The organism is Thalassospiraceae bacterium LMO-JJ14 (genome assembly GCA_021555105.2).
Taxonomy (GTDB): domain Bacteria; phylum Pseudomonadota; class Alphaproteobacteria; order Rhodospirillales; family Casp-alpha2; genus UBA4479.
On sequence record CP134604.1, the window covers coordinates 2,300,704 to 2,357,277 of the forward strand.

At 56.3% G+C, this 56,574-nt stretch carries 60 protein-coding genes and 3 tRNA genes (2 of these 63 cut by a window edge); 41 read left to right on the forward strand and 22 right to left on the reverse strand.

What is annotated here, in order from left to right:
- The 4 genes from glpX to L2D14_10775 form a co-directional block, all read left to right on the forward strand.
- Positions 1 to 185 carry the final stretch of a class II fructose-bisphosphatase gene (gene glpX, locus L2D14_10760; GenBank protein ID WNJ98353.1) on the forward strand. Its footprint begins 793 nt before the window's first position, so the window shows 185 of its 978 coding nt (coding positions 794-978); the start codon falls outside the window, past its left edge; it ends in the stop codon at positions 183 to 185.
- 7 nt (positions 186 to 192) lie between these two features.
- Positions 193 to 1,992: a single-stranded-DNA-specific exonuclease RecJ gene (gene recJ / locus L2D14_10765; GenBank protein ID WNJ98354.1), complete on the forward strand. Its 1,800-nt coding sequence runs from the start codon at positions 193 to 195 to the stop codon at positions 1,990 to 1,992.
- Positions 1,993 to 2,019: 27 nt separating this feature from the next.
- The gene (locus tag L2D14_10770) at positions 2,020 to 2,466 is read left to right on the forward strand and encodes a dCMP deaminase family protein (protein WNJ98355.1); all 447 of its coding nucleotides are present in this window, start codon (positions 2,020 to 2,022) and stop codon (positions 2,464 to 2,466) included.
- A 92-nt stretch (positions 2,467 to 2,558) separates the two neighbouring features.
- On the forward strand, positions 2,559 to 3,593 hold the full coding sequence (locus tag L2D14_10775; GenBank protein WNJ98356.1) for a class 1 fructose-bisphosphatase: 1,035 nt from the start codon (positions 2,559 to 2,561) through the stop codon (positions 3,591 to 3,593).
- A gap of 27 nt (positions 3,594 to 3,620) precedes the next feature.
- On the opposite strand, the gene L2D14_10780 is transcribed toward L2D14_10775, so the two are convergent.
- Together L2D14_10780 and L2D14_10785 are read right to left on the reverse strand one after the other, a co-directional pair.
- A complete protein-coding gene (locus tag L2D14_10780; GenBank protein WNJ98357.1) occupies positions 3,621 to 3,998 on the reverse strand; it encodes a hypothetical protein in 378 nt (125 codons plus the stop codon).
- A gap of 430 nt (positions 3,999 to 4,428) precedes the next feature.
- Positions 4,429 to 5,106 (reverse strand): GntR family transcriptional regulator, encoded by a 678-nt coding sequence (locus tag L2D14_10785; protein ID WNJ98358.1) that lies wholly within the window; start codon positions 5,104 to 5,106, stop codon positions 4,429 to 4,431.
- Between the two features lie 266 nt (positions 5,107 to 5,372).
- Between L2D14_10785 and L2D14_10790 the strand changes: the two genes are divergently transcribed.
- Positions 5,373 to 5,894 carry a hypothetical protein gene (locus L2D14_10790; GenBank protein ID WNJ98359.1) on the forward strand — a complete coding sequence of 174 codons (522 nt, stop codon included), beginning with the start codon at positions 5,373 to 5,375 and terminating at the stop codon, positions 5,892 to 5,894.
- A 286-nt stretch (positions 5,895 to 6,180) separates the two neighbouring features.
- Complete coding sequence (locus L2D14_10795; protein ID WNJ98360.1) at positions 6,181 to 7,347, forward strand: acyl-CoA dehydrogenase family protein; 1,167 nt, start codon at positions 6,181 to 6,183, stop codon at positions 7,345 to 7,347.
- A 53-nt stretch (positions 7,348 to 7,400) separates the two neighbouring features.
- Here L2D14_10795 and L2D14_10800 read toward each other — a convergent pair.
- The 3 genes from L2D14_10800 to L2D14_10810 form a co-directional block, all read right to left on the reverse strand.
- Positions 7,401 to 7,476 (reverse strand) — tRNA-Glu (locus L2D14_10800).
- A 117-nt stretch (positions 7,477 to 7,593) separates the two neighbouring features.
- A complete protein-coding gene (locus tag L2D14_10805) occupies positions 7,594 to 7,899 on the reverse strand; it encodes a DUF3144 domain-containing protein (GenBank protein ID WNJ98361.1) in 306 nt (101 codons plus the stop codon).
- A gap of 80 nt (positions 7,900 to 7,979) precedes the next feature.
- Positions 7,980 to 8,711, reverse strand: a complete 732-nt coding sequence (locus tag L2D14_10810) for a response regulator transcription factor (GenBank protein ID WNJ98362.1) — start codon at positions 8,709 to 8,711, stop codon at positions 7,980 to 7,982.
- A gap of 153 nt (positions 8,712 to 8,864) precedes the next feature.
- Here L2D14_10810 and L2D14_10815 point away from each other — a divergent pair, with 153 nt between their 5' ends.
- The 13 genes from L2D14_10815 to L2D14_10875 all read left to right on the forward strand — a co-directional run bounded on the left by L2D14_10815 (position 8,865) and on the right by L2D14_10875 (position 24,129).
- Complete coding sequence (locus L2D14_10815; protein WNJ98363.1) at positions 8,865 to 11,183, forward strand: hypothetical protein; 2,319 nt, start codon at positions 8,865 to 8,867, stop codon at positions 11,181 to 11,183.
- 24 nt (positions 11,184 to 11,207) lie between these two features.
- A complete protein-coding gene (locus L2D14_10820; GenBank protein ID WNJ98364.1) occupies positions 11,208 to 14,297 on the forward strand; it encodes an ATP-binding protein in 3,090 nt (1,029 codons plus the stop codon).
- A 5-nt stretch (positions 14,298 to 14,302) separates the two neighbouring features.
- Positions 14,303 to 15,589: a diguanylate cyclase gene (locus L2D14_10825; protein ID WNJ98365.1), complete on the forward strand. Its 1,287-nt coding sequence runs from the start codon at positions 14,303 to 14,305 to the stop codon at positions 15,587 to 15,589.
- Between the two features lie 72 nt (positions 15,590 to 15,661).
- Positions 15,662 to 16,009 (forward strand): hypothetical protein, encoded by a 348-nt coding sequence (locus tag L2D14_10830; GenBank protein WNJ98366.1) that lies wholly within the window; start codon positions 15,662 to 15,664, stop codon positions 16,007 to 16,009.
- Positions 16,010 to 16,226: 217 nt separating this feature from the next.
- Positions 16,227 to 16,667: a hypothetical protein gene (locus L2D14_10835; GenBank protein ID WNJ98367.1), complete on the forward strand. Its 441-nt coding sequence runs from the start codon at positions 16,227 to 16,229 to the stop codon at positions 16,665 to 16,667.
- 91 nt (positions 16,668 to 16,758) lie between these two features.
- Complete coding sequence (locus L2D14_10840; GenBank protein ID WNJ98368.1) at positions 16,759 to 17,082, forward strand: flagellar basal body protein; 324 nt, start codon at positions 16,759 to 16,761, stop codon at positions 17,080 to 17,082.
- A gap of 96 nt (positions 17,083 to 17,178) precedes the next feature.
- Positions 17,179 to 17,706: a hypothetical protein gene (locus L2D14_10845; protein WNJ98369.1), complete on the forward strand. Its 528-nt coding sequence runs from the start codon at positions 17,179 to 17,181 to the stop codon at positions 17,704 to 17,706.
- Between the two features lie 272 nt (positions 17,707 to 17,978).
- The gene (locus L2D14_10850) at positions 17,979 to 18,488 is read left to right on the forward strand and encodes a hypothetical protein (GenBank protein WNJ98370.1); all 510 of its coding nucleotides are present in this window, start codon (positions 17,979 to 17,981) and stop codon (positions 18,486 to 18,488) included.
- 359 nt (positions 18,489 to 18,847) lie between these two features.
- Entirely contained in the window at positions 18,848 to 19,936 is a 1,089-nt protein-coding gene (locus L2D14_10855; protein WNJ98371.1) for an isocitrate/isopropylmalate dehydrogenase family protein, read from the forward strand.
- Positions 19,937 to 20,102: 166 nt separating this feature from the next.
- Complete coding sequence (locus tag L2D14_10860) at positions 20,103 to 21,491, forward strand: circularly permuted type 2 ATP-grasp protein (GenBank protein WNK01678.1); 1,389 nt, start codon at positions 20,103 to 20,105, stop codon at positions 21,489 to 21,491.
- Positions 21,476 to 22,435, forward strand: coding sequence for an alpha-E domain-containing protein (locus L2D14_10865; protein WNJ98372.1), 960 nt, complete (start codon positions 21,476 to 21,478; stop codon positions 22,433 to 22,435). The genes L2D14_10860 and L2D14_10865 overlap by 16 nt, the downstream gene beginning before the upstream one ends.
- Positions 22,436 to 22,444: 9 nt before the next feature.
- The gene (locus tag L2D14_10870) at positions 22,445 to 23,251 is read left to right on the forward strand and encodes a transglutaminase family protein (protein ID WNJ98373.1); all 807 of its coding nucleotides are present in this window, start codon (positions 22,445 to 22,447) and stop codon (positions 23,249 to 23,251) included.
- 119 nt (positions 23,252 to 23,370) lie between these two features.
- Complete coding sequence (locus tag L2D14_10875) at positions 23,371 to 24,129, forward strand: proteasome-type protease (GenBank protein WNJ98374.1); 759 nt, start codon at positions 23,371 to 23,373, stop codon at positions 24,127 to 24,129.
- Here the strand turns inward: L2D14_10875 and L2D14_10880 are convergent.
- Genes L2D14_10880 through L2D14_10925 form a run of 10 tightly spaced genes read right to left on the reverse strand, consistent with a single transcriptional unit; the run spans position 24,126 to position 31,660 of the window.
- Entirely contained in the window at positions 24,126 to 25,814 is a 1,689-nt protein-coding gene (locus L2D14_10880; protein WNJ98375.1) for a Na(+)/H(+) antiporter subunit D, read from the reverse strand. The two genes, L2D14_10875 and L2D14_10880, sit on opposite strands and share 4 nt — an antisense overlap.
- Positions 25,807 to 26,076 (reverse strand): hypothetical protein, encoded by a 270-nt coding sequence (locus L2D14_10885; protein WNJ98376.1) that lies wholly within the window; start codon positions 26,074 to 26,076, stop codon positions 25,807 to 25,809. The genes L2D14_10880 and L2D14_10885 overlap by 8 nt, the downstream gene beginning before the upstream one ends.
- A 3-nt stretch (positions 26,077 to 26,079) precedes the next feature.
- Complete coding sequence (locus tag L2D14_10890; GenBank protein WNJ98377.1) at positions 26,080 to 27,633, reverse strand: proton-conducting transporter membrane subunit; 1,554 nt, start codon at positions 27,631 to 27,633, stop codon at positions 26,080 to 26,082.
- Positions 27,630 to 29,117 (reverse strand): monovalent cation/H+ antiporter subunit D family protein, encoded by a 1,488-nt coding sequence (locus tag L2D14_10895; GenBank protein WNJ98378.1) that lies wholly within the window; start codon positions 29,115 to 29,117, stop codon positions 27,630 to 27,632. Before L2D14_10895 ends, L2D14_10890 begins: the two co-directional genes overlap by 4 nt.
- Positions 29,114 to 29,479, reverse strand: coding sequence for a cation:proton antiporter subunit C (locus L2D14_10900; GenBank protein ID WNJ98379.1), 366 nt, complete (start codon positions 29,477 to 29,479; stop codon positions 29,114 to 29,116). Before L2D14_10900 ends, L2D14_10895 begins: the two co-directional genes overlap by 4 nt.
- Positions 29,472 to 29,942 (reverse strand): Na(+)/H(+) antiporter subunit B, encoded by a 471-nt coding sequence (locus tag L2D14_10905; GenBank protein WNJ98380.1) that lies wholly within the window; start codon positions 29,940 to 29,942, stop codon positions 29,472 to 29,474. Before L2D14_10905 ends, L2D14_10900 begins: the two co-directional genes overlap by 8 nt.
- On the reverse strand, positions 29,939 to 30,520 hold the full coding sequence (locus L2D14_10910) for a DUF4040 domain-containing protein (protein ID WNJ98381.1): 582 nt from the start codon (positions 30,518 to 30,520) through the stop codon (positions 29,939 to 29,941). The genes L2D14_10905 and L2D14_10910 overlap by 4 nt, the downstream gene beginning before the upstream one ends.
- Positions 30,520 to 30,876, reverse strand: coding sequence for a monovalent cation/H(+) antiporter subunit G (gene mnhG / locus L2D14_10915; GenBank protein ID WNJ98382.1), 357 nt, complete (start codon positions 30,874 to 30,876; stop codon positions 30,520 to 30,522). Before mnhG ends, L2D14_10910 begins: the two co-directional genes overlap by 1 nt.
- The gene (locus L2D14_10920; protein WNJ98383.1) at positions 30,876 to 31,166 is read right to left on the reverse strand and encodes a monovalent cation/H+ antiporter complex subunit F; all 291 of its coding nucleotides are present in this window, start codon (positions 31,164 to 31,166) and stop codon (positions 30,876 to 30,878) included. The genes mnhG and L2D14_10920 overlap by 1 nt, the downstream gene beginning before the upstream one ends.
- Entirely contained in the window at positions 31,163 to 31,660 is a 498-nt protein-coding gene (locus L2D14_10925) for a Na+/H+ antiporter subunit E (GenBank protein WNJ98384.1), read from the reverse strand. Before L2D14_10925 ends, L2D14_10920 begins: the two co-directional genes overlap by 4 nt.
- Before the next feature lie 114 nt (positions 31,661 to 31,774).
- Here L2D14_10925 and L2D14_10930 point away from each other — a divergent pair, with 114 nt between their 5' ends.
- Positions 31,775 to 32,248, forward strand: coding sequence for a DUF192 domain-containing protein (locus L2D14_10930; protein WNJ98385.1), 474 nt, complete (start codon positions 31,775 to 31,777; stop codon positions 32,246 to 32,248).
- 7 nt (positions 32,249 to 32,255) lie between these two features.
- Here the strand turns inward: L2D14_10930 and L2D14_10935 are convergent, their stop codons facing one another.
- Together L2D14_10935 and L2D14_10940 are read right to left on the reverse strand one after the other, a co-directional pair.
- Positions 32,256 to 34,235: a histidine kinase dimerization/phospho-acceptor domain-containing protein gene (locus L2D14_10935; GenBank protein WNJ98386.1), complete on the reverse strand. Its 1,980-nt coding sequence runs from the start codon at positions 34,233 to 34,235 to the stop codon at positions 32,256 to 32,258.
- Positions 34,236 to 34,281: 46 nt separating this feature from the next.
- Entirely contained in the window at positions 34,282 to 35,973 is a 1,692-nt protein-coding gene (locus L2D14_10940) for a glutamine--tRNA ligase/YqeY domain fusion protein (GenBank protein WNJ98387.1), read from the reverse strand.
- Positions 35,974 to 36,685: 712 nt separating this feature from the next.
- Between L2D14_10940 and L2D14_10945 the strand changes: the two genes are divergently transcribed.
- Positions 36,686 to 36,762: transfer RNA gene (locus L2D14_10945), tRNA-Pro, on the forward strand.
- A 12-nt stretch (positions 36,763 to 36,774) separates the two neighbouring features.
- On the opposite strand, the gene L2D14_10950 is transcribed toward L2D14_10945, so the two are convergent.
- Complete coding sequence (locus L2D14_10950) at positions 36,775 to 37,767, reverse strand: NADPH:quinone reductase (GenBank protein WNJ98388.1); 993 nt, start codon at positions 37,765 to 37,767, stop codon at positions 36,775 to 36,777.
- Positions 37,768 to 37,884: 117 nt separating this feature from the next.
- On the opposite strand from L2D14_10950, the gene L2D14_10955 reads away from it, so the two are divergent.
- The 3 genes from L2D14_10955 to L2D14_10965 all read left to right on the forward strand — a co-directional run bounded on the left by L2D14_10955 (position 37,885) and on the right by L2D14_10965 (position 39,100).
- A complete protein-coding gene (locus L2D14_10955) occupies positions 37,885 to 38,193 on the forward strand; it encodes an ETC complex I subunit (GenBank protein WNJ98389.1) in 309 nt (102 codons plus the stop codon).
- A complete protein-coding gene (locus L2D14_10960; GenBank protein ID WNJ98390.1) occupies positions 38,193 to 38,948 on the forward strand; it encodes a DUF4197 domain-containing protein in 756 nt (251 codons plus the stop codon). The genes L2D14_10955 and L2D14_10960 overlap by 1 nt, the downstream gene beginning before the upstream one ends.
- A 75-nt stretch (positions 38,949 to 39,023) precedes the next feature.
- A tRNA-Arg gene (locus tag L2D14_10965) sits at positions 39,024 to 39,100 on the forward strand.
- Positions 39,101 to 39,125: 25 nt separating this feature from the next.
- On the opposite strand, the gene L2D14_10970 is transcribed toward L2D14_10965, so the two are convergent.
- Both L2D14_10970 and L2D14_10975 read right to left on the reverse strand, forming a co-directional pair.
- Positions 39,126 to 39,686: a hypothetical protein gene (locus L2D14_10970; protein ID WNJ98391.1), complete on the reverse strand. Its 561-nt coding sequence runs from the start codon at positions 39,684 to 39,686 to the stop codon at positions 39,126 to 39,128.
- Entirely contained in the window at positions 39,683 to 40,255 is a 573-nt protein-coding gene (locus L2D14_10975; protein WNJ98392.1) for a ComF family protein, read from the reverse strand. Before L2D14_10975 ends, L2D14_10970 begins: the two co-directional genes overlap by 4 nt.
- A gap of 179 nt (positions 40,256 to 40,434) precedes the next feature.
- Between L2D14_10975 and umuD the strand changes: the two genes are divergently transcribed.
- The 14 genes from umuD (at position 40,435) to L2D14_11045 (ending at position 51,663) form a co-directional block, all read left to right on the forward strand.
- A complete protein-coding gene (gene umuD / locus L2D14_10980) occupies positions 40,435 to 40,866 on the forward strand; it encodes a translesion error-prone DNA polymerase V autoproteolytic subunit (GenBank protein WNJ98393.1) in 432 nt (143 codons plus the stop codon).
- Positions 40,866 to 42,137 (forward strand): Y-family DNA polymerase, encoded by a 1,272-nt coding sequence (locus L2D14_10985; GenBank protein ID WNJ98394.1) that lies wholly within the window; start codon positions 40,866 to 40,868, stop codon positions 42,135 to 42,137. Before umuD ends, L2D14_10985 begins: the two co-directional genes overlap by 1 nt.
- A 106-nt stretch (positions 42,138 to 42,243) precedes the next feature.
- On the forward strand, positions 42,244 to 42,612 hold the full coding sequence (locus L2D14_10990; GenBank protein WNJ98395.1) for a hypothetical protein: 369 nt from the start codon (positions 42,244 to 42,246) through the stop codon (positions 42,610 to 42,612).
- Positions 42,613 to 42,631: 19 nt separating this feature from the next.
- Positions 42,632 to 43,255, forward strand: a complete 624-nt coding sequence (locus tag L2D14_10995; GenBank protein WNJ98396.1) for a 2OG-Fe(II) oxygenase family protein — start codon at positions 42,632 to 42,634, stop codon at positions 43,253 to 43,255.
- A 125-nt stretch (positions 43,256 to 43,380) separates the two neighbouring features.
- Positions 43,381 to 43,767, forward strand: coding sequence for a septum formation initiator family protein (locus tag L2D14_11000; protein WNJ98397.1), 387 nt, complete (start codon positions 43,381 to 43,383; stop codon positions 43,765 to 43,767).
- Positions 43,751 to 44,104 (forward strand): hypothetical protein, encoded by a 354-nt coding sequence (locus L2D14_11005; protein ID WNJ98398.1) that lies wholly within the window; start codon positions 43,751 to 43,753, stop codon positions 44,102 to 44,104. The genes L2D14_11000 and L2D14_11005 overlap by 17 nt, the downstream gene beginning before the upstream one ends.
- Before the next feature lie 13 nt (positions 44,105 to 44,117).
- Positions 44,118 to 44,501, forward strand: a complete 384-nt coding sequence (locus L2D14_11010; protein ID WNJ98399.1) for a hypothetical protein — start codon at positions 44,118 to 44,120, stop codon at positions 44,499 to 44,501.
- A 143-nt stretch (positions 44,502 to 44,644) separates the two neighbouring features.
- Entirely contained in the window at positions 44,645 to 45,700 is a 1,056-nt protein-coding gene (pdhA, locus tag L2D14_11015) for a pyruvate dehydrogenase (acetyl-transferring) E1 component subunit alpha (protein ID WNJ98400.1), read from the forward strand.
- 32 nt (positions 45,701 to 45,732) lie between these two features.
- The gene (locus L2D14_11020; protein ID WNJ98401.1) at positions 45,733 to 47,106 is read left to right on the forward strand and encodes a pyruvate dehydrogenase complex E1 component subunit beta; all 1,374 of its coding nucleotides are present in this window, start codon (positions 45,733 to 45,735) and stop codon (positions 47,104 to 47,106) included.
- Positions 47,107 to 47,119: 13 nt separating this feature from the next.
- Entirely contained in the window at positions 47,120 to 48,454 is a 1,335-nt protein-coding gene (locus L2D14_11025; GenBank protein ID WNJ98402.1) for a pyruvate dehydrogenase complex dihydrolipoamide acetyltransferase, read from the forward strand.
- Positions 48,455 to 48,463: 9 nt separating this feature from the next.
- Positions 48,464 to 48,826: a cupin domain-containing protein gene (locus tag L2D14_11030; GenBank protein WNJ98403.1), complete on the forward strand. Its 363-nt coding sequence runs from the start codon at positions 48,464 to 48,466 to the stop codon at positions 48,824 to 48,826.
- A 1-nt stretch (position 48,827) separates the two neighbouring features.
- Entirely contained in the window at positions 48,828 to 50,234 is a 1,407-nt protein-coding gene (gene lpdA / locus L2D14_11035; GenBank protein WNJ98404.1) for a dihydrolipoyl dehydrogenase, read from the forward strand.
- Positions 50,235 to 50,255: 21 nt separating this feature from the next.
- Positions 50,256 to 51,209, forward strand: coding sequence for a lipoyl synthase (gene lipA / locus L2D14_11040; GenBank protein ID WNJ98405.1), 954 nt, complete (start codon positions 50,256 to 50,258; stop codon positions 51,207 to 51,209).
- Positions 51,210 to 51,231: 22 nt separating this feature from the next.
- Positions 51,232 to 51,663, forward strand: a complete 432-nt coding sequence (locus L2D14_11045; GenBank protein WNJ98406.1) for a type II toxin-antitoxin system RatA family toxin — start codon at positions 51,232 to 51,234, stop codon at positions 51,661 to 51,663.
- A gap of 150 nt (positions 51,664 to 51,813) precedes the next feature.
- On the opposite strand, the gene L2D14_11050 is transcribed toward L2D14_11045, so the two are convergent.
- Both L2D14_11050 and L2D14_11055 read right to left on the reverse strand, forming a co-directional pair.
- Positions 51,814 to 52,299 (reverse strand): CinA family protein, encoded by a 486-nt coding sequence (locus L2D14_11050; protein WNJ98407.1) that lies wholly within the window; start codon positions 52,297 to 52,299, stop codon positions 51,814 to 51,816.
- A 9-nt stretch (positions 52,300 to 52,308) separates the two neighbouring features.
- Positions 52,309 to 52,806: a phosphatidylglycerophosphatase A gene (locus L2D14_11055; GenBank protein ID WNJ98408.1), complete on the reverse strand. Its 498-nt coding sequence runs from the start codon at positions 52,804 to 52,806 to the stop codon at positions 52,309 to 52,311.
- Between the two features lie 320 nt (positions 52,807 to 53,126).
- On the opposite strand from L2D14_11055, the gene L2D14_11060 reads away from it, so the two are divergent.
- The 3 genes from L2D14_11060 to parC form a co-directional block, all read left to right on the forward strand.
- Positions 53,127 to 54,452: a peptidoglycan DD-metalloendopeptidase family protein gene (locus L2D14_11060; protein ID WNJ98409.1), complete on the forward strand. Its 1,326-nt coding sequence runs from the start codon at positions 53,127 to 53,129 to the stop codon at positions 54,450 to 54,452.
- Positions 54,433 to 54,897, forward strand: a complete 465-nt coding sequence (locus L2D14_11065) for a polymer-forming cytoskeletal protein (protein WNJ98410.1) — start codon at positions 54,433 to 54,435, stop codon at positions 54,895 to 54,897. The genes L2D14_11060 and L2D14_11065 overlap by 20 nt, the downstream gene beginning before the upstream one ends.
- Before the next feature lie 113 nt (positions 54,898 to 55,010).
- On the forward strand, positions 55,011 to 56,574 hold the 5' portion of the coding sequence (gene parC / locus L2D14_11070) for a DNA topoisomerase IV subunit A (GenBank protein ID WNJ98411.1). It continues 695 nt past the right edge of the window; only the first 1,564 of its 2,259 coding nucleotides appear in the window; its start codon is at positions 55,011 to 55,013; its stop codon lies beyond the right edge, outside the window.

Genomic DNA, 56,574 nt, shown 5'->3' on the forward strand with positions numbered 1-56,574 from the left:
AAGATATGGCCAGCGGTAACGTGACCTTTGCCGCGACCGGTGTGACGTATGGCGCTATTCTACGCGGTATCCATAGCCAACACGGCGGTGCGCTCAGCCATTCACTCGTTGTCCGCTCACTTACCGGCACATACCGCTTTATCGAGGCACACCATGACTTCACACGCCGGCCACCGGTCGGCTGAGACAACCTTGGACACTATCGCAAGCGGCGTGTTTTCAGGTGTCGAGAATTCCGTTTCGGGCCGCCGCTGGGTTATGCGTGACATAGACGAGCGGGCCGCGCTCGCCATGTCGCAATCGCTGGGGCTTTCGGATATCACCGCGCGTGCACTCACAGGCCGGGGTATCGGCATCGAAGATGCGGAAAAATTTCTCGCGCCGACCCTCAAGGACCTGTTGCCCGATCCGAGCCGCTTCGTCGATATGGACAAGGCTGCCGTCCGGCTTGCCGATGCCGTCCTGAATAACGAAAAAATAGCCCTGTTTGCCGATTACGATGTCGATGGTGCGACCTCGTCGGCTGTGCTTGCCCGGTTCCTGCGCACCGCCGGTGCCGAACCGCTGGTTTACATCCCGGACCGCATCAAGGAAGGCTATGGCCCTTCCGTCGGCGCCATGCAAAAGCTGGCCGGGCAGGGGATCGGTGTCGTAATCGCTTTGGATTGCGGCACAACCGCGTTCGATGCCTTGAAGGCCGGCAAGGATGCGGGATTGGATATTGTCGTCATCGATCACCATGAGGCCGAACCGCAATTGCCGGATGTCCTCGCACTGGTTAACCCGAACCGGATGGATGAGGACAGGGTTTACGGCCATCTGTGCACGGCCGGACTCGCTTTTCTGTACGCCGTCGCAATCAACAGGGAACTGCGCAAACGCGGCTACTGGACGGCTGAACGTCCGGAACCGGTATTAACCCGTTCTCTCGACCTTGTGGCGCTCGGTACCGTTTGCGATGTGGTCAAGCTTGAAGGCATCAACCGCGCCTTCGTCGTGCAGGGCCTGAAGGTCATGGCAAAGCGTGAAAATACCGGTCTCAGGGCCTTGTCGGATGTCGCCGGACTGCATGCCATGCCGGAAAGCTATCACCTGGGCTTTGTCCTGGGGCCGCGCATCAATGCCGGTGGCCGAATTGGCGATTCCGGCATGGGTGCGAAGCTGCTCAGGACCGAAGACCCAGGCGAAGCTGCCGCGATCGCAACACGCCTCGATATCCTCAACGGGGAGCGGCGCGAGATCGAAGCTGCCTGCTTCGAAGCAGCCCTTCAGCAGATAGAAAAAGGTCCCGAGCCGGGGGCTGCCGTTGTATGCGCAGATCAGGGCTGGCATCCGGGCGTCGTTGGCATCGTCGCCAGCCGGCTGGTCGAGCGCTATCACCGCCCGGCTTGCGTCATTGCCATGGACGGCGACACCGGCACCGGGTCCGGCCGCTCTGTCTATGGAGTCGATCTGGGAGCTGCGATCATTGCCGCACGTCAAAAAGGCATTTTGATCAAGGGCGGTGGCCATGCCATGGCGGCCGGGTTTTCTGTATCGAGTGGCGCGCTTGATGAATTCAGGGCTTTTCTGGATGAACGCATATCCCAACAAACTGGCGGAGCACTAATCAAACCCGACCTGCGTCTGGACGGATCAATCGCCTTGCGTGGCGCAAGCGTCGAGCTGGCGGCGGAAATCGCTACCCTGGCACCATTCGGCCCGGGCAACCCCGAACCGCGCCTGGCGATCAGAAACGTCAAAATACCCTTTGCCGATATCGTCGGCGGTGATCATATCCGCTTTTCACTGTCGCAAGGCAGCGGCGGCACGCTGGAAGGTATTTCGTTCCGTTCCGTCGGCACACCACTCGGCCAGTTGCTGCTTTCGGCACACAATCAAACGGTTCATGTCGCCGGACGCCTGAAAGCCGATAGCTGGCAAGGGCGTACACGTGTTAAGTTTCATCTTGAAGACGTTGCACTGACGCAGGCAAGCGGAGACGTTGGATAAACACTGCCGTAAAACATGGGGGATGCTATGAGCGATAATACAAAATGGGATAAGCGATTTATGGAGCTTGCCGGCTTTATCGCGCAATGGTCCAAGGATCCCTCGACCAAGGTCGGTGCGGTCATTGTCGATCCCCGCAACAAACGTATTGTCGCCACGGGATTCAACGGGTTTCCGTTCGGTGTCGAGGATACGGCAGATCGGCTCGGGGACCGCGCCATCAAGTATGAAATGGTGGTGCATGCCGAAACCAACGCCCTGATGTTTGCGGGCAACCAGGCCAACGGCTGTACGCTTTTCGTAACACCCTTGCCTCCGTGTGCGCGCTGTGCCGTGCTGATCATTCAATCCGGCATCAGCCGCGTTGTCTCGCCGACACCGGACACCTCGAAAGAACCCTGGAAGACACAGTTCAAGATATCCTCGCAGATGTTTGCCGAGGCTAATGTCGACGTGGATTTATTGGACATTTAATCGCCGTTTGCGTTGGCCTTCCGAAACGCGTGTGCTAAGCCAATTAATGGCTACGGCAGTTTTTTTCCGTACCCAATACGATATAACTGATTATGGGGGAAACCGTGTCCTACCGCGAGACACTGAAGCACTTCATTATGCGCCAGCAGTCCCATATCACTGGGGTTACCGGCGAGTTCACACTGCTGCTGGACGACGTATCATCAGCCTGCAAGGGCGTTGCCAATCTGGTGCGTCGCGGCGAACTGTCAGGAGAACTGGGTGCTGCGGTCGGCATCAATGTACAGGACGAAAATCAGAAAAAACTCGATGTGATGGCCAACGAGCTGGCGATCAGCTGGTGCGAAAAGGGCGGTCAATTGTTTGCCATGGCATCGGAAGAAATGGTCGACGTTTATCCGGTTCCCAAGGCGCTCACGCGCGGGAAATACCTGCTCATTTTCGATCCGCTCGACGGATCCTCGAATATCGAGGTCAACGGCCCGATGGGCACGATATTCTCGATATGCTGTATGCCGGACGAACCCGGCGATGACCTGGCGCAGAATTTTATGCAGCCCGGCACGCAACAGCTATGTGCAGGGTATGTGCTGTTCGGCCCGGCGACGATGATGGTTCTGACGACGGGGAACGGCGTCAACGGCTTTACCCTGAACCCAGACATCGGTGAATTCGTGCTCACCCACCCGGACATCCGCATCCCTGAAGACACACAGGAATTCGCGATTAATGCATCCAATCAGCGTCACTGGGAGCCCCCGGTCAAGCGCTACGTGGATGAATGCCTGGCCGGGAAAACCGGCCCGCGCGAAAAGGATTTCAATATGCGCTGGGTTGCGGCGATGGTCGCGGACGTACACCGCATTATTACACGGGGCGGGATATTCATGTACCCGATCGACGAGAAAATCCGCGAGAAGGGGGGGCGTCTCCGCCTATTGTACGAAGCCAATCCGATGTCGTTTATCATCGAGCAGGCTGGCGGCTTGGCCACAACGGGGCGTGAACGTATTCTTGAAGTGCAGCCGACGGGGCTACATCAGCGCGTTCCGGTTATTATCGGTGCTAAAAACGAAGTGCAACGTCTTGTTGATTATCACGCCGAGCATGATGCCGCTAACGGCTGATCCCCAAAGGGGCGGCACCTGATGGCATCAAAATATGGAAGCTGGGTTGTTGAAAAATGTCATCAGCTTTTCAAGCGTTTGTTCGGTGAGGTGGATAGTGGTTTTTCTGCCCTTGCGCTCCAGACGGACGTATTCCTTTTTCTCCCAATCGTGCAGCATTCTGTGCGCACTTGTACGGGGCAGGCTCATGGCTGCGGCAAAAGCCGTAATATCCGTCTCATAACCTTGACGTGCAGAGCGGTAGAGCATCGTCATGGCCGTCATGACGACGACACCGTTCTTTTCAGCCCATAATCTATTTAAAGATGAGATTGTTTTAAGGTAAGCCTCAGCCGGTTTGAGCATATCGTCGTTGGAGTAAGCGGCATGCGGAGAAGATTGAGAACCTGAATGCTGTGCGTTCAAGGTAACCTCTTTCAAGTGTACTTAAACTTAATCACAAGTTCCCGTTTAGATGATCAAAGGCCTGGCGACCACATTATTCGTGTCCAATTTGGTATATGGAAAAATAGGTTCAGCGCCCAACTTGAATTAAGTCAAAAGATTGTCATTTTATATCTAAGTTCTGGAAATTTTATTTACTAAATTCCTATTTAATAAATGAAATACCTATTCATGATAAGTGAATATAATAGATGCCTGAGACGGCAGCTCGCAAATAAAATGTGTGGGCACACATCTTGCGGTAGCGATTCTTATTCATAGTTCGATTGTTCGAAATTTAAAGGGTATACTACTTAAAGATGAAATTAGTTTTTTGAAAAATCATTATATTTAATCAATAACGAGGCATTCTTCCGATATCGGCAGCCTTAGGAGATGCTTTACGCGGATTTTAGTGCTCGCGGAACGATGCGAAGACCACCTTGCCTGCTTCCCGAACATGAGCGACAGCGGCCTTGCGTGCCTGGCTTGGCGTACCGTTCAAAAGGACATCGACAAGTTTCTCGATCTCGCGGAGACTGACGTCGATGCGTCCCGGTGTCTTCATCGAGCGTGCGCGAAGTAAAATGGCACGCGCATTCAGCAAGCTGAGGGATCGTCCCAAAGCATCATTTCCTGCGCCACGCATGAGGCAGTCGTAAAACTTGTTTTTTGCCTCAAGCCAGCGAATTGGGTCGTCTACTTTAAAAGAATCGCGCATGTCTTGCAGAGTTTCCCGAAGTTCCTCCTTGGAATCGTCCGAAGCATTCCGCACATAGAGATCTGCAGCCAGGCCCTCCAGAACCTCACGGACCTGGTAGATTCCCCTGGCTTGTTCTTCGGTGATGACGGCGACAACCGGTCCACGATGCGCAACAACTTCGATAACACCTTCACTTTCCAACTGCCTGAGGGCTTCTCGAACAAGCGTTCGGCTGACCCCTGTCATTTCACACAGATCGCGTTCACGCATACGCTCACCCGATGCGAACCTGCCCACGGCGATGGCAGTACGGATACTTTCTGTCACATCATGTCGCAGTGGCGTGGTCGGTTTTATGACTTTGAAGCTGTATTCGTGGCGCGCCATTCTTGATGTTGCCCCTTCCTGTTATCCTGCCCGGTCCGTTGTTTCGGCCGTGACGTCCGATCGGAATTCATAAGCGCTGAGCCATGTGTACATATCGGTACTGATCGCCTTTAGTCACGTTCAAAACAAGCAGAAACAAAACAGTGCCTGACGGATCGGCTCCGTCATGTGTGCTTGGTTGATCATATAGATGCCGCCGAAGCTTCCCAAGTGTCAAACAGCTGCAGGGTTGATCTTGGCCCGTCACACTAAGATTGTATAATCGCATGATTAAAGGGTTATCTTGTAAAAATTACCTGCTTCTAAACGGTGCAGACACAATCACCGGGCAAGGAAACGGCGAACAAAGACCGGGAGCAGAATGTAATGCGGAAAGCCGATCTCATCGGCGGTATCGGGCTGCTTCTTGCCTGATTACTTCTGATCTTCTATGTGATTTCGTTGAAACCGAGGAAGGAATTTTCTTCGGCCTTTTACCCAAGGTCTACCCGACCGTGATGGCGTCGGGCATGACATTGTGCGCGTTCGTCCTGATCGTTCAGCCCTTGCTGCAGCGTGCACATGACGATGAACTTTTTCCCATGACCGCTTGGCAGTTTGCGATATTTCTCCTGTCTGCCGTCATCGTGCTGTGCGCCGTCCTGACCATCGGAGAAATCGGCATCCGAACAGGCGGCCCGGTTCTCATCTCCTGCCTCATGCTGTTTCTGGGTGAACGCAACATCCCCCTGATTTGCGTCACCGCCATTTTGCGCAAGGTATCGGCAAGAAACGGGACATCGACCTAACTTTCCACGACACCAAAACGGCCGATGAAATCATGAAAAATCAGCGCGGGGTCTATGTGAAGATTCAAGAAGCCGTCAAGTAACACACCCTATCAACTTGTAGACTTTGCCCGGGCCATGAAAACGGTCCGGGTTTTCTTTGCTTTGCAAGAAAGTTCACGGCCATATTCTCGTTGTGCTGGGTGCGCACAAATACGATCTGGTCCGGCGTTCGGTCAGGTCGTTAAACTGGCGTTCGCGGCGCGGTGGCCCAACTCGCGCAGCTTGGCAATATGGAACGGACAGTATGGATTTCTCACTCAGCGACGAACAAAAAGCCATTTGCGACACCGTAAGCCGTATCTGTGCCGGATTTAACGATGATTACTGGCTCGCGCGGGACCGCGACGGTGTCTTTCCCCACGATTTTTATCACGCCCTGGCCGAAGAGGGATGGCTGGGCATTTGCACGGCGCAAGCAGAGGGCGGTGCCGGGCTGGGCATCACCGAAGCCGTCATGATGATGCGGACGATCTCGGAATCGGGGGCCGGGCTGTCCGGTGCCTCTGCGGTTCACATCAATATCTTCGGTCTGAACCCGGTCGCTATTTTCGGCACCGAAGAACAAAAGCAACGGATGATCCGCCCGATGGCCGAGGGCCGGGAAAAAGCGTGTTTCGCGGTTACCGAACCCAGCACCGGGCTTAACACCACGCAACTGAAGGTCCGGGCCGAACGGCATGGCGATAAATATCTGGTGAATGGCCAGAAGGTATGGATATCCACGGCGCAGGAAGCCGACAATATCCTGCTGCTCGCGCGAACCACGCCGCTCGAAGACGTCGACAAGCCGAGCCATGGCCTGTCGCTGTTCTACACCCCGTTCGATCGCAAGCGCGTCAAGGTCGTCGAAATCGACAAGATGGGCCGCAAGGCCGTCGATTCAAACGAACTGTTCTTTGAGGATTTTGAAATTCCCGTCGGCGATCTGATTGGCGAGGAGGGACGGGGGTTCGAATACATCCTGCATGGCATGAACCCGGAACGGATGCTGATTGCCGCCGAGGCCGTCGGTCTCGGCTTTGCGGCGGTGCGCCGCGCTGCTGCATATGCCAACGAGCGGATCGTGTTCAATCGCCCCATCGGTAAAAACCAGGCGATCCAGCACCCCCTGGCCGAATGCCAGTCGGCTTTGGAAGCCGCCTGGATGATGACGCTGAAAGCGGCCTGGGAATACGATCAGGGGCTGCCCTGCGGTGCGACGGCAAACATGGCCAAATATCTGGCCGGCGAGGCCGGTTTCAATGCCTGTCAGACGGCTGTGATGACGCATGGCGGCTTCGGTTATGCCAAGGAGTACCATGTCGAACGTTATCTGCGTGAAAGCCTGATCCCAAGGATCGCGCCTGTCTCGCCGCAGCTCGCACTGTGCTACATCGCCGAGCGTGTGCTTGGTCTGCCGAAAAGCTATTGATGATCCAAAACGACAAAAGCCCGCCGGAGGGCGGGCTAGCGTCTTTGGCTGAATGGCGTCCCCTACGGGACTCGAACCCGTGTTTCCGCCGTGAAAGGGCAGCGTCCTAGACCGCTAGACGAAGGGGACACGGTCAGCGAGGGTGGTGGTACCCACTCAGAGCGGGGAAATCAAGCGAGAAACGATGCCAAGGCAATAATTTTTTTGAAATCCAAGCCTGCTGCAACGAGGGCAGGGATTTCTCCCTTAATTTTCGTCGCGTACCTGATTGACCAAGGCTTCCAGCCCGGATTTCTGCTGCACCGGAGCCGTGTGCTTTTCCAGGTAATACGCATAAATCTGCAGGAATTCCTCGGCGAAGAATGTCGGATCGATTTCGTCCGGTTTCTCGGAATTGGCGATGGCAAATGCCGAGAAATTGGCAGCGGCATGACGCAGACCGGCGGCGATATCGACCGGGTTCATGCCTTCCTGCAGGCGATTGTTCGCCATGTTGATGACCTGATTGGCAAGTTGGATGCTCAGGGTTTGGCGGTCTTCTTCTTCACTCATATCGGATTTGCCTCAAGTAATGGGGGCGGCACTTTAACGGCCTGCCTTTTTCGGTGAAAGGGCGACGTGGCGGGCTTTGTTCAATCGGCCCGCTTGATCGCCGCAGCGAACATATATCCGGTGCCACGAACGGTCTTGATGATTTCAGGATGGCGCGAATCCTGCTCGACCTTGCGGCGCAAGCGCGTGACGAGTACGTCGATCGAACGGTCGAACGGTTCCCAGTCACGACTGTATATTGCACTCAGCAGGTGATCGCGCGACAAAACCCGGCCGGCTTTTTCAATGAACTCGTTCAGAAGGCTGAACTCACCGGATGTCAGTTCAATTTTTTCACCATCCGGATTCTTTAGCTCCCGGCTGTCGAGGTTGAGAACCCATCCATTGAAACTGACATGACGTTGTTCGCCATCCAACGGGATAGCCGCCGTTTTACGCCGCTCGGTGACACGGCGCATGACGCTTCTGATGCGCGCCAGAAGCTCGCGCTCGTCCCAGGGCTTGGTGACATAGTCATCGGCGCCGATTTCAAGGCCGACGACGCGATCGATGGCGTCGTCCTTGCTTGTCAGAATAATGATGCCGACGGCATATTTCTCGCGCAATTGCTTGGTCAGATCGAATCCGTCATCGTTGGGTAACTTGAGATCCATAATCGCCAGATCGGCAGGATCCTTCGCCATCAGAGCGTGCATATCGCTGCCGTTATCGCAGGTACTGATTCGGTAACCTTCGCCTTCCAGATAAAGCCGGAGGGCCTTCTGAACGAAAGTATCATCTTCAACAACAAGAATATGCGCGGAATCGGCCATAATAGGGTATACGTCTTACTTATCAAAAATCGCGTGAAATGGAACTATCGCACGTTTGCCGTGACCCGGTTACACTACGCGAGATGACGGGTAGCCCGCAACTTATTGAAGGGGAAAATAATAATACTCCTGGTTGCGGGACATGAGGTAAAAATGACGAAAAAAGAAGAAAGCGCCGATAATGAAATGCCGAACCCGGGTCCGGGCGTAAGCCTGTGGCTGACGCAGATTCTCGGCCTGCCGCGTGCTTCGAAAGCGAAAACTAAACCGCTTCTTCCCAGTGAATTCGCGTTGCGGAATGAAACCGACAAACGGCTTGCATTCACACCTCCCGACGAAGTCATCCAGGCAGACGGCGGCACACTGCGGCAGCTCGAGATTCGTGGCCTGCCCAAGGGTGTTACCCTGAGCCGCGGCACCTTGACGGAAGAGGGGTTCTGGCTGCTTTCCCCATCCCAGATGCAAGGTGCGATGGCCATTATACCGGCGGAAATTTCTTTGCCATTTTCGGTCATGCTCAAGGGCGTCTTTGTCGGCAGCGATTCCGATGCACCCTGGAGCGAATTGACGGGCTACGAGTTCTCGATAGAAACGCCAGCGCCGATGCACGAAGAACAAACGCCGGCGGCAATACCCGCCCGAAAGCCGGAAGCAATGCCGGAATCAATGCCGGAATCAATGGTTGTCATCGATCTCGACGTTTCCGTCGGCACAGATGATCCCGATATACTGAAGGGCATTACCGTCAGATTTTCCGGGCTTCCCGATGGCGCGCAGCTCAGCGCCGGAAGCGACGACAAAGGCATATGGACAGTTCCGGCAACCGAACTTTCCGATCTCAGTATCATCATTGCTGAAAACACGCGCGATTTTGATCTGAATGTGGAAATGGACATTGCCGGTTCGCCGCCGCAAACAGCCAGCATCCATGTTGAAAATTCGACCGAAACCGTTGATCCAGCATCCTCGTTCACCGTGCATCTGACGCCCAGCGGGTATGCCGCGGACGAGGCGAAAACACGGATCAGTATTTATGCCGACGGTACGGCCATATATGACAGGATCGTCAACTGGTCTGCATCCACGAACCAGGATGTCGAATTATTGGTGCCCTATGGCGATGATGCGCTGCCGTTCGAAATCGTCATGCGTTATGACAGTTTCGGTGTATCGGCGAACGCACCGAAATTACTCGGTTTGAATATCGACGGCACCGCCGTTGCACCGCAATCGTCTGCGATTTCCGGCCAAGGCGAGCTTGTAGGCAGCGGCCTTGTCTGGCGGGGCGACCTCATCATCGATGTGCGTCATGCCCTGAAGCCGCCGGAAGATGTGAAACCGGACCAGGAAATCGAAAACGAACAGCCGCATCTGCCTTCCGAAATCGCCGAGCCACATGCGAACGTCGCATCCGCATCCATGGATGTGCAGCCGGCAAGTGCGGACAAAATTCTCGACCCATCGGATGAACCTCTGTCCCAGACAGTCGATGAGCCGGAGGTGCATCTCAGCGAGCCCGATGATGATGACGGGATTGATGAAGCAGATTTCGATGCCGCACCACCGCCAGAAACCAGCAAGGCCGATGTCGAGCTTCCTGAAAAAAGCGATGTCTTGATCGTCGATGCGTCTTACAGCGATCTGCAGCGCCCGGCATTCCTCAACGAGCTACGCAGTTTGCGGAACTTCATCCGCACCCGGCAGAGTGACGAGACCGGCGAGATTTACGAGCGGCTAGGGATCGACGTTACGAAATGGCATGACATGAGCGTGCGCGGCCCGACCGGTGCCGAAGTTCAGCTCGATCCTCTATTGCCGAAACTTGCTCCCCATGGCGGGAAAGACAATGCACGGGAAATGCTGCCGCTGAGTCTGTCCGATATTCCTTCTGAAACCGGGATTATGATACGGATCACCGGCCTTGCACCGGGGGCATTGCTGTCACACGGGCAAAATCTTGGCAATGGCATCTGGCAGCTCGGTGTCCATGAGATCGAGAACGTTTCCTTGCTGCCTGCCGTTGCCGACAATGCATCCAGGGCCTTGCATATTGCGTGGAACGGGACCGGGGATGAACGCGATATCGTTGAGGTCAGGAAATCCCTGATTGTCGGCCTGCGTCATGCCGGACCGAAAAGGCGCGGCATCGAAATGCACGGAATGCCGCTGCCGATAGATCCGGAAACTTTCGATCCGGACGGGCATGGTTCGATTTCATTGACGCTCGGCGAAATGCCGCCCGGTGCGATCCTGTCACACGGCAAAAATCATGGCGGGGGCGTATGGACAGTGGAACTGGATAGCGGTCAGGGCGTGTCGCTTTTTTCCGCAGCTGCAACGCCTCCTTTCGAGATTTCACTGACATGCGTTGCCCTGAATCCGCAAACAGGGAATAGCACGGTGGTCTCGCGAATTCTCGACGTTACGCCCGGGCAATCGAAAATCCGCCTGCGTACCGATATGGCCGCTTGAACAGGCGCAGTTCATGAGATTCCGATGAAATTCCCAGTTGCCCTGCGGGTCTATACTGTTTTTGCTTTTGTTGCCGCTCTCGCAGCAGGCATCGGCGGAATAATTTTTGTCGATGAGCAGAAACTGGAGCAGCAAGCGCGGGACCTGGCCGAACGGCATCGAACCGTCAGCATTCATGTTACCCGTCTGAACGATCACGTTTGGGAAGTGACGGATATCGCGCTAACGGCCGACATCGCGGGGCCGAATGCGCCGGGAGATACCCTAAAGGCGCTTATCATGTCTACGCTGGCCAGGCACACACCGAGTGTGGAAAAACTGGCTGAAACGCAATCAAGCGAAAATGTCACGCGTTTGGGGGCGGCGCGTACGGCGCTGGAAAACGCACTCGTTTCCGGGATCTCCGGCAAGGCGCTCTTCACACTATCCAAAGAATATACCAGCGTCGTGCAACAGATCGCCGAGGCTGCTGATGCCAAGGTCGCGGCAGAGCGCACGGCGCAGGCAGAACTTAGTGCTAATCTGGAACGTAAAGCCGTGCTGCTTTCAATTGCCGGACTCATTCTCGCGATGCTGGCGATGCTGTACCTCTACCGGAACGTGATCCTTCGCCTGTTGCGACTGCAATCGAGCATGTCGGCTTTCGTCGAGGGACGCGAAGCTGAAATCCCGACATCGGGAAATGATGAAATCGCCAGCATGGGGCGGGCGCTGGATTATCTGGTCACGACTCTGAAACGCCGCGAAGCCCGCTTGGAAGAACAACTGATCTTTCAGCGCACGCTTTTGGACACCATACCGAACCCGATTTTCTATAAAGACGACAACGGCAGGTTCACCGGTGCGAATGCCGCGTTCGAGGCGGTTGTCGGATTGACGCCTGACGAGGTTGTCGGCAAGACGCCGTTCGATATCGACCGGCCTGATCTTGCAGAACGGTATGATCCGCAAGACCGCGCCACGGGACCCGGCAAGAAACGGTATTCCTATGAAACGGATAAGGCATTCGCCGACGGCAAAATGCACCATGTGATGATCGAAAAGGCGCACTTCATCAATGCCGATGGAAAATCAAACGGTGTCGCCGGGGTTATGGTCGACATCACACGTCTGAAGGAGGCCGAACACGAACTGCAGGACGCGAAGGAGATTGCCGAAACCGCAAACCAGGCAAAATCGAGCTTCCTTGCCGCAATGAGCCATGAAATCCGCACCCCTATGAACGGCGTCACCGGCATGGTTGAACTGTTGGAGCAGACCCGCCTTGAGCGCGAGCAGCGGAATATGCTTCGCACGGTGCGTGAATCGGCCGAGTCCTTACTCAGGATCATCGATGACATTCTCGATTTTTCGAAAATCGAAGCCGGTCGCATGGATCTCGAACACGTGCCGGTGTCCTTGTCGGGCATCGTTAACGGTGTCGCCGAGACACTGGCGCCGAACATCCGCCGCCAGGGACGCGATGTCAGCCTGATCACTTATACCGACCCGGAAGTTCCTGCCTGGGTCAAAAGCGATCCGGTCCGCCTGCGGCAAATTCTGATGAACCTTGCCGGCAATGCATCGAAGTTCACGGAAGCCGGCAAGGTCGTCATCAGCGCAGAGTTGGCCGAAAAACGTGAAGACGGCGTCATGGTCAGGTTCCAGATCAGCGATACCGGCATCGGTATTTCAAAGGAAAATCAGGACAAGCTGTTTGAAGCTTTCACTCAGGCAGAGGGATCGATCACGCGCCGGTTTGGCGGCACAGGTCTTGGTCTTTCAATTTCAAGACGGCTGGTCGATTTGATGGGCGGACGCATCGGCGTCGAGAGCGAACTCGGTAAAGGTGCGACGTTCTGGTTCGATATTCCGTTCGAACTGAGCGAACCGCCAGATGTTACGGAACGGAACGATCCGTTACCCGACTTGCACGATATCAGCGTCCTGATCTGTATGCCGGACATGGATGAACGGAAGTTCATAGAAGCGTATCTGACATGCCACGGGATCCGGCATACCGCCGCCGACACGGTCGGCCAGATGCTGGAAAGAAACGCCATGAGCGATGTCGTCATCGTTGACGATTGGCCGGGAAGCGGTGGTTCAGCCGGCGAGTTGGCCCAGGCCATCATCGATGAAACATCGGCGCAAAACCCGCCCGGGATCGTTAAGTTGGAAAATCGGCGGACAGTCGCGTCGAAAGCGAAGAAGCAATCCGGTGTCGGTTTGCAGCGTCCTTATAGCAAGCAGGCACTGATCGAGGCTGTTGCCGCCGCTGCAGGGCGCATCGATACAGTACGGATCAACATCGCCAATGCCGAAAACGACAGCATCCCCGTCGAGACGCCGCCATCGATCGATGAAGCGCGGGAAAGCGGACGTCTGATCCTGGCCGTAGAGGATCATCCTGTGAACAGGCATGTCCTGATGCGCCAGTTGAATACTCTCGGCTATGCGGCCGAGATGACCGAGAATGGCGTTGAGGCCTTGAAAAAATGGCAGGACGGCGGCTATGCCCTGGTCCTCACTGACTGCCACATGCCTGAGATGGACGGCTTCGAGCTTACAGCTGCGATCCGCGCCGCCGAAGAAGCGACGGGGGTACACACACCGATTATCGCAGCCACGGCCAACGCCTTGCAGGGGGAGGCTGAGAACTGTCTCCGCGCCGGGATGGACGGGTATATTGCGAAACCGGTGAAGCTTGACGTTCTGGCCAACGAAATACTCAAGTGGCTACCCGATGCGCCGCCGTCGCCGTATGCCGTTTCCGCCGGCAATACATCTGCAGCCGGAGACGATGTTCTCGACTTCGCTGTACTACGTGGCATTTGCCATGGCGATGAAGCGATGCTTCTGGAAATGCTCGGGGATTTTCTTGATATCAATCAAAACGTGGTTGACGATTTGATGCAGGCCGTCAGGAACAAAAACGGCGACGCTATCCGCTCCCATGCGCACAAGCTGAAAGGTTCGGCCGGTACCGCGGGCGCGAAACGGCTTGCCGAAGCGGCGAAGGCCCTTGAAAAATCCACCAATGATCAGGACGATGCCGATATCGCAGCATTTGCAAAAACGCTGATGTCGGAATTCGAGGCCGTCCGCACAAAGATCGACTCAGTGAAAGGCTGACCCTTATGTCTCCGCGGATTTTATATGTTGAAGACGATGCCTTTGTCGCAAGGATGGCGAAGCGGAGCCTCGAAAGAGATGAGTTTGACGTCACAATCTGCGACGATGGGATAGAAGGTCTGGCACAGGCAAAATCCGGAGCCTACGACATCATCCTCCTCGATCACATGTTGCCGAACATGTCCGGGATCGAAATTCTGAAACAACTCGAAGGACAGGACACACCTGTTGTCATGGTATCCGGTTCTTCCGAATTAAGCGTCGCCGTAGAGGCCATGCGCATGGGCGCCGCCGATTATGTCATCAAGGAAACGGACGGAAGTTATCTCGACCTGCTGCCACGCACCGTGAAACGGGTCCTCAATCACATGCGCCTTCTCGAAGCCAAAAAACACGCCGATGAGCGTATTGCAAAACAGGCTGAAACCATTCAGGGCGTTCTCGACAACATGGATCCGGGCATCACGTTGTTCAGCGCCGATATGAAACTGCTTTCCTACAATGAGCGGTTTGTCGAACTTTTCGACCTCGCACGCGGATCGGTCGGCGAAGGGGTCACTCTGACGGATATCCTCAAGCAAATGGCGTCCGGCGGAGATTTCAGTGAAGAGAGCGCCGATGACGCCATTGCCGAGCGCTTCAACTTGTTCAAGTCCGGTGAAACATTCCGCATCGATCATGCCCGGCCGAACGGGCGGGTGATTGAAATTCGCGGCGGGCCGATGCCGGGCGGCGAGTTCATTGCTTCCTATACCGACATCACCGAGCGGAAAAGCATGGAAGAAGAGCTTCGCCGCCTTGCGACGACGGACCCGTTAACCGGCGTCAACAACCGTCGCCGCTACAATGAAATATCGGAGCGCGAACTTACGCGCTGCAAACGTTACCAGCACCCCCTGTGTGTCCTGATGCTCGACGCCGATCATTTCAAAACCGTAAACGATACCTATGGCCACGATGCGGGAGACCGTGTCCTGCAATCCCTCGCCAAGGCTTGTTCGGCCGAGCTGCGCGATGTCGATGTGCTGGGGCGTTTCGGCGGTGAGGAATTCACCGTCACATTGCCTGAAACGGAGCTTGAAACCGCGCTTGATGCGGCAGAGCGTTTACGCGTAGCACTGTCGGCGATCAAGGTGCAGCTCGATGACGGTCAGGAAATTTCTTTTACGGTCAGCATCGGTGCAAGCGAATTAAGGGATAAGAACGAAACTCTCGCCGATCTTCTGAACAGGGCCGATGCCGCTTTGTATATTGCCAAAGAGCAGGGACGAAACCGCGTTATTTCCGCCTGACGTATTAATCATCCATTCATGATTGTTGCTATAGCCTTAAGTGTTATCCAGAACGGATGCAGGAGATAGAACATGTCCATGTTCCTTGCCGTCGTTGCCTTGTTCGTGGCGTTTGGCGCATTGTGGTTTACCAGCGAAATTGCCCGGCGCGTTGATTTGCGCAACAAGACGGTGCTGGGTGCGCATACGTTTTCTGAAACGGATTCCCTGCAACACGCGGAAAGACGGATCAGGGAACTGTCGCTCGGATTGCAGGCCGCAGAACAAAAAATTCAGTCCCTGAACATGCAAAGCAGCGAGTTGGAAAATGAGATCTCAGTCTCGGATAGCCTGAACGCGAAGCCCGCCAGACCAATCAGCACACTGGATATTCTTCGTGGTGCGCACCGGTTTTACCCCAGTGACAGCCATAATTCCTGATCCCGGCGGAATAATATGCAGGATTGCATATTTTCCTGTTTGCGACCTTTTGGGCGCGTCGTCGCCGTTAACCTTTCAAGGCCGCAGTTTCATTGACCTTTTGGCCTTAAAAATTTAAAATATAAACCGTTTAGTGTAAGTTCTGCTAAGTGTACCCGGCGTGTGGGTGGGCGGCAGAACGTTTTGGGTTGGAATTGGATGAGGGTTTAAGGCTTAAATGGCCAGTGTACCCAAGCCAACGGCTATAGCGACAACGGCACCGGCACACACGTCCCGGACTGTCGGTGCATCTACACGCGTTGCCGCTACCTCGACTTCCCAGGTCGACGCGCTGAATGCGGGCACGAACATATCTTTCGACGCCGCTGCCTCCGGTTTCCAGAACGAGCAGAATCATTCCCAGCTAAGCAGGGAAGGGCACCAGCGCCAACAATATACGGATCCCGGATTTGACCGTTTGTTTACGGCGAATACGCATGACTTTGCACGGATCTTCGAAAATCAGGACAAATCGAATGTCGCAGGCAGCCGAAGCAAGAATCAATCGCAACCGGTTGGCCGCCCTGTTGCCAGCGTCATCAAGACCTATGAAACGAATGCTCTGGTTATTTCGGGGCAACAGCCCTTAAACGGCACAACGTTCAGCTTTAATCTCTGATCTCTGTTTTTATTTGAATTCATTGCGGCGTGACGCATGTCACTTCGCAATTCGCCCTGTCCCGATAGTTTGCCTATCGGAGACATAAAACATGGCACTATCTACGACACTTACAACAGCGGCTTCCGGCTTACGCGCAACGTCCGTTCGCGCCAGCAGTGCCGCCAACAATATCGTCAACATCAACACGCCCGGCTTCGAGGCGAGCACGCTCAGCCAGCAGACGGTCTATAGTGGCAGCAACCCGGGTGGTGGAACGGCGGTCGAAGCGCAACTGATCGGCAGCGGTCTTGCACCGGACCTGGGGCAGGAACTGACGACCTTGATCGAAGCGGAAACGGTTTACCGGGCAAACGCGGAAGTTTTCAGAACCGCTTCCGAACTTTCTCGCCGGACACTCGACGCCCTCGCATAGGTGCGGACAGCATCCGCCTTTTCCCGATGTAAAGATTCGGTTTACCATTCCCGCATATTGTAACGGCACGTGAACTGTTTGGAGTTGCTTGCGCAAATGCCAGCCGATGTCAGCAATGCATTCGATGTGGCGTTCTGGTTCGCCGACACGGCGCTGAACGAGAATGAATACTTGCAGCCGCAGAAATTGCAGCGTCTGCTTTTTCTGTCCCAGGCTTATTATTGCATCGTGCATCCGGGCCGTAAGCTCATGCCGGCGATTTTTGTTGCCGACGAGATTGGACCGATCGAGCCGAATGTGCATATGGCCTTTTCAAGGGGCCGGCCTGAGATCGATGCCGAATTATTTTTGCCATTCGAAGTCGAAGAATTTTTGTCCGGCATCTGGCGCCGCTTCGGGCATATGCCTGTTGAACGGCTCGACGGTATCACGAAGGAAACAAGCGCCTACAAGAATGCCATCAAACGTGGACCGCGTGCCGAGATGACGCTCAAGGAAATGGGCGTGTCGTTCGTTGACAACCGCGAAGCGCCGGCCGCAGAACAGGTCGCCAAAAAGAAAATTTTACGGACTCAATCGGGCAGAGCTGTTCAGGTGAAAGCTTGGGTGCCAGGTGCGAAATAGGTTTTGCATATTTGTTTAAAACAACGAATCGACTTTAAAATATGCGTTGTTTATTTTGTGTGTACGATGACTGTGTAGAAATAATCAATACGTGACTCTGACAATATCTATCGCTTCACAATCAAAAGGATGTAAGGTGATACAGTTGTTTAGGGTATTCTGCTTCGATTGGCTTGCAGGAAAATTTATCAAGTGTGATGCGTTGCACTTCCGATGTTATCCACAAGCTGTTATAGAGTTCTGACTTTTTATTGACGGGAGGTTTTATTTTTATGGCGAAAGCAGCAACGAAAAAAGCAGCGGCTAAAAAGCCGGCTGCTAAGAAGAAGGCACCGGCGAAAAAAACGGTAGCCAAGAAAGCACCAGCTAAGAAGGCGGTCGCGAAGAAGAAGGCTCCGGCGAAAAAGGCAGTAGCCAAGAAGGCCCCTGCCAAGAAGAAGGTTGCCGCGAAGAAGAAGGCACCGGCGAAAAAAACGGTAGCCAAGAAAGCGCCTGCCAAGAAGAAGGTTGCCGCGAAGAAAAAAGCACCGGCGAAAAAGGCAGTAGCCAAGAAGGCACCTGCCAAGAAGAAGGTTGCCGCGAAGAAAAAGGCACCGGCGAAAAAGGCAGTAGCCAAGAAAGCACCTGCCAAGAAGAAGGTTGCCGCAAAGAAGAAGGCACCGGCGAAAAAGGCGGTTGCTAAAAAAGCGCCTGCCAAGAAGGCGGCAGCTAAAAAGAAGGCACCTGCCAAGAAGAAGGCTCCGGCCAAGAAGCCGGCACGTCGTAAAGCGGCCAAGAAATAATCAGTCATTCCGGCGCCGATTGGCTGCCTGATTGGACGATTACAGAATGGAGCGCTGTCCTGGGGGGCAGCGCTCTTTTCATATTGCATTCCTGTAGAAATCTAAAACTCTGACTTTTACGCCCTGCCGCACAAGCATGAGCGGACCATGTTTATGCCCGGCGCATTTGCATGGCAGGCGTTTTTTTCGAGGTGACGATAACCGGTCTGAAATTGAGTCTTCGCTCTAGCCCATGACCTTGCTATAGGCCTTGTCGATCCTTGTTCTCTTTATTTTCAGACATGCACGCTCCCCCAGTTTGCATTATCGTTACCTGCGTCATTCATGTCTGTCACCGTACCGATCAGGGAAAACTCACCATGTCATCAAATACCTTCAAGATCGCCGTCATGCCCGGCGATGGCATCGGTCTCGAAGTGATGGACGCCTGCATAGCCGTCCTGAATACCGTCACCAAAAAGATTGGCGGCCCCGGGCTCGACCTTGAACATGTTCCCGGCGGTGCCGCGCACTACCGCGATCACGGTACGGATCTGCCTGAAGAAAGTTTCGAGGCCGCGCGTGCGGCGGATGCCATTCTGTTCGGCGCCATGGGCTTGCCGGATGTCCGCAAGACGGATGGTACCGAAATAAACCCGCAACTCGATCTTCGTTTCGGGCTTGAGCTTTACGCCGGAGTCCGTCCGGTCCGTGTATTGCCCGGCGCGCCGACGCCGCTGGCCGACCCGCGTGCCCAGGATATCGATCTCGTATTGATCCGTGAAAATACCGAAGGCCTTTTTGCCGATATCCGCAAACCGCGCCATGACGATGGCGAGCAAGCCGAAGACCGCTGCCTGATAACCCGCAAGGGTTCCGAACGGGTTATTGAGTATGCCTTCAAACTTGCCGAAACACGCGCCCGCACGCGAACCGATGCCCGGCGCGTGACATGCGTCGACAAGGCAAATGTGCTGCATTCCATGGCGTTCTTTCGCACGATCTTTGACGAGGTCCGCGCACGGCATCCGGAAGTTGAAGCCGATTACGGATATGTCGACGCCATGGCGCTCAATCTCGTCAAGCGGCCGTGGGATTATGACGTCATGGTGATGGAGAACCTTCTCGGCGATATCCTTTCCGATCTGACGGCGGGCATCGTCGGCGGACTCGGCATGGCACCGTCGGGCGATATCGGCGACAAGCACGCACTGTTCCAGCCGTCGCACGGCAGCGCGCCGGATATTGCGGGGAAAGGCCTGGCCAATCCGGTGGCCATGATCCTGTCGGCGTCGATGATGCTGACCTGGCTCGGCGCAGAGCACGGCGAAGCACTCTGCACGGAAGCGGGTGCGATGATCGACAAGGCCGTCGCGGATGCGTTTGCCACCGGCCAGTTGAAGCCGAGTGAATTCGGTGGTCCGCACGGCACCAGCGACATCACCAATGCGATATTGAATGAAATTTAGGCAGAAAAATTTTCTGAATAAGTTCGCGTCAAAATCTTTTCAAGCTGATAACGCCACATTAAGGTAACAGTCATAAGACGTGGAAATGCACAACAGGGCTGAGTGAGGGGATACTACGCGAGTGACAAACTCGGAACAGGACGACCCCCTGAAACCTTTCGATGAAATGCTCGAGCCGGATGGCACGGTTCGAATGGCCTACGCGCAATATGGCGAATGGCTGGACGGCATCAGCAAAGACACCCTGATCCGCAAAGACCAGCAGGCCGACATGATGTTCCGCCGGCTGGGCATTACCTTCACGGTTTATGGTGACGCCGAGTCGACTGAACGGATGATCCCGTTCGACATCATTCCGCGCATCATCGATCCGGATGAGTGGGATTTTCTGGCCCGCGGTACGGTGCAGCGTGTTGATGCCCTGAACGCTTTTCTGGACGATGTTTATCACGATCAGGCGATCCTCAAGGCCGGTCGCATTCCGCCTGAACTGGTCCTCAACAACGATGCTTACCGGCCGGAGATGTTGGATCTGGATTTGCCGCGGCGAGTTTACGGTCATATCGCCGGCGTCGATGTCGTCAGAACAGGCCCCCGGGAGTTTTACGTTCTGGAAGACAATGTCCGTACGCCGTCGGGTGTGTCCTACATGCTGGAAAACCGCCAGACCATGATGAGGCTGTTTCCGGAGCTTTTCGCTACCAACCATGTCGCACCGATCGGCCGGTATCCGACGGAGCTTCGCAACAACCTGAAATCCGTGGCACCCGTCGGCGTCGACGATCCGACGATTGTTCTTTTGACGCCGGGTCGTTTCAACAGTGCCTATTTCGAGCATGCATTCCTGGCCACTGAAATGGGTGTGCGTCTGGTCGAAGGCCAGGATCTGTTCGTCGATGAAGGTCTTGTTTATATGCGGACCACGGCCGGCCCCAGAAGGGTCGACGTCATCTATCGGCGTATTGACGACGATTTTATCGATCCGTTGGCATTCCGCCCGGATTCCATGCTCGGCGTACCGGGCTTGCTGTCGGTTGTCCGCCGCGGCCGCGTGACGCTGGCCAACGCCATCGGCACCGGCGTCGCTGACGACAAGGCAATGTATGTCTATGTCCCGGAAATGATCCGCTTTTATCTGGGCGAAGAACCGATCCTGCAGAACGTGCCGACGTACAGCCTGCGAAATCCGGATGATTACAAATACGTCCTGGAAAACCTTGAAAGCCTTGTCGTCAAGGAAACTCACGGTTCCGGCGGTTACGGTATGCTTGTCGGACCGAAGAGCACGAAAAAGGAACGCGAGGAATACGCGCTTCGCCTGAAGGCAGATCCTGATTTGTTTATCGCGCAACCGACACTTTCGCTTTCCACATGTCCGACATGGGTCGATCAAGGTGTGGCTCCGCGCCACGTCGACCTCAGGCCATTCGTATTGTCTGGGCAGCGCACCACGGTCATGCCGGGCGGTTTGACGCGTGTCGCCCTCAAGGAAGGGTCGCTTGTCGTCAACTCCTCGCAAGGCGGTGGCACCAAGGACACATGGGTGCTGGAATGATGAACGCGACGACCATGTTGAGTCGCACGGCGGACAGTCTGTATTGGCTCGGGCGTTACGTCGAGAGAGCTGAGAACAGTGCACGCCTGCTTGACGGCGCACACCACCTGAACCTGCTGCCGCTTACTTCTGAAGAGCAGAACCAACTATGGCGTAAACTTTTCCAGAGCGAGAATGAAATTCAGGCATTCATGGAAAAGCATAATCAGTTTACCGACAAGAATGTCATCGAATTCCTGACTCTCGATAAAGATAACCCTTCAAGCATCCTGTCGTGCATCGCAGGCGCACGCGACAATACCCGCGCCGCCCGGGCGGAACTGACGACGGAAATATCCCAATGCATGAACCAGACATGGATCGATATCCGTGGTGTGACCATGCAGAATATCGATGAGCGCGGCATTCAGGATTTTCTCGATTTCGTGAAGGAACGCGCGCATTTGTTCAAGGGTGTGATTTACGGAACCATGCGCCGCGGTGAACCTTTCCTGTTCTGGGAACTTGGAACGGCACTGGAGCGGGCTGAGAATACCTCACGCCTGATCATGACACGCGCGGACGCTTTCCACCGTGTCCATCGCCGCGATGACGGCTTTGATTTTTACCGCTGGGGGACGTTCCTGCGTTCCGCCAATGCGTATAGCGCCTATCGGCAAATATACGGTGATATCGACCCGGTTTCCGTTGCCGAGATGCTGATCCTGAACACGAATATTCCGCGCTCCCTGCTGGCCTGTATTGAGGATACGACGGAAATTCTGAAGACCCTTCGCCGTGAAGCGCCTTGCGCGGAAATGTCGGAGCGGCTGGCCGCCGAAATCCGCGCCATCAGGCTGGACCAGATCCTGCGCTCGGGACTGGACAACTTTTTGAACGATTTCAGAAAACAGGTCCATGCACTGAGCGATCAGATCCGCATAGACTTCATGATGGTCCGCTAGGGGGCAAAGATGCGATTGAACATTGCCCATGAAACCTTTTACCGGTTCGCCGAACCGGCCAAGCATTCCATTCAGTACCTGCGCCTGACGCCGGGACCGAGCACCTGTCAGCGGGTTCTCTCATGGTCGGTATCGACACAGGGGACGATCACACCATGGATAGACGGCTTCGGTAACAGTGCGCATGTCTCGACCATTGACGAAGAACACGACGAAGTGAAAGTCGTCGTCGAAGGCATCGTTGAAACCGTCGATACATCCGGTGTGCTGCCGGCAAGGGACGGGCTTCCTCCTGCACTTTTCCTGCGCGACACGCCGTTCACCACTATCGGCGATGCCACCAAGGCGCTGGCCGCAAATCTCGTCGACGAGATCAGAAACGACACCCTTCCCGGACTGCATAATTTGATGGACCGTATCGCCGACGAGGTGACGTACACACAAGGCGCGACGACCATAGAAACCTCGGCCGAGGAAGCGGTCGCAGCCGGCTCAGGGGTCTGTCAGGACCATGCACATATATTCCTGACATGTGCACGGTGGGCCGGTATACCGTCCAGATACGTTAGTGGTTACCTTCTGGCGGGGCAGGGGAATGACAGCCATGTCGCATCCCATGCCTGGGCGGAATGCCATGTTCCCGGTCTCGGCTGGGTCAGCTTCGATCCGACCAATCGGCAATCGGCCACCGAGGAATATGTGCGACTCGCGATCGGCTTCGATTACATGAGCGCGGCGCCCGTCCGGGGATCACGTCTGGGCGGCGGCGTCGAGGAGATGTCGGTTCGCGTGCAGGTCGAGCAAACGCAGAACTAAAGCCGCTTCCAGGCGCACGACCGGATACCGTTCGTATGCTGCTGCATGTGCGAAAAGATACTTGATCAAACCCGATTTCATGGCCATTGATAGGGCTGATTTTCATCAAAAGGTGAAACATGACCTATTGTTTGGGTATTCGCTTGAACGACGGCATTGTGTTTGCGGCAGATTCCCGCACCAATGCCGGTGTCGACAACATCTCGATGTTCCGCAAGCTTTTCACCTTCGAAACGCCGGGTGAGCGTGCCATCTGTGTAATGACTGCCGGTAACCTGGCAATCACCCAAGCGGTTATCTCGCAACTGGAGGAGGGGCTCGACGACGGCACCGAGGAAGATACCCTCTATAACGTGCCATCGCTTTCTGAAGCGGCGAAGATGGTCGGCCACGCCCTCAGAAACGTTCGTGCGCGGGACGATGAATATCTGAAATCCGAATCTGCGGATTCCAGCGCGACATTTATCGTCGGCGGGCAGATCAAGGGGCGCCGCATGCGCCTGTTTCTGGTTTATTCCGCCGGCAACTATATCGAAGCGACCGAAGAAACGCCGTATATGCAGATCGGCGAGTCCAAATACGGCAAACCAATCCTGGAACGCGTCGTGACCCCGGAAATGGATTTGGCGCAGGCGGCCAAATGCGCCCTGGTTTCGATCGACAGCACGATCCGCTCCAACGTTGCCGTCGCGCCGCCGATCGACATGGTACTGATCCGCGCCGACGAATGCCGTATCGGCATGATGCACCGGATCATGGCGGACGAGCCGTATTATACCGATCTCTCGAAGAACTGGGGCGAGGGGCTGCGCAATCTGTTCGACAGCCTGCCGACACCTGACTGGCTATACGACGAACACTCGGATAAATCCGCCTAGACGATCATCACAACCAGGAACAGGAACAGGATGCTGATGACAATCAGCGCCATGGTTCCTGCGTGCATGGTTTGCGAGATCGGCGATTTGTCACCATGCTGGCGTTCGATCATCGCGGTAATCTCGCCGAGGACAACCAGCGCTTCGTCGCGGATCATTCGGTCCAGTTTGCCGATCATACCGCCGGTACAGCGCAGCACACACGGCAGGAATTTTCGGTATATCCAGTCCGTATCGAGATTCAGCGACGGCATCTCCGCAGGATACCAACCGCTCCTGATCAGCACGATGAATGCCAGTAAGGCGAAAACCAATAACTGTAGCTGGGTAATGACGTGCGCCGTCGTATAGGGCGTGTAATCGACGGGGAACGGCAGGATTGCATACAGCGGGTCCGGATAGACACCGATAAAAATACACAGAAATGCCGTTATCGCCATCGCCAGCAGCATGTTCCACGGCGCTTCCTTGACGCGCCGGCCGCTGTCATGTGCGAAGAAGGCAAAGTAGGGAATCTTGATGCCCGAATGCTCCATCACACCGGCGGAAGCCATCAATAGAACGATCCAGGCGATCCAGTGGCCTTCACCCGCTGCTGCGGTCATGATCATGGATTTCGTGACGAATCCCGAAAACAGCGGGAACGCCGAGATCGACATGGCGCCGATGGTGCAGAAAATCGCCGTGAACGGCATCGATTTGTAGAGCCCGCCCAACTCGGATGCCTTGCAGGTCCCGGTACGGTACAGCACAGCTCCCATCGACATGAACAAAAGCGCCTTATAGAGGATATGCGCAAACGCATGTGACGCCGTGCCGTTCAGCGAAAGTTCCGTACCGACACCGATGCCGACGACCATGAAGCCAAGCTGGTTGTTCAGGGAATAGGCGAGCACTTTGCGAAGATCGTTCTCAATGACGGCAAAGAAAATCGGAAACGCGGTCATCGTCGCGCCGATGGCAATCAGGATTTCCGTTCCGGCGAAGCCGCGCGCCAATGCATAAACGGCCAGCTTGGTCGTAAATGCGCTCAGGATCACGGTCCCGGTTACGGTGGCCTTGGGGTACGAATCCTGCAGCCAGTTATGCAAAAGCGGGAAAGCGCATTTGATACCGAAAGCGATGAAGATCAGTTTCCCGGCAAGGGTTTCGATGCCGATATGATCGAACGACAGTGAGCCGGTCTGTTTGTACCAGAGAAGCACGCCGGACAGCAGAATCACGCCTGAGCCGACCTGGATCAGCAGATAACGCATGCCTGTCTTGTACGCGGCTTCGTTTCTCGATGCCCAGATCAGGAACACCGAAGAAATCGCCGTCAGTTCCCAATACACGAACAGGGTAATCAGATCGCCGGCAAAAACCGCGCCGACCGCGGCCCCGGCATAGATAAGCGCCGATATCTGCTGCATCTGGTCTTTCACATGCAGCGCGTACAACATGCCGAGGAATGCCGCCAGATGGAAAATATAGCCCCAGACAAGGCTCAGCTTGTCGACACGCAACAGTTCTAGGGTGTAACCCAGCGCATCGATCGTTGCGCTGTCGCCGACGTTAAGGCCGAGCGTGTAAATGAAACCGACAATCGGCACCGCCAGCAGCGCCCAGCCGCGGATCGACGCCGGAATCAACGGCGCGACGACACCGGCAACGATCATGATCAGACCGGGATTGAGGCTATTCATCGTAATAATCCTCGTCCCGCTTGATCAGTTTTCTGAGGAATTTACCGGCCATGACGATGCCGAAGAAGGCGATGAAACCGAAAATGCCGTAAAATCCGGCCAATTCCTCGACCGCATAATGCGGATGTTTGTGATAGACGAAGTCCGCGAGGAACAGCAGCGCGCAAATCGCATAGACCGCATAGACGACCTTGTCGACGTTCTTTGGATTATCCAGCCAGTACTTTTTCGGATCGTGCATCTTTGGTGTGTGCTCGCTCATCGATCAGCCTCCGAAAACCGGTGCCAGGAACGCGCGGATGCGGTCCACATAAAAGAACAGGGCAAAACAGCCAATGGTCGTCAGTACAATCGGTGCCAGACACAGGATCGGCGCATCCTGAACGCCTTGTCTGCCGAACGTCAGCGGACGCAACAGCGGGTGCGTCGAAGGCGCATGATGATGGGCGTCATGCCCGTGATCATGATCGTGCTCGGTGGCGGGCGCGGGCGGTTTTTCCTTGCCGAAGAAGCCGTACAGCACCACCGGCATCAGATATGCGATGTTGAGCAGCGATGAGATCATCAGTACGGCGATGAAAATCACCTGATCGGTCTCGGCGGCCGCCAGCGCCAGATACCACTTCGACCAGACGCCGCCGAGCGGCGGCAAACCGATGATCGACAGCGAGGCGATAAAGAAACAGAAGAAAGTGACCGGCATCTTGCGGCCAAGCCCGTGCATGTCGGAAATCTCGGTCTTGTGCGCAAAAACGATGATGACACCGGCACAGAAGAACAACGTAATCTTGCCGAATGCGTGCATCACGATATGCAGCGTCGAACCCATGGCACCGATGTTCGACGCCAGCATGGCGCCCAGTACGATATAGCTGAGCTGACTGATGGTCGAATAGGCGAGCCGCGCCTTGAGGTTGTCCTTGCGCATGGCGACAAGCGACGCCAGCAGGATGGTCATCCCGGCAACATACGCCAGCCAGGTCGATGCGCCTGTATCCCTGAGCGTATCCAGACCGAAGATAAAGACACTCACCTTGATTACGGAAAACACGCCCGCCTTGACGACGGCGACGGCGTGCAGCAACGCAGACACAGGTGTCGGCGCCACCATGGCCGCCGGCAGCCAGCGGTGGAACGGCATCAGCGCCGCCTTGCCGATACCGTAGATATACAGCCCGAACAGCACCACGATGACGCCTTCAGGTGCATTGCCGGCGAGAATGCCGCCCTGTTTGAAGTCGAGCGTACCGACCTCGACATAGGTCCAGATCGTCGCCGTTAGCAGGAAGGTGATCGAAGTACCGATCAGGATGCCCAGATAAACCCGCCCGGCGCGCCGGGCTTCGTCAGTGCCTGAGTGGGCGACCAGCGGAAACGTCGAAATTGTCAGGATTTCATAGAACACGAACAGCGTCAGCATATTACCCGCATAGGCGATACCCAGTGCTGACATGATGGCGATGGCAAAGCAGAAGAAGAAACGAGTCTGATTGCTCTCGTGGTGGCCGCGCATGTAGCCGAAGGCATAGAACGACGTCAAAATCCACAGGAAGCTGGCAATCCCGGCGAAGATCATGCCAAGCGGTTCCAACGTGAACGTGATCGAAAGCCCCGGCAGCATTTCTATCAGGGTAAGGGTCGGCCGCACGCCGGAATCGACAATCTGGATCAGTTGCCAGACGATCCCGAACAAAACCACCGCCGTGATTACGGTCAGCCCGTCACGGATGTTTTCCGAGGCCGGTCCGGAAAGCAAAAGCAGGAATGCCCCCACGAACGGGATCAGGAGGGATAGAAGGACGAGAGTCTCGGGGCTCATTTCGATCCTCCGAGCAGAGTCTGTGCCGCGCTCATGGCGACTTCACCGGTATAGGTCGCATCGATGCCGAACCAGAAGGCGGCACCCAACAACACATACGTCGGCACCAGCAGAGTAAGTGGCGCTTCTGTCCGGTCCTCATTGCCGATCGCCGGGTTGCGGAAATACATGATTTCAACGACACGCCAGACGTAAATCACGGCCAGCAGGCTCGACAGCATGATCAGCAGGGCCACCGGCCACAACCCGGCGGCAAGCGCACCCTCGACCAGATAGAACTTGGAAATGAAACCGACGGTCAGCGGCACGCCGATCAGCGAGAACCCGCCAGCAACGATGGCAGCCGCCGTCAACGGCATGCGTTTGGCAAGCCCGGCCATGTCTTCGAGTTTGACCGAGCCGATGACGTAATAAACGCACCCCAAAGCCATGAACAGACCACCCTTCATCAGAGCGTGGTTGAACATGTGGATGATGCCGCCGGCCAGTGCCGGGGCATTGCCGATCGACATGCCGAGAATCATGTAGCCGACCTGCGCGACGCTGGAATAGGCAAGCAGGCGTTTGACATTAGACTGGTATATCGCAACCAGGGAGCCTGCGAACATACCAACGATGGCTAGCACCATGACCGCGGTCCGCACACCGTATGTTTCCAGCGGATCGACATCGCCGAAAACCGTGAATATCAGCCGGATCAGTGCATATACGGCGACCTTGGTCGCGGTCGCGGCAAGGAAAGCCGTCACCGCCGAGGGCGCAAAGGTATAGGCATTGGGCAGCCAAACATGCAGCGGGAACAGAGCAAGTTTGAGGCCGAAACCGACAACAATGAAGGCCAGTGCAGCATGAATGGTTGCGGTGTTCTGCACGGCAGGCAGCAGGGATGCCAGATCCGTCATGTTCAGGGAACCGGTCATCATATAGACCATGCCGAGACCGATTACATAAAACGTCGCACCGAGGGTGCCCAAAATCAGATATCTGAGGGACGCCGTCAGTGCCCGGCGGTCGTCACCCAAGCTGATCAGCACATACGTCGCAAGTGACGACACTTCCAAGAATACAAACAGGTTGAACGCATCGCCGGTGACGGCCATGCCGATCAGCCCCGCTGTGCAGAGCAGCATCATGCAATATGCGAGATAGTGCCGTTCGCTGGGAATCTCACGTTCGATGCTTTGTTTGGCATAGGGCATGACGACAGCGGCAATGGCCGAAACAATGACGACGACAAGCGCCCCCAATTCATCGACGTGATAGACAATCCCCCAGGGACCATCCCAATCACCCAGATTGTAGACAATAGTGCCATTCGCCATCACCTGCTGGATCAACACCACCGAAAGGAAGAAATTGACGATGGCGATGAGCGTGGCCCACCCCCATGCAAACGTGCCGTTCCTGACAATAACGCAGAACGGCGCCGCCATCAGCGGAACGATCACAACCAGGACGGAAATATGCTCGGCGAGAAACGTCACTCCTGGCGCTCCTCTTGCTCGCGGACTTCATCGTCTTCGATGGTGCCGAAGCTTTCCTGAATTCGTACGACGAGCGCCAGCCCGAGCGCCGTCGTCGCAACGCCTACGACAATGGCCGTCAGGATCAGGACATGGGGCAGGGGGTTGGAATAGACCTCGATCCCGTCAGCCAAAATCGGCGCGGTGCCGCCCTTGATCTTGGCCATCGAGATATAGAAGACGAAAACAGAAACCTGAAAAACGTTCAACCCGACGATTTTCTTGATCAGGTTTTCGTGGGAGATGACGATATACAGGCCGATCATCATCAACAGGAAGACGATCCAGTAATTCAGCAGCCCCGGGAATTCATATTCAATCATCACCGGCGCCTCCTGTGGCATCCTTCGGCACCGGATTTACATCCGTTGCCGCACGTCCGGCAAAGGCGCAGAAAATGGTCACGATACCGGCAAAGACCGTCATGCCGACGCCAGCCTCGACGAGAAGAATTCCAATGTGCTGACCATGGGTCGGTTCGTGCGAAAGAATATTGTAATCGAGGAATTTGCTACCCAGGAGCATGCAGACAACGCCGACGCCCGAATACAGCAGTACACCGAGCGAGAGCAACAGCCTTGTCAGCCATGAGGGCAGGGCCTTGCGTAACGTACCGAGACCGAAAATCAGACCATAAAGTATATAACCGGAAGCGAAGATGACCCCGGCCTGAAAGCCGCCACCCGGCCCGAAATCGCCATGCCATTGCACATAGAGTGCAAACAGGAGAATGAACGGGATCAGCAGCTTCGAGACAACACGAAGGACGCTTTTGCGATGCATCATGACTTCGGCCCTCCATCGCCGCTGCCCTTTTTGCGGCGTCTGTTACGTCCGATCAGGGTCAGAACACCGACGGCGGCGGTAAAGATGACGAAAGTCTCTCCCATTGTGTCGTAACCGCGGTAGCTGGCCAAAACCGACGTCACAACATTGGGCAGGCCGATTTCTTCCGCAGAATCATTCAGATATCGTGGCGCCACATGATTATGAATAGGCGCGCTTGGGTCGCCGTAGAGCGGCATGTCGATACTGCCGTAAACCAGGGCCGCAAACATCAGCACACACACGAACAGTCCCTTGATCGTCCGCGTGCTCGGCGTCACGTTTTCACGATCAGACGTCAAAGCCAGCGTCCCGATCATCAGCACCGTGGAAGCACCCGCACCGACGGCGGCTTCGGTGAAAGCGACATCGACAGCGTCCAGGATGACGTAAAGCGTGGCGCCCATCAGCGAGTAGATACCGCTCAGCATGACGACCGCGAACAGATTGCGGATACGCGCAATGGCAATGCCCGTGATCGCCATGATTACCAGTGTTGCCACGTTCAGCAGGTCAGAAGTGATGACTTCTATATTCATCAATCGCCCCCGACAACGGTCTTGGTCTTGCGGGCAAGTTCGCGTTCTTCATCCGTGTCGACTTCCGGCAGCACATCGTGATTGATGGCGGCACGCGCCAACGCATATGTTGCGGTCGGGCTAGTGAAGAAGACGAAAATCAGGATCAGCACCAGTTTAGCGCTTACCAGCGTGAAGCCGGCCTGAAACATCAAACCGACGAACACAAGACCGATACCCAGTGTATCGATCAGCGATGCTGCATGCAGCCGCGCATAAACATCTTTCAGTTTGAGGATTCCGTAACCGCCGATCAGGCAGAACACGATCCCGCCGACAATGAAAGTCCAGCTCACGACATCGAGGATCTGGTCCATCAAATGTCCCCCGCCGGGTCGCCGTCGTCACCATGCCCCATGTCGGAATATGTAACGTATTTGGTGACGGCAATGGTGCCGATGAAGTTGATCAGTGCGTAGACCATGGCGAGGTCAAGAAATTCCGGCCGCCCATCGACGAATCCGTAGATGGCGATCAACATGACGGATAGCGTCCCGAAGATATTAACGGCCAAAATCCGATTATAGATGCTTGGGCCGATCAGCGCGCGCACGAGAACCAAAAGCATGGTCACGACAACACCGGCAGCAGCGGCGGTGAACATCATGAACCCGGACTCCCGATTTGCGGCACGGGATCGCCGACGAGCTTGCACACTTTTTCGTTCATCTCGCCGGTTCTGAGACCGTCGGCCGTATCGTCCATGATTGCATGCACGACGATATAACCGTCTTCAGCCGCCAACGAAACCGTACCGGGCGTCAGCGTAATCGAATTCGCATAAATTGTTTGTCCTAACTCATCGGACTGGCTAGCCGGAACGCTGAGCACCTGTGGGCGTATGCCCCCGCAAAGGATTGCCCTGGCAACCGCTATGTTGGACATAACGATTTCTTTTAATAGCCATGGAAAATACGTCAGACCGGGCAGGGTCAGATGTATCGGGTGGCCTTCGTGGTCAACGATATCCAAGCGCCGTGAGATCAAGACGCATAAAGCGATTGAAGCGACACCTAGGATGATAATCAGAGTCAGCCAGTACCCCGATAAAAGAACCCAAAATCCCGCTAATGCAGCAGCCAGTGCAATGGCTTGAAACACACATGCTCCCCTTTGTGCCGTCCCTTGAACGCCCTCGGCTTGAAACCGAATTACCTTGTACCCATACGGGTTTAGCGCTTTCCTTTAAAAGCAATTTAAGGGGTGGGACTTACAGTGACCAGCAGATTTTTAACGATACGGCGACCAAAAAGACATTTTTCAGTTCCACTTATGCTGATGGTGGCATTCGCAGCTATTCTCGCGACCGTATCCGAGGCCGGCACGCCTGTCGTGAGTATAGAAACGCCGACCGCCCGGCATGAATTTAAGGTTGAAATCATGCGCACAGCCGAAGATCGCGCGCGCGGCTTGATGTACCGCATGCACATGGATACTGATCACGGCATGCTTTTCGATTTCGGAAGCACCGTCATCGCGCGTATGTGGATGAAGAACACATATATTCCGCTCGATATGCTTTTCATTCGAACTGACGGTACGATCAGCAACATCGCCCGCAACACCATCCCGCATTCGACGGAGGTGCTCAGCTCGGACGGTGAAGTCCGCTATGTGCTCGAAATCAACGGCGGAATATCGGACCAACTCGGCATCTCTGCCGGCGATGTCGCCAAACTTCCCAAATAAGGAAAAATTACTCTGCGCTATCGATAGCTCTTGCGGATGGAAACAGTAACTTGATTTCCGTGCCGACGCCGATCTCGCTGGATATTTCCAGTTTACTTTCATGCAGATCCATCAAGGCACTGACGATCGGCAGCCCGAGACCAGTCCCTGGTGTTTCCTTGGTCAAAGGATTCTCGATACGCCCGAACGGCGCCAATGCAGTATCGGTCTCATCAATATGGAAACCGCATCCTGTATCCTTGATCGAAACACATACACCGCCGTCCTGTACCCTGAAAATCATGACATTGATGGCACCGCCCTCGACATTGAATTTTTCGGCATTTGAAAAAAGGTTGAACAGAATCTGCGCCAGCGCGCGCGGGTCGGCATACAGTTTTTGCGCATCTTCACTAATCTGTACATTGAAGCGGATCTGCCGTTGCGAGAAACGATGCGAAAAAAGGCGCTCAGACTGCATGACGGCCTCACGCAGATTAACATCCCTTTCTTCAAGCTTGAACTTGCCGGCTTCGATCTTGGAGAGATCGAGCAAATCGTTAATCAGACTCAGCAGATGTTGGCCACTATTGTGAATATCCCCGGCATAATCGATATAGGACGCGTTGCCGACAGGGCCGAAAAGCTGTTCCGAAATGATATCCGAAAATCCGAGAATGGCATTAAGCGGCGTTCTCAGTTCGTGGCTCATGTGTGCAAGAAATTCGGACTTGGCACGGCTTGCCTGCTCGGCTCGTTCCTTTTCCCGGCGCAGCGCTTCTTCGGCTTCGATCAGACTGGCGATATTCCGCCCACCACCACGGTATCCGATGAATGCCCCGAATTCATCAAACACCGGCTTGCCGCTGATGGACAGATGGATCTCGTTCCCTGCATCTGTCATGCGCGAATATCGGACATCGCTGAAGCTCTCGCGATTATTCAGAATGTCCTCAAAAGAACGCAGCTTCTTTTCACCGAAGCGGGAAGGGTTGGTTTCACGATGCGTGCGGCCAATGTGCCCCGCAGCAGACAAACCCGTCACCGCCGGATCATCCACCGATATGTATGTATATCTGAGACCGGCATCCATCTCCCAGAACCAATCCGCCGCCGTGCTTGAGAAATCGAGCAGCCTTTGTTGACTGTCACGAAGTGCCATTTCGGTCATTTTTTGCGGCGTGATGTCGTTCGACATCGTGATCGTACTTCCGTCTTCGAGCTTTGCTTCGTTGATCAGGATGGTCATCCCGTTCTGCCTTGAAATCTCGAAGGCACCGCGCGGATTTCTGTGACGGTCCAGGCGGCTTTTAATCCAGATGTCGCGGTCCTCCTTACTGCCAATCAATTCATGGTCAGCGAGGGCATTCAGGTGATCTTCAAAACTGACACCGAGTTTTGTATGTTCAGGTACCGCGGCATTCAGACGCAGGAAGTGATCGTTGTATAGAACCAGCTGGTCCTCACTGTCCCAGATCGTGAAAATACAATCCAGAGAATTGATCGCGGTCATCAGGACATTTTCTGCAGACTTAGCCTTGGCCTCTGTCTGTACCCTTTTGGTGATATCGGCGGCGACACCGTAGTAACCATGAAATGCGCCTTGTGAGTCGAAGACCGGCCGCCCTGTTGCGGAAATTTCCCGGACTTCACCACTGCTGTGCAGTCGCGTATAACGGAAATTCCTGAACGGCCGGTGCGCTTCCAGATCGTCAAGATGACAGCGCCATTCCGGTGAATTCAGATCATCGGCCGAAAGCTCTGCCCGGGTCTTGCCAAGCTGATCCGACATCGGGATGTCGACGGATTCAACAACTGCCGGAGACATGTAGGTAAAGCGGTGCAGTTCGTCCGTCCGCCAGAACATTTCGGAGGACATAAGGCCGATAACGTCATAGAAGCGTTCGTCTTCATCGATCTTGGCACGCAGGCGCGCGTTTTCCGCGCGCAGGGACTCGACCTCCGCCAGAAGCGATTTTTTGGACTTTGTCGAATTTCCCCCAGGCATTTATGACCCTTTTGAAAGCCCAAGCGGGATTGGCAATAAAACGAACTCAGCCCTTTGACTGTATTTTGGCCCACGTATCTCGAAGTGTCATGGTTCTGTTGAAGACCGGAGCCGTGTCGGTGCTGTCCGGGTCCTTGGCAAAATAGCCCAGCCGTTCGAACTGCATCGCTTCACCCGCTGCAAATTCTATCAAAGTCGGTTCCAGTTTGCAGCCTTTAAGGATTTGCAGGCTGTCCGGATTGAGCGTCGAGACGAAATCTTCCTGGCGCCCTGGATTGGGGTCCGTGAACAAGTGATCGTACAGACGCACTTCGGCATCGACGGCATCGATATCGGATACCCAGTGCAGGGTTCCTTTCACCTTTCGTCCGTCGGGCGCATCGCCACCCTTTGTTTCCGGGTCATAGGTGCAGCGCAGTTCGACAACTTCGCCGCTGGCGTCCTTGATGACATCCGTGCAGGTGATGAAATATGCCCAGCGCAGCCTCACTTCGCGGCCCGGCGCAAGACGGAAGAATTTCTTCGGTGCATCCTCCATGAAATCGTCATGCTCGATATAGATTTCGCGGCCGAAGCTGACGGTCCGCGATCCTGCGGCCTCGTCTTCAGGGTTGTTGACGGCGTCGAGCGTCTCGCTTGTGCCTTCGGGATAATTCTCGATCACCACCTTCAGCGGTCTGAGGACGGCCATCCTGCGTTCGGCCACCTTGTTCAGATGCTCACGGACACAATGATCGAGAACCGCCGGTTCCACGGTGCTGTCGGATTTGGTAACCCCCAGGCGAGAAACGAAATCCCTGATCGCGAAAGCCGGAATGCCGCGGCGGCGCAGGCCGGAAATCGTCGGCATGCGCGGGTCGTTCCAGCCTGAAACATGGCCTTCGCTGACGAGCTGTGTCAGGCGGCGCTTCGACAAAACGGTGTATGTCAAATTCAATCTGGCAAATTCGTACTGACGCGGCCGGGCAGGGACCGGCAGGTTATCGATGAGCCAGTCGTACAGCGGCCGGTGATCCTCGAATTCCAGAGTGCACAGCGAATGCGTGACGCCTTCGATGGCATCGGACTGACCATGCGCAAAGTCATACGTGGGATAGATGCACCATTTATCGCCGGTGCGCGGATGCGGTTTGTGCACAATGCGGTAAATCACCGGATCGCGCAGGTTGATATTACCCGACGCCATATCGATTCTGGCCCGCAGCACCTTGGCGCCGTCGGTGAATTCACCGGCTTTCATACGCGTGAAAAGATCGAGGTTTTCCTCAACGCTACGGTTCCGAAAGGGGCTTTCGCGACCCGGCTCCGTCAGCGTGCCGCGATATTCCCGTATTTCTTCGGCGTTCAGGTCGTCGACATAGGCCTTCGCGTTTTCGATCAGATGCACGGCCCAGTCATACAGCGTGTCGAAATAATCCGATGCATGACGGGGCTCTCCGTTCCATTTGAAGCCGAGCCAGCGGACATCCTCTTCGATGGCATCGATGAATTCCTGCTCTTCCTTGGCCGGATTCGTGTCGTCGAAACGCAAATTGCACGTGCCGTTGAACTCGGCGGCGACACCGAAATTCAGGCAAATAGATTTGGCATGACCGATGTGCAGATAACCGTTCGGTTCCGGCGGGAAGCGGGTGACCACGCTTTGCGTTGTGCCGTCGGCAAGATCGGCGCGCACCCGTTCGCGGATGAAATCGCGCGGTTCCGGCGCCGTTTCGGTTTGAGTTTCGCTATCGTTCATCGACATACCGGCCCGTCATTGTCTGTCTTGTAAAGCTATAGAGGTCCCCGAATGCTTACGCATCAATCGGGTGTGTGCGGTGTATGTCTGCCAAAAATGCGGGGAAAGTGAAAGGAAAAGCGATGTCTGGGGAAAGGCAGGGGCTGAAATCAGCCATTAAAAAGCCCCGGCCTTATGAAGACCGGGGCTTTATAAAGCGATGATCATGAGAAATTCCTCAGAACAGGTGAACCACAACTGCGAGAATAGCGACTGCACCGACGAAGGAACCCATGACCGTGTTGAAGACTTGATAATCCATGGTAGGCACTCCAAAAGAGGTTAAACGTTGTTGAGAAACTCTCTCTACGCCTGCACCGGATTCCACACCATCGCTTGTTTTGCTAATCAGTTATGCGTTAAACGCATGGCTAAGCAACCATTCAGTTGACCGCAGGCATTCGCTGAGTCGCTTGTCTGTATTGGCTTACAGCCACCAATGGTTTGCGCGCTCCGGTGTGATCCACATCACACCTGAAATACGACCTTGCCATGCATCAGATGGATGCCAGGGAGGCGTTTTCGGACGCAAATAGAGTGAATAAAATCAGCTTAAATTGACGCGGCATCGTACAATTTGCACAGCCGGGCAGGGATATTTCCGCCGGCCCGGCGTTCAGGGCGAAATGGACACTTGCTAAAATTCATCCGAAACCATAGGTTTCGCGCGCGTCGGGGAGTGGCGCAGCCTGGTAGCGCATCTGGTTTGGGACCAGAGGGTCGCAAGTTCGAATCTTGTCTCCCCGACCATTTCTCCGGAAATCAGCCGCCGACGTCGATCACGCAAACACCTGCTGCGGCGTCGGCCTCAATCATTTCGTGCGCTGAAACGACCCCCTCCAGTGTAAACGGATGATGCGCGGCGACGCGGTGCTTCAAGTGCCCTTTGGCGAGCATGCCGTTGATGGCAGCGAATATCTCGAGGTGTGTCTGCTTGGGCAGGGAATAGATGGTGAATGGCCGCATGGTGATGTTCTTGAACATCAAGGGCAGAAACGGCAGCACCGGCGCCTCGACCGCATCCGAGCTGTAGGCCGTAATCACGCCGTTGCGGGCGACGATTTCCGGAAACAGATTGACGTTGGCGCCGAAGGCAACCTCGGAAACCCGATCCACACCGCGTCCGCCGGTCAGTTCCAGCACCTTGGCGGCAACATCGTCGGTCTTGTAATTGACCACGTGATCGGCGCCGAGTTCCTTGGCATAGATCTCGTTTTCCGGCTTGCCGACCATGGCGATCACCGAGGCTCCGCCCAGCTTCGCCATCTGCACGGCGTAGGAACCGACCCGTCCGGCGCCGCCGGAAACGAGGATCGTCTGCCCCTCGATCGGGCCGTCTGAAAAGATGCTGTAATACGCCGTCACCGCCGGCACGCCCATGCACGCACCATCCAGAAGCGATGCCTGATCCGGCAGCTCCGGCGCCATATAAGCGGGGAGCGTGCAGTATTCGGCAGACGTGCCCATGGGGCGCCCGGCCTGTGCGCCGAAAATCCACGCGTTTTTACCTATCCGGTTCGGATCGATGTTGGAGCCGACGGCATCGATCACGCCGGCGCCGTCGTTGCCTGAGACGATCGGCGAGAACGCCGGCAATTCGCGGCCGCTGGCGCGGCGTTTCGCGTCGGTCGGATTGATGGCCGAGAAAGCCGTTTTCACGCGGACCTCGTCCGGTCCCGGCTCGACCTTGTCGATTTCCACCATGTGCAGCACGTCTTTTGCCGCGCCTGCTTCGCTGAACTGAATTGCTTTCACGCCGTCTTCCCCCGTATTCGTCGTGTTGCCATGTGCCCAGGCCCTGAAATCCATTGCCTTCGGCGATTTCTCGCGTATCTTTCAGAGACTATATTGGTTCCAGCGGAGAGTTTTTCCATGCCCGATGTGCGTATCTATCAGCCGACCAAGACTGCCATGCAGTCCGGGCGCGCCAACGTCAAGAAATGGATCCTCGAATTCGAGCCCGGCTCGCGCAAGGAAACCGACACCCTGATGGGCTGGACCGGATCGCGCGACACCCGCGGCCAGGTCCGCATGAAATTCGACAGCAAGGAAGATGCGATCAGCTTCGCCAAGAAAAACAGCCTGACGTATCACGTCTCCGACCCGAAAAAGCGCAAGATCAAACCGAAAAACTACGCCGACAACTTCGCCTTCGGCCGCAAGACCCTGTGGACACACTGATGCGCCGTCTCTGGCTGGCAGCAACATGCGCCGCGCTTGTCCTTGCGGCTGCGTCCGTTCAGGCGAGTTTCCTCGATAAACTGAAAGGGGCTGTCGACCAGGTTACCAGCGGCTCGAGCAGCGGTTCGAGCGGGACGTCCACGGGTGCGCTCGGCACCGATCAGATCATCGCCGGCCTCAAGGAAGCGCTGCGCGTCGGCGCGGAGCGGGTCACCGCCCAGGTCGGCGCGGCCGACGGCTTCAATGCCGATCCGGCGATCCACATTCCGCTGCCAGAGCAACTGGCCAAGGTGCAGGACCTGATGCGCAAGTTCGGTCTGTCGGCGCTGGCCGATGATGTCGAGTTGAAGATCAACCGCGCCGCCGAGGAAGCCGCGCCGAAGACCAAGGAACTAATCTGGAAGGCCGTCAACGAGATGACGCTGGACGACGCCAAAAAGATCTATGACGGGCCCCAGGATGCCGCCACGCAGTACTTCAAGCGGGTCGCGACGCCGGATTTGAAAGCCACCGTGGAACCGGTCATCGACAATGCCCTGCAACAGGTCGGCGCGATCACGGCTTATGACTCATTGATGAGCAAATACAAGGGCTTGCCGCTCGTTCCAGATGTCAAAGCAGACCTGCAGGCGCACGCCACGCAGATGACGCTTGACGGCATTTTCCACTATCTGGCCAAGGAAGAGGCGGATATCCGCGCCAACCCGGCGGCCCGCACCACGGATATCCTGAAGCAGGTCTTCGGCGGCTCGTAAGTAGCTTCCCGATCACCCCGCGCACGTCTTTCCGTTGCACCTTTTCACCATGCGGATTAGAAAGGCGTCGCCCGCGCGCCCGTAGCTCAACTGGATAGAGCATCCGCCTTCTAAGCGGACGGTTGCAGGTTCGAGTCCTGCCGGGCGCGCCAAATTTTCCAGCAGACACCGCTGATTTCAGAAATTCAGGACTTCCTGCCGCGCGCCATCAAGATCGGTCAGCAGTTTCTGAACGTTCAGTTTCTTATTCAGTTTCTCGATGTCAGCCGGATCACCACGCCGGAGCAACAGGCGTAATTTCTTCGCATCCGAAATGGTCTCGAATGACTTGATGCCAGACAAATACATCAAGGCCGTTTTGTCCTGCCTGAGCATCTCAATGACATTGCTGATGGAGCCCGAGCTTTTACCATCCCATATAACGAGGGCGAAATCGGCGTCTTCGGCCATTTTTTTGTCTTTCACCGTGTAGAAATCACGGCCTTTCAGGTTGCTGTCGACGTCAATCATTTCGACTGGCCATTCGCCCAGATTGTTTCGGCATCTCACCCCGGAGCAATAAACCTTCACATTTCTGTACCCGATTTCGCTCAGATACCCCTGCATCGCCTTGTCGGCACCGTTCGCATCACCAATCACGATGTCGAATTCATTGTTCACGATATTGGAGATCCGACCTCGGATATTCTCGTTCAGCCGGCTGACCGCACGGGACCCCGAAAGAAATACGGTTGTCATCTATTGCTCCGGGTTCGCGTCATTGTCAGCGCGCAAATATCCCCAGCTTTCGCGTCGTCTCTTAAAACTTTCGTACAGGCTTCAAGCGTGGCGCCCGAGCGGAACAAATCGTCGAGTAACAGCACTTTTTTTCCCGCAAGATCGACGTCCCCCGATAAGGAAATGGCGTCTTCCAGCAATGCCGCACGTTCTTCGGGAAAATCGACATTCTTCAATTCTGGTCCCGCTTTTTTGGACAAACAGCCCATAAGCACCTTCACTCCTCTGGATATCCCAAGTGCCTTCGCAATTTCGTCGACCGGTTGAATGGCTCTTTGGGCCGAGGACGGAACAGGCACGATTGCATCAAAGGTTTCAATTCCATTTATCCGGCTTAACAATTTTATGATCCCGGCGACGGCAGACTTATTGCCCTTGTATTTGAGCTGATAGAGCAGCTCACCCATCTCACTGCGTGTATTATCGAAGCGATCATGGCCAAATTGATCCACTCCCAGATACACGCTATCGACCGTATGCAAGTCGAACGCAAATCCCTTTCTCCAGCTCCCTTTGATCTCATGCGCCATTATACCCTCCACGCGGCCTGTTTGAATATCTTTGAGGCTATGGAAGGGTGAGGGCGCTTTTTTGCCCTGCCGCCTGTGTTGACCCGTTCCCATGACAGTGACCGCTTCGGGCACTTATCCCCGGAAATAGCCTGCAAGGCCTCTTGTCAGCGCATCGGCGATTCGGCAATGTTCTATTTATGTTCTCATATGTAAGCAAGCCCCAAGTGATCATCGCCAAGCCGGACCGCCGGTTCGCGCTGACATTGTATCTAAGCCGTGTTGCCGCCGGGTTTCCGAGCCCGGGGGACGACTTCGCCGACGGCACGCTGGATCTGAACGATCTGGTCGAGCATCCGTCGGCGACGTTCCTGGTCCGTGTCAGTGGCGAGTCGATGACCGGGGCCGGTATCGACGACGGCGACCTTCTGGTCGTCGACCGTTCGCGCGAGGCCAAGCACGGCCACATCGTCATCGCCGTCGCGTACGGCGAGATGACGGTCAAGCGGCTGGAGCGGCGCGGCCCGCGCTGGTGGCTGATCCCGGCGAACGCCGATTTTCCGCCGCTGGCGCTGCCCGAGGACGGGGAGATCTGGGGCGTCGTCGCGCACACCATCAAGAGCTACAGATAATGCCGCCCATTATTCCCCCCATCATAGCTTTGGCCGACGGCAACAACTTCTTCGTGTCGTGCGAACGGGTGTTTCAGCCCGATCTCAGGAACAAGCCCGCCGTCGTGCTGTCGAACAACGACGGGTGCGTCATCGCGCGCTCCGCCGAAGCCAAGGCGCTCGGCATCGGCATGGGTGAGCCGTACTTCAAGATGCGTGAGAACCCGGCGTGGCGGGGCGTTCAGGTGCGCAGTTCCAACTACACGCTGTACGGCGACATGAGTGCGCGCATGATGGACGTGTTTGCGCAATTCACCCCGGACATCGAGGTCTATTCCATCGACGAATGCTTCCTCGACCTCAGCCACGCCGCCGCCGGGGACGCGGCCGCTTATGCGCAGGACATCCGCCGCACGGTGCTGCAGTGGACCGGCCTGCCGGTCAGCATCGGCATGGCGCCGACCAAGACGCTAGCGAAGATCGCCAACCGGCTGGCCAAGAAAGCGGACGGGGTCTCTGTATTGCTCGCCCCGGAAACCCACACGGCGGCGCTGGCGGCAACGCCGGTCGGCGATGTCTGGGGGATCGGCCGGCGCTGGACCCGGATGCTGCAGGGGCACGGCATTCATTCGGCGCTCGATCTCAAGCGTGCCGACCGCACATGGGCGCGCCAGTGCATGGGCGTGGTCGGCCAGCGCACCGTCGACGAGCTGAACGGCATCCCCTGCATCGCGCTCGAGGACTGCCCGCCCGACAAGCAGACGACGGCGGTGACACGCAGCTTCGGCAAGATGATGACAACCCACGAAGAGCTGCAGGAAATCGTCAAGGCGCTGGCGTCCCGGGCCGCGGAAAAGCTGCGCCAGGGCGGGCTGATCGCCGAAATCGTCAACGTCTTCGTGCGCGGCAACCCGTTCCGCCCGGACCTGCCGCAGTTCACCGGTTCGGCATCGATCGGGCTGACGCCGGCCGGCAATCACACCGGCGATATCGTCAAGGCGGCGATGAAGGCGCTTCGCCAGGCCTACCGGCCGGGCATCCCCTATAAAAAAGCGGGGGTCATGATGTTCAACCTGCACCGCGTCGACGCCGCGCCGATGACCCTGTTCGACACCGCACGGCCGCCCGGTGCCGATAAGCTAATGCAGGCCTTTGATGCCATCAACGGCCGCTTCGGCGCCGGCAGCATCGGTTACGGACAGGTGTACCGGCCGCGGCACTGGTACATGAATCAGAACCACCGCAGCCGCCGTTACACGACACGCTGGGACGAACTGCCGGAAGTCCATTAAGTGCTGCCTGATATGGTGCCTGAAATAGCGCCTGTGCCGGCGATCACTTCCATTTGAATCCGTAAACGGCTATAACGTTCTGATGATGAAGCAGAATGCTGTCACATTGACCGGAAAAACGGCACTTGCCGCGCTTGCCATCTGTGCGCTCACCGCCACGGACGCGGCGGCGAAAAACCGTATCAAGGGCGAATACGCCAATACCAAATCCTCCATGAGCAGTGTCGGAAAACTCAATCCGAAGCTGTCGCGCATGTGCCGCCAGGGGGTGTTCAAGCAACGCAAGGTACTCAGGTTGTCGATCGGTTATATCGGCGGCAAGGGGCAGGGGATCACAGGTGTCGCCAAGCCGGGCTGGAATCTTTATGACCCGACCGGGGCCGGCGATCCGAAATACACCTATCATTTCTATAACCAGGGGTACTCCAACTGCCGCGTCTACGAGGCTTTGACGCCGCCGCCACCCCGGCGATAAGCGCACAGGCCGCCCCTGCATGACCGACTTCATCGATCTGTTCCCGACCAAGCTGGTGCGCCGTCAGTTGCCCGATTTCGAGGAACCGACCCGCGACCTGATAAAACTCGTTCGCGAGATGGAAAAGGCCAACAAGGCGCTGACCACCGACTACCGCGAAAACAACCCGCTTGAGTACGACCGCGAGGGACCGAATTGGCTGCGTGCACAGATCAACCAGACGGTGATCGATTACCTGCGCGAAATCGGCATCGATTACGCGGTCAACTGGCAGATCCATGCCTGGGCCAACATCAACCGCCAGGGCGATTACCACGACCCGCATAACCATCCGCATTCGTATCTCAGCGGTACGTATTATCTGAAGATACCGGGGGACAATGCGAAGAAGCGCCAGCGTAGCGATGTACGCCCGAACTGCATCACGTTCTATGACCCCCGGACCGGGTTCAACATGTCATCGATCAAGGGCGACCCATACGTCGATCCGGAATATACGGTGTTGCCGGAACCGGGATTGCTGATGATGTGGCCGGCCGCGATGATGCATTTCGTTCATCCGAACCTGAGCGATGAAACCCGCATTTCGCTGAGCTTCAATATCGTCCTCAAGTGGTCCGACGATTATCTGCCACAGCAGTAATTCCGCCGCCTGATTTTTCCAAAATCCTAATACACCCTAACGGCTTGTTAAGAATTGCCGTCGCATACTTGTGGCCGGTTGGGACTGGGACCAGCACAGAAGGTGATAGAGGATTCCCGCAGTCCATGGGGCTTATTGAAGAATTACGCAGGCGTGCAAAACACGTCGTCGGGCCGTTGTTCGGTATCGTCGCCGTCGCTTATTTCGCCTACCACACGGTGCACGGAGACCGCGGTCTGCTGGCCTTGCTGCAGATGCGCGAGCGTGTCGCCGAGGCGGAAAATCGTCTGCACAACCTGCAACAGGAAAAGCAGCACTGGGACAGCCGCGTCAAACTGCTGTACCCGGACAGCATCGATCGCGACATGCTCGATGAACGGGTGCGTATCATGCTCGGATATGCGCGGGCCGACGATCTCGTCGTCCTGACAAGTTCACTGCAAAGTTCGCTGGATAAATCTTTGGCACATTCACTGAGTAGCAAAGGAGAAACCGATGGCCTCACTCGCTGATAAACTGGTGCCGCCGTATTATGCGGCGATCATCGAAAACAATCCGCATACGTCATTCGACGAACCGGCTAACACCGGCGACCGCCTGGTAACGCTTGCCGTCCGCCGGCCCGGTTTCCTGGGACTTGAAACGGCGCGTGCCGGAGACGGTCGCCCCGTTACGGTCGCTTACTGGCGGGAACTTTCGGATGTCGAAGGCTGGCAATCGGAAAGCGGCGCTGTCGGTGCGGCTTCTTATCCGCTGGAAGTCTGCCGAGTTGCTAACACCAACGACAATTCCGTACGCGCACTGTTCAGCAGCGATGCGACAACCGAACGAACCGCACACCATATCTAAGGAGGATTGGGTAATGGCTAAATTCGATCCGCGACGCGATCCGCCGTATTTCGCCGTCATCAATCGCACTGCACCGGCGGGGCTTGATGCCGGGCAGTTCATGGATGCCGGTGAAAAGATGGTCGGTCTTGCCGCCGCCGAGCCCGGGTTCCTTGGCATAGAAGAGGTCACCGACGACGGCGGGAATGCCTATACGGTCTGTTATTGGGAGCGGGTACAGTCACTCAGGCGCTGGCGCGGCGATCTTGCCAATCACATCCCCCCCAAAATCAGCCCCGAGCAGGTGGTCTGTTTCGAAGGTTGTTACTGGCATTGGCTGCGCGATGTTTTCGATGCGATCTCGCGTGTCGATCGTGGAAATGTCGTCGAAGTTGCATTCGGAAAAGCTGCAGCTTAACTTCTATCGCATTAACTTACGGATACATTTCAGGAACAAAAACCAAATCACGGTCACTTTACTTGAATGTAAATAAAAGATCGCCTAGCATCCTTCGACAGAGCGGTGGTTAACCGCCGCAAAACCCAAATCGGGAGGAAGCAATGGCGAGAGCACCGAAGACCGGCGCGAAATCCGCAAGCGCTGCGAAACCCAGTGCGAAAAGCAAGGCCAAGCCCGCGGCCAAGAAATCCGTAGTATCGGGTGAACAAGTTTTATCCTATTACCGTGACATGTTGATGATCCGCCGTTTTGAAGAAAAGGCGGGGCAATTGTATGGCATGGGCCTAATCGGTGGTTTTTGCCATTTGTACATCGGCCAGGAAGCCGTCGTCGTCGGCATGACCCAGGCTGGCACCTCGGATGATAGCGTCATCACATCGTATCGCGACCATGGCCATATGCTGGCCTGCGGCATGGACCCGAAAGGCGTCATGGCCGAACTGACCGGTCGCCGTGGTGGTTATTCCAAGGGCAAAGGCGGCTCGATGCACATGTTCTCGCGCGAAAAGAATTTCTTCGGCGGTCACGGTATCGTCGGTGCGCAGGTGCCGCTCGGCACCGGCCTCGCATTCGCACACAAGTACAAGGAAGATGGCGGAGTCTGCCATGCCTACATGGGGGACGGTGCCGTCAACCAGGGGCAGATTTATGAAAGCTTCAACATGGCAGCACTCTGGAAGCTGCCGGTCGTCTATGTGATCGAAAACAACAAGTACGGTATGGGTACATCGATCGAACGTGCCTCATCGAATGTTGAACTGTCGGAGCGCGGCGCCGCGCATGACATTCCAGGCAAAACCGTCAACGGCATGGATGTCCTCGACGTCGTCGAAAAGGGCTCTGCGGCTCTGGGTCACGCGCGTTCGGGAAAAGGACCAATGATCCTGGAAATGAAGACCTACCGCTATCGTGGTCATTCCATGTCGGATCCGGCGAAATACCGCTCCAAGGAAGAAGTACAGAAAATGCGCAAGGAGAGCGATCCCATCGACAACTTGCGCCACACGATCCTGGAAGCCGATTATGCAAGCGAAGATGCATTGAAGGATATCGATAAAGAGATCAAGTCAATCGTCACCGCTGCTGCGGAATTCGCGCAACAAAGCCCCGAGCCAGATGAACAGGAACTGTTCACCGATGTCCTCAAAGAGGCTTGAGCCCGTAAATTACCCAAAAAAAGGTTAATATCATGGCCACACAAGTATTGATGCCGGCGCTGTCGCCGACCATGACCGAGGGAAAAATTGCCAAGTGGATGAAATCCGAGGGTGATTCCGTTTCCAGCGGCGATGTTCTGTGCGAAATCGAAACCGACAAGGCGACGATGGAAGTCGAAGCTGTCGATGAGGGTATTCTCGGTAAAATCCTGGTGCCCGAAGGCACGGAAAATGTCGCCGTCAATGCGCCCATTGCCGTGCTCGTCGAAGAGGGTGAAAGCGCCGACGACGTTGCCGATGCACCGGCACCGGCCGCCGCCCAGTCAACCCCGCAAGAAGACGCTCCGAAGGACGAACCCAAGGCCGCCGCACAGCCTGCCCAGCCGGTCGCCGCGCCTGCCGCCGAACCTGACTACGACGGGCCGATGAAAACACAGACCGTGCGCGAAGCCCTGCGCGACGCCATGACCGAAGAGATGCGCAAGGACGATACGGTGTTCCTCATGGGCGAGGAGGTCGCCGAGTACCAGGGCGCCTACAAGATTTCGCAGGGCATGCTGGATGAATTCGGCGCCAAGCGAGTGATCGACACACCGATCACGGAGATCGGCTTTACAGGCCTCGGCGTCGGCGCAGCCTTCTACGGTCTGAAGCCGATTGTTGAATACATGACCTTCAACTTCGCCATGCAGGCGGTCGATCACATCATCAATTCCGCAGCCAAAACGCTGTACATGTCCGGTGGCCAGATGGGCTGTCCGATCGTTTTCCGTGGCGCGAACGGCGCGGCTGCACGCGTCGGCGCGCAGCATTCGCAATGCTACGCGTCGTGGTACGCGAACTGCCCGGGCATTAAGGTGGTCGCGCCCTGGTCGGCAGCTGATGCCAAGGGCCTTTTAAAAAGTGCGATCCGAGATCCCAACCCGATTATTTTCCTGGAGAATGAAATCCTTTACGGGCAAAGCTTCGAACTCCCGGACAGCGACGATTTCACGCTGCCGATCGGCAAGGCCAAGATCGAACGCACGGGCGCCGATGTTACCATCGTTGCCTATTCCATTGCCGTCGGCATTGCCATGGAGGCAGCACAGAAGCTGGCCGAGGAAGGCATCGATGCGGAGGTTATAAATCTGCGCACGATCCGTCCGATGGACACCGAAACAATCATTGAATCAGTGAAGAAAACCAATCGCCTGGTCAGCGTCGGCGAAGGCTGGCCGACCTGCGGGATCGGGGCGGAGGTCTCCTCCGTCGCCATGGAGCACGCCTTCGACTACCTAGACGCGCCGCCGGTGCGTATCGCCGGTGTCGATGTCCCGATGCCATACGCCGCAAACCTCGAACGCCTGGCGCTGCCGAAAGCGCCGGATGTGATCGAGGCCTGCAAATCCGTCTGCTACGCCTAGGGGAGACCGCAACATGCCGATCAAAGTACTGATGCCGGCGCTGTCGCCGACGATGACGGAAGGCAAGCTGGCCAAATGGCTGATCAAGGAGGGTGACACCGTCGAAAGCGGCGACGTCATGGCCGAGATCGAAACCGACAAGGCAACCATGGAAGTCGAGGCCGTCGACGAAGGCAAGGTCGGCAAGATTCTCGTCGCCGAAGGTACCGATGGCGTTGCGGTGAATACCGTGATCGCGATGTTGCTTGAAGACGGCGAGGATGCGAGCGCGCTGGACGGTGTCGATACATCCACCGCTGCCGCACCTGCCGCCAAGGAAGCGCCTGAGAAATCGTCTGAGGAAGCGAAAGCCGAACCTACCGCCCCGGCGGCCCCGACCCCTGCAGCCGCTGCTGCGGCGCCTGCGGCAAAATCCGATGGGGGTCGTATCTTTGCGAGTCCGCTGGCCAAACGTATGGCAAACATGGAAGGTCTCGACCTGTCGCAACTTAGCGGTTCCGGGCCGCATGGCCGTATCGTCAAACGCGACATCGAAAAGGCGCTGTCCGAAGGCACCGGCAAAGCCGCGGCAGGTAGCGCTGCGCCAAGTGCATCGGCAACATCGGGCACGGTCGCTGCCGTACCGCCGGCGGGTATCGATGCCGCCATGCTGGAACTGCTGCCTGAATTCGAAAGCGTGCCGAACAGCAGTATGCGCAAAGTCATCGCCAAACGCCTGACGGCGTCGGCGCGCGATATTCCGCATTTCAACGTCACAGCCGATATCGACATCGACAGGCTGTTATCGTTGCGCAAGGAACTCAACGGACGCGACGGGGCGGACTACAAGATTTCCGTCAACGATTTCGTCATCAAGGCCGTGGCGTTGACGTTGAAACGCCAGCCCGACTGCAACGCGGCCTATACCGACGATGCCATCCTCAAGTTCAGCCGTGCCGATATCTCGATGGCGGTTGCCGTCGACGGCGGTCTGATCACGCCGATCATCAAGGACGCCGGATCGAAGGGCCTCGCCACCATCTCGGCCGAAGCCAAAGAACTCGCCGGCAAGGCTCGAGACGGAAAACTGCAGCCCCAGGAATATCAGGGCGGCACGTTCTCGATCTCCAACCTCGGCATGTTCGGGGTAACGTCGTTCAACTCGATCATCAATTCACCGCAGGGCGGCATTCTGTCTGTTGGCGCCGGCGAACAGCGCGCGGTCGTCAAGGACGGTGCTATTTCCATCGCCACCATCATGACGGTGACACTGGCGGTCGATCACCGCTGCATCGACGGTGCGGCGGCGGCGGCCTTTGTGCAGGAACTCAAGGGTATCCTTGAAGATCCGCTGCAGTTGATGTTGTGAGTTGAGCCGGTGCAGAAAGTCAATTTCGCGGAGAAGTTCGACGCGTTTGACGATCATTGGCGTCCGAAGATCGTCGGCAGCTTTGATGACTACGACATCAAATTGGTGAAGGTCGAAGGCGACTTCGTCTGGCATAAGCACGACGACATGGACGAGGTCTTTATCGTCATGGACGGTGAGTTGAACATCGATTTCCGCGACGGCCGCCAGACCTTGGGTTCCGGCGAAATGATCGTCGTGCCGCGCGGGGTCGAACACAAACCGCACGCCACGAACGAATGCAGGATGATGTTGCTGGAACGAAAAGGTGTCGTGAACACGGGCGACGCCGAAAAAAGCGAACTGACGGCCCCCGGAGAGGTGAGAATATAAAATGGCTGATACAAAATTCGACGTACTCATCATCGGCGGCGGCCCGGGCGGCTATGTCACCGCGATCCGTGCCGCGCAACTCGGTTTCAAGACCTGCGTCGTGGAAAAGGCACACCTCGGCGGCATCTGCCTGAACTGGGGCTGCATTCCGACCAAGGCGCTGCTGCGCACGGCGGAAATCTATCACTACATGCAGCATGCCAAGGACTACGGTCTCAGCGCCGAGAAAGTCGGCTTCGATATGAAAGCCGTCGTCGAACGCTCGCGCGGTGTGTCGTCGCGGCTGTCGGGCGGTGTGGCGCACCTGATGAAGAAGAACAAGATCACCGTTGTCGACGGCACCGCCAAACTCAACGGTCCCGGAAAGGTCGACGTCACGGGCAAGGACGGCAAGGCGCTCGGCAGCTATACTGCCGAGCACATCATCGTCGCCACCGGGGCGCGCCCGCGTGCACTGCCGGGGATTGAACCTGACAAGAAACTGATCTGGACTTATTTCGAAGCCATGGTGCCGGACGTGACGCCGAAAAGCCTTCTGGTCATCGGCTCGGGTGCCATCGGTATCGAGTTCGCCAGCTTCTATCAGACCATGGGCGTCGACGTGACGGTGGTAGAGGTGATGAAGCAGATCATGCCGGTCGAGGACGAGGAGATTTCCAAGTTCGCCCGCAAGCAGCTTGAAAAGAACGGCCTCAAGATCATGACCGAAGCCAAGGTGACCGGCGTCAAGAAAGGCGCCGACAACGTCACCTGCACGATCGAGGACGCCAAGGGCAAAACCCAGGAGATCACCGTCGACCGGGTAATTTCAGCCGTCGGCGTGCAGGGCAATATCGAAGATATCGGCCTCGAGACGACGAAGATCAAAACGGATCGCGGCTGCATCGTCGCCGACGAATTCTCGCGCACGGCGGAGAAGGGGATTTACGCCATCGGCGATGTCGCCGGCCCGCCGATGCTGGCGCACAAGGCCGAGCACGAAGGCGTCATCTGCATCGAAAAGATCGCCGGCGTCGAGGGCGTGCACCCCATGGACAAGGGCAAGATACCGGGCTGCACGTATTGTCATCCGCAGGTCGCCTCGGTCGGGCTGACCGAAGCCAAGGCGAAAGAGCAGGGCTATGACGTCAACGTCGGCCGCTTCCAGTTCCTCGGCAACGGCAAGGCGATTGCCTTGGGCGAAGATCAGGGACTGGTCAAAACCATCTTCGACAAGAAGACCGGACAGCTTCTGGGCGCGCACATGGTCGGCGCCGAAGTGACGGAGCTGATTCAGGGCTTCGTCGTTGCCATGAACCTCGAGACCACCGAAGAAGAGCTGATGCACACGGTGTTCCCGCACCCGACACTTTCGGAAATGATGCACGAAAGCGTGCTGGACGCATACGGCCGCGTCATCCATATGTGATCATCGCCCTAGAGAGGCATAATGAGCAAAGTCGAAAACCTCAGCCGCGTCCGCCATCCGGAGAAAATGAAAAATCCGGAGAACGAGCCGCTACGCAAGCCGGCGTGGATCCGCGTCAAGGCGCCGACGTCCGAAGGCTATAACGAAACCCGCAAGCTGATGCGTGCGCGCAATCTGCATACGGTGTGCGAGGAAGCTGCGTGTCCGAACATCGGCGAGTGCTGGTCTGCGGGGCATGCAACGGTGATGATCCTGGGTGATATCTGCACGCGGGCTTGCGCGTTCTGCAACGTCGCCACCGGCAAGCCCGGCGCAGTCGATCCGATGGAGCCGGAAAACCTTGCGATCTCGGTTTCCGAGCTCGGCATGAAGCATCTGGTGATCACCTCGGTGGACCGCGACGACTTGGCAGATGGCGGCGCCGAACAGTTCGTGAAGTGTATCGAACGCATCCGCGAAACGACGCCGGAAACGACCATTGAAATCCTCACCCCCGATTTCCGTGACAAGCCGGGCGCACTGGAGAAAGTCGTCGCGGCACACCCCGATGTCTTCAACCACAATCTGGAAACCGTGCCGCGCCTGTATCCGACGATCCGTCCCGGCGCACGGTATTTTCATTCACTGAAGCTTCTCGATACGGTGAAACGCGAAGACCCGTCGATCTTCACAAAGTCGGGGATCATGGTCGGGCTTGGCGAAACGCGCCCGGAAGTCATGCAGGTGATGGACGATCTGCGCTCGGCGGATGTCGACTTCCTGACCATCGGTCAGTATCTGGCGCCGACCAAACGACATGCTCCGGTTGACCGCTTCGTCACGCCGGACGAGTTCGCGGACTACAAGAAGATCGCTGAATCCAAGGGGTTCCTGATGGTCTCATCAACCCCGCTGACGCGCTCCAGCTATCATGCCGACAGCGATTTTGCGGAACTGCGTAAAAATCGCGAGGCCAAGCTTGCCGCCGGCAAGTAACCCGCGCCGCGTCTTCTGAAAGATGCCGACACACGCCGAAAAACGGGTCCTGCCCTACAGCCGCGAACAGCTGTTCGACCTTGTCATCGATGTTGAAAAATACCCGGAATTCCTGCCGTGGTGTCTCGGCTGCCGGGTGCGCAAACGTGAAGAGCACCTCGTCGTTGCCGACATGATCATCGGCTTCAAGGTCTTCCGCGAGAGTTTTACGTCAAGGGTCAGTCACCAGCGCCCTAACCGGATCGACGTCACCTACACCGACGGTCCGTTCAAGTACCTGAACAATCACTGGATATTCAACGATATGGGGGACGGCACGACAGAGATCGACTTCTTTGTCGATTTCGAGTTTCGTTCGCGCATTCTGCAGGCGGCGATCGGCGCCGTATTCTCGGAAGCCGTCCGGCGTATGATCGCCGCTTTCGAGACCCGGGCCGGTGAGCTGCATGGGTGACGGTATTACGTCGCCCTGAACTCGATTCAGGGCACATGCTTCGAGACGCTCGCGATACTTGCTCCTCAGCATGAGGAGGCTGCTCTCTCCAAAGCCTCATCCTGAGGAGCCCCAAAGGGGCGTCTCGAAGGATAGGCAGAAAAATGTTCTTCAGGTTTCCGCCAACGCCTTCATCATCTCAAGCGCCTTGAGCGCAGAGGCAAGACGCACCGCATGGCGGTCGCCGTCGAACAGACAGCGCTCATGGATCGTTTTATCCGCGCTCGCCGCCGCGATATGCACCAGACCGACCGGCTTTTCAGCCGAACCGCCACCAGGGCCGGCGACACCGGTGATGCCACATGCAATGTCGACCCTTGCCGCCCGGCGCGCGCCTTCGGCCATGGCGCGGGCGACCTCCTCGGAAACCGCGCCGACACTTTCAAACAACGACAACGGCACGCCGATCATTTCATGCTTGGCCTTGTTGGTGTAGGTGACGAAGCCACGTTCCATGACATCGGATGAGCCGGCGATCGCCGTCAGCGCCGCCGCCGCCATCCCGCCGGTACATGATTCCGCCGTGCAGAGTGTCCAGCCGCGATTCCGGCAGGCGCTCAGCACATCTTCAGCAGCGTGGATCAATTCGTCTTCCATCTCTATACCTTACCCTATACCCAATAAACGCGGCGCGCCCTGCATCAAGCCGTATAGACAGGCAGCCGCGGCAATACCGGCCAGGATATCGTCGGCCATGACGCCAATACCACCCTGAACATTTTTGTCGGCCCATGAAATCGGCCACGGTTTCCAGATATCGAATGTCCGAAACAGCACAAATGCGATCAGTGTTCCTTGCCAGGTCAGGAACGCCGCCATCGGCAACATGGCCAGCCACTGCCCGGCAACCTCATCGATAACCACCGGACCGGGATCATGTTCGCCGGCCTGCGCCATATAGGCATCCGCCGCCCATACACCGATCAACGAAATACCGATGGCGGCGAGCGCCAACGCAAGCGGCCCCCCTTCATGTGCCAGGGCCCAGCCGACAGGCAACGCAAACAACGAACCGAAAGTCCCAGGCGCAAACGGTGCGTAGCCCGCACCGAACCATGTGGCCAAGAGAATCCGGATATCCGAAAGCGGTGGGCGCTCAGTCATTTTATGTCCTCAAGTCGCATGTCCGGGCCAAGGATGAACCATGCGCGGCCTCCATGTCGACTGCATACATTGTAAAGTCCAGGTTTTCCGGGCTTTTTCGACTCAATACACAGGATTAATACGGTATTAATCTCTTGCAACAAAATGGCCAAGTAGATACGGTTTGTCGTCGACGTTCGGAAGCGATTCTGGGGTGATTTCGCTTTATATCGTTTACCAATGAAAACCGGGAAACAACGAGAATATCCGGTTAAATAATAAACTGTTCATTCGGTGAAATCCGAAGAATACATTAGGGTGCGCTAAGGGGGTGTTTCAGCATGCGGGATTGGGGTGACAAAGAAACGTTTAGGGACCGTTTGCAGCGGTTCCTCGACCGCGTTTTCCCCGAACGGCAAATCCATCTTCGCACCCGTGGCCGCATCAGCTTTTTCCGTGTCCCTCAATGGGCGCAACTCACAACGACCAGTCTGGTTATCGTATTCACGGGCTGGGTCGGTTATTCCACCTTCAGCTACATCCAGCATGACGAAATCATCGGCGCCAAGAATTCGATGATCACGGATGCCCGTCAGGCATATGACGATCTGCTTTCGGATGTGACCGCGTATCAGCGCCGCTTTGTCGAGCTGACGCGTGAGCTTGAAGACAACCACAATCTGATGCTCAGTCTGGTCGAACGCAATGCGACACTGCAGCGCAGCCTGTCGACGGTCGAGAAACGTTTGGAAAACACCGAGAGCGAACGTGAAAACGTCGCCGGTGCACGGGAAGTTCTGCGCGACAAGCTGGGCCGCCTTGAAAACGATATGCGTTCGCTGTCGACAAAGAACTTTTCTCTTCGCGATAATCTGATGACGGTGGAAACCGATTTGCAGACCGTCGTCCGCGAACGTGATGAAGCGCACCATCATAATACGGAACTGCAATCCCAGGTCGCGATACTCGAAGATCGCCTGAACGGCCTGCAAACCGCGCAGGATACCGCCGTCGAAAAAATGACCGAACGGACGATGGCTTACATCGGCTCGCTTGAAAAAGTGGTCGAGATCGCAGGCATTGAGGTCGATAGCCTGTTGGCTTCGTCAGACGAGATCGTCGGCAAGGTCGCACAGGGCGGCCCTTTCATTCCGATCAAACCGGAAGAAGCGGGCGGTCACCTTATGAAGAAGCTGACCCGCCTCGACGATCATCTCGGACAGTGGGAGACCCTTCAGGCCGTGATGGCCCGGCTGCCTTTGGCGGCGCCGTTGAACACTTATTACGTAACCAGTTCGTTCGGCAAGCGGCGTGACCCGATGAACAAGCGCTGGTCGGCACATTATGGCGTCGATTTCGGCGGGCCGATGCGCTCGCCGGTCTATGCGCCTGCATCCGGGGTCGTCAAACAGGCCGGGACCAAAGGCCGGTACGGTCGCTTTATCGAAATCGATCATGGCTCCGGCATTCTGACTCGCTACGGTCACCTGAATAAGATCATGGTCAAACGCGGCGATAAAATCGACTTCCGCCAGAAGATCGCTGAACTGGGCAGTTCCGGCAGGAGTACAGGTCCGCACCTGCATTACGAAATCGTCTTTAACGGCAAACCCAAGGACCCGATGCGGTTCATCAAGGCAGGACGGCATGTTTTCCAAAAGCAATAAGAAACAGGCACCCAATAACAAGCCAACCCCCGTACCGGCGCCTCCATCGATCGTCAGCCGGGATCTCAGCATTGTCGGCGACCTGCTCAGCGATGGTGAAATCCAGATCGACGGTAAGGTCAACGGCGACATTCGCACACGCATCCTGATCGTCGGCGAAAGCGCCAAGGTAAAAGGCGAGATCGTTGCCGAAACCTGCCACGTTCTTGGACGTGTCGACGGGCAGATCAAGGCCAAGGTCGTCAAACTGGCCGATACCGCCCATGTCGTCGGCGATATCCTGCATGAAGACCTGTCGATCGAAACCGGCGCCTTTCTGGAAGGTCACTGCAAGCGGATGGTCATCCCCGAGGATGTCCACAAGTCCGATAAGGAAGCAGCGGCCGATGCGGCCAAGCAAAAAGCTCACGCCCCACAGAAACCGGCGGCCGCAAACGCAAAATAGCCCCGGCTTTCTCTGATTTCCAAGCTTTCCCGGCCAACGGCGCATTGACGAAATCGCGCCGATAACTACTATATCTCGTCACCATCGGATATTTGGGCCACTAGGGGTGCGCCATGAGTAAACACGTCGATCCAGAGGAAATCCGCGAAACACGACTCGCGGATGCACTGTCCGAACGCTATTTGTCGTATGCACTGTCGACGATCATGTCGCGCTCGCTGCCGGATGTTCGTGATGGCCTGAAGCCGGTGCACCGGCGCCTCCTGTTTGCGATGCGGCAACTCAAACTCGACCCGGCTTCGGGGTACAAGAAATGCGCCCGTGTGGTCGGCGACGTCATGGGTAAATATCACCCGCACGGCGATCAATCGATCTACGACGCCATGGTGCGCCTTGCCCAGGAATTCGCGCAGCGCTACCCGCTTGTCGACGGACAGGGCAATTTCGGCAACATCGACGGCGATAACGCCGCCGCCATGCGCTACACCGAGGCACGCCTGACCGAAGTCGCAACACTTCTGCTCAAGGGCATCGACGAAGACGCCATCGATTTCCGCGACACCTATGACGGTGAGGAACATGAGCCGATTGTCCTGCCGGCGGCTTTTCCCAATCTTCTGGCAAACGGTGCCGCCGGGATCGCGGTTGGCATGGCGACGAATATTCCGCCGCATAATGTCGCCGAGCTGTGTGACGCCATGCTGCACATCATCAAAACCGCGAAGCATACGACCGAAGCGGTGATGAATTCCCGCGTCACCTTTGAAAAACTTGTCGAATTCATCCCTGGTCCCGATTTTCCGACCGGCGGCGAGCTTGTCGAATCCCGAGATAATATCATCGAGGCCTACCGCACCGGACGTGGCAGTTTCCGGCTTCGCGCCAAGTGGGAAGTCGAAAAACTGGGGCAGGGGCTTTATCAGATCGTCATCACCGATATTCCGTACCAGGTGCAGAAGTCCCGCCTGATTGAAAAGACGGCGGAACTGCTGTTGGCACGCAAGCTGCCGATGCTGGCCGATATTCGCGATGAATCGGCGGAAGACGTGCGCATTGTACTGGAACCGAAGTCGCGCAATGTCGAACCGGATATGCTGATGGAACATCTGTTCCGCGAAACCGACATGGAAACGCGGATCAGCCTGAACCTCAATGTTCTGAACCGCGAAAACATTCCCGGCGTCATGAACCTGCGCGAAGCGCTGGTCGCCTTCCTTGAGCACCGCGAGGATGTCCTCGTCCGCACTACCAAGCACCGTCTGGAAAAGATCGAACATCGGCTCGAAATTCTCGGCGGCTTGCTGATTGCGTATCTTAATCTGGACGAAGTCATCCGCATCATCCGCGAGGAAGATGACGCCAAGAAAGTCCTCATGAAAACCTTCGAGCTGACCGATGTGCAGGTCGAAGCGATCCTCAATATGCGGCTGCGCCAGTTGCGGAAACTGGAAGAAATGGAAATCCGCAAGGAAGACAAGAATCTCAAGGCCGAGCGCAAGGACCTGAAGGATCTGCTGAAAGACGAAACCAAGCGCTGGAAAACGGTTGAGGGCGAGCTCAAGGACCTGAAGCAATCGTTCGGGCCGAAAACCGATCTCGGCCGCCGCCGGACCAAAGTCGGCACCCCGCCGACCACCGTGATCGTTCCCATCGAAGCCATGATCGAGAAAGAGCCGG

Excerpts from the sequence above, each read along its gene's own strand:
- L2D14_10835 (WNJ98367.1), top strand. The coding sequence starts at position 16,227 with ATGGCCAGTGTACCCAAGCCAACGGCTATAGCGACAACGGCACCGGCA.
- mnhG (WNJ98382.1), bottom strand. The coding sequence starts at position 30,876 with ATGGACCAGATCCTCGATGTCGTGAGCTGGACTTTCATTGTCGGCGGG.
- umuD (WNJ98393.1), top strand. The coding sequence starts at position 40,435 with ATGTTCTCATATGTAAGCAAGCCCCAAGTGATCATCGCCAAGCCGGAC.
- L2D14_10795 (WNJ98360.1), top strand. The coding sequence starts at position 6,181 with ATGGATTTCTCACTCAGCGACGAACAAAAAGCCATTTGCGACACCGTA.
- L2D14_11045 (WNJ98406.1), top strand. The coding sequence starts at position 51,232 with ATGCCGACACACGCCGAAAAACGGGTCCTGCCCTACAGCCGCGAACAG.
- L2D14_10770 (WNJ98355.1), top strand. The coding sequence starts at position 2,020 with ATGAGCGATAATACAAAATGGGATAAGCGATTTATGGAGCTTGCCGGC.
- L2D14_10865 (WNJ98372.1), top strand. The coding sequence starts at position 21,476 with ATGGGTGCTGGAATGATGAACGCGACGACCATGTTGAGTCGCACGGCG.
- L2D14_11000 (WNJ98397.1), top strand. The coding sequence starts at position 43,381 with ATGGGGCTTATTGAAGAATTACGCAGGCGTGCAAAACACGTCGTCGGG.
- L2D14_10785 (WNJ98358.1), bottom strand. The coding sequence starts at position 5,106 with ATGGCGCGCCACGAATACAGCTTCAAAGTCATAAAACCGACCACGCCA.
- L2D14_10840 (WNJ98368.1), top strand. The coding sequence starts at position 16,759 with ATGGCACTATCTACGACACTTACAACAGCGGCTTCCGGCTTACGCGCA.
- L2D14_10985 (WNJ98394.1), top strand. The coding sequence starts at position 40,866 with ATGCCGCCCATTATTCCCCCCATCATAGCTTTGGCCGACGGCAACAAC.
- L2D14_10975 (WNJ98392.1), bottom strand. The coding sequence starts at position 40,255 with ATGGCGCATGAGATCAAAGGGAGCTGGAGAAAGGGATTTGCGTTCGAC.
- L2D14_10900 (WNJ98379.1), bottom strand. The coding sequence starts at position 29,479 with ATGATTGAATATGAATTCCCGGGGCTGCTGAATTACTGGATCGTCTTC.
- L2D14_10815 (WNJ98363.1), top strand. The coding sequence starts at position 8,865 with ATGACGAAAAAAGAAGAAAGCGCCGATAATGAAATGCCGAACCCGGGT.
- L2D14_10870 (WNJ98373.1), top strand. The coding sequence starts at position 22,445 with ATGCGATTGAACATTGCCCATGAAACCTTTTACCGGTTCGCCGAACCG.
- L2D14_10955 (WNJ98389.1), top strand. The coding sequence starts at position 37,885 with ATGCCCGATGTGCGTATCTATCAGCCGACCAAGACTGCCATGCAGTCC.
- L2D14_10855 (WNJ98371.1), top strand. The coding sequence starts at position 18,848 with ATGTCATCAAATACCTTCAAGATCGCCGTCATGCCCGGCGATGGCATC.
- L2D14_10970 (WNJ98391.1), bottom strand. The coding sequence starts at position 39,686 with ATGACAACCGTATTTCTTTCGGGGTCCCGTGCGGTCAGCCGGCTGAAC.
- lpdA (WNJ98404.1), top strand. The coding sequence starts at position 48,828 with ATGGCTGATACAAAATTCGACGTACTCATCATCGGCGGCGGCCCGGGC.
- L2D14_10885 (WNJ98376.1), bottom strand. The coding sequence starts at position 26,076 with ATGAGCGAGCACACACCAAAGATGCACGATCCGAAAAAGTACTGGCTG.
- L2D14_10775 (WNJ98356.1), top strand. The coding sequence starts at position 2,559 with ATGGGGGAAACCGTGTCCTACCGCGAGACACTGAAGCACTTCATTATG.
- L2D14_10805 (WNJ98361.1), bottom strand. The coding sequence starts at position 7,899 with ATGAGTGAAGAAGAAGACCGCCAAACCCTGAGCATCCAACTTGCCAAT.
- L2D14_10830 (WNJ98366.1), top strand. The coding sequence starts at position 15,662 with ATGTCCATGTTCCTTGCCGTCGTTGCCTTGTTCGTGGCGTTTGGCGCA.
- L2D14_10890 (WNJ98377.1), bottom strand. The coding sequence starts at position 27,633 with ATGAGCCCCGAGACTCTCGTCCTTCTATCCCTCCTGATCCCGTTCGTG.
- L2D14_10810 (WNJ98362.1), bottom strand. The coding sequence starts at position 8,711 with ATGGCCGATTCCGCGCATATTCTTGTTGTTGAAGATGATACTTTCGTT.
- lipA (WNJ98405.1), top strand. The coding sequence starts at position 50,256 with ATGAGCAAAGTCGAAAACCTCAGCCGCGTCCGCCATCCGGAGAAAATG.
- L2D14_11010 (WNJ98399.1), top strand. The coding sequence starts at position 44,118 with ATGGCTAAATTCGATCCGCGACGCGATCCGCCGTATTTCGCCGTCATC.
- L2D14_11020 (WNJ98401.1), top strand. The coding sequence starts at position 45,733 with ATGGCCACACAAGTATTGATGCCGGCGCTGTCGCCGACCATGACCGAG.
- L2D14_10820 (WNJ98364.1), top strand. The coding sequence starts at position 11,208 with ATGAAATTCCCAGTTGCCCTGCGGGTCTATACTGTTTTTGCTTTTGTT.
- L2D14_11025 (WNJ98402.1), top strand. The coding sequence starts at position 47,120 with ATGCCGATCAAAGTACTGATGCCGGCGCTGTCGCCGACGATGACGGAA.
- pdhA (WNJ98400.1), top strand. The coding sequence starts at position 44,645 with ATGGCGAGAGCACCGAAGACCGGCGCGAAATCCGCAAGCGCTGCGAAA.
- L2D14_10920 (WNJ98383.1), bottom strand. The coding sequence starts at position 31,166 with ATGATGTTCACCGCCGCTGCTGCCGGTGTTGTCGTGACCATGCTTTTG.
- L2D14_11050 (WNJ98407.1), bottom strand. The coding sequence starts at position 52,299 with ATGGAAGACGAATTGATCCACGCTGCTGAAGATGTGCTGAGCGCCTGC.
- L2D14_10880 (WNJ98375.1), bottom strand. The coding sequence starts at position 25,814 with ATGAATAGCCTCAATCCCGGTCTGATCATGATCGTTGCCGGTGTCGTC.
- L2D14_10905 (WNJ98380.1), bottom strand. The coding sequence starts at position 29,942 with ATGATGCATCGCAAAAGCGTCCTTCGTGTTGTCTCGAAGCTGCTGATC.
- L2D14_11055 (WNJ98408.1), bottom strand. The coding sequence starts at position 52,806 with ATGACTGAGCGCCCACCGCTTTCGGATATCCGGATTCTCTTGGCCACA.
- L2D14_11005 (WNJ98398.1), top strand. The coding sequence starts at position 43,751 with ATGGCCTCACTCGCTGATAAACTGGTGCCGCCGTATTATGCGGCGATC.
- L2D14_10790 (WNJ98359.1), top strand. The coding sequence starts at position 5,373 with ATGATTAAAGGGTTATCTTGTAAAAATTACCTGCTTCTAAACGGTGCA.
- L2D14_10995 (WNJ98396.1), top strand. The coding sequence starts at position 42,632 with ATGACCGACTTCATCGATCTGTTCCCGACCAAGCTGGTGCGCCGTCAG.
- L2D14_10935 (WNJ98386.1), bottom strand. The coding sequence starts at position 34,235 with ATGCCTGGGGGAAATTCGACAAAGTCCAAAAAATCGCTTCTGGCGGAG.
- L2D14_11060 (WNJ98409.1), top strand. The coding sequence starts at position 53,127 with ATGCGGGATTGGGGTGACAAAGAAACGTTTAGGGACCGTTTGCAGCGG.
- L2D14_10860 (WNK01678.1), top strand. The coding sequence starts at position 20,103 with ATGCTCGAGCCGGATGGCACGGTTCGAATGGCCTACGCGCAATATGGC.
- L2D14_11065 (WNJ98410.1), top strand. The coding sequence starts at position 54,433 with ATGTTTTCCAAAAGCAATAAGAAACAGGCACCCAATAACAAGCCAACC.
- L2D14_10940 (WNJ98387.1), bottom strand. The coding sequence starts at position 35,973 with ATGAACGATAGCGAAACTCAAACCGAAACGGCGCCGGAACCGCGCGAT.
- L2D14_10910 (WNJ98381.1), bottom strand. The coding sequence starts at position 30,520 with ATGAATATAGAAGTCATCACTTCTGACCTGCTGAACGTGGCAACACTG.
- L2D14_10850 (WNJ98370.1), top strand. The coding sequence starts at position 17,979 with ATGGCGAAAGCAGCAACGAAAAAAGCAGCGGCTAAAAAGCCGGCTGCT.
- L2D14_10825 (WNJ98365.1), top strand. The coding sequence starts at position 14,303 with ATGTCTCCGCGGATTTTATATGTTGAAGACGATGCCTTTGTCGCAAGG.
- L2D14_10960 (WNJ98390.1), top strand. The coding sequence starts at position 38,193 with ATGCGCCGTCTCTGGCTGGCAGCAACATGCGCCGCGCTTGTCCTTGCG.
- L2D14_10875 (WNJ98374.1), top strand. The coding sequence starts at position 23,371 with ATGACCTATTGTTTGGGTATTCGCTTGAACGACGGCATTGTGTTTGCG.
- L2D14_10845 (WNJ98369.1), top strand. The coding sequence starts at position 17,179 with ATGCCAGCCGATGTCAGCAATGCATTCGATGTGGCGTTCTGGTTCGCC.